We start from the raw sequence: 57671 nt of genomic DNA, 5'->3' as shown, positions 1-57671 counted from the left end.
GGTCGAAGTGGAGTGCGGATCATGGCATTACTCCTCGGGGGCGACATTTGCGCCCTCTTCATCTGGTTCTGGTGGCGCTGGCGGTTTCGGATAGTCGATATTCCCCAGATCGATCACCTGCCCCGATTCCTGCGGTATCAGTTGCAGACGATCGAAATTCAGGTTGACCAGTTCCCGCAGGCGCTCGGGACGGTTCAGATAGGCCCATTCGGCACGCAGCACGCCAAGGTCCTCGCGCAGGCCTGCAATCTCGCGCTGCAACTGGGACATTTCTCCCATGGCGGTCTGCGTGCGATAGTTTTCGCGGTAAGCCCAGAAAGCCAACCCCATGACGATCAGAACGCAGGCCAAGTATGTCAGCGAACGCATCAGGCACCCCCCTTTCCGGGCAGACGCGGCATGGCCAACGCGCCGACGTCTACGGAACCGGCGGGCGCATTCGTGCGGATCGCGACGCGCAGCAGTGCCGAACGGGCACGTGGATTCACGTCCATTTCGTCTGCATCTGGCCCGATGGCGCGACGGAACGGCAGGGTGAATGCCGCCGGGGTTGTATCCTGCACTGGCGCATAACGGCTGCCCCCGCCCGAGGTGTTCGAACGTGCCTGCATGAACCGCTTTACAATGCGGTCCTCAAGGGAATGAAAGCTGACGACGGCCAGCTTGCCGCCCGGCTTCAACGCGCGTTCGGCAGCCGACAAACCATCGACCAACTGGCGGAATTCATCATTCACCCAAATCCTGACCGCCTGAAAGCTGCGCGTTGCCGGATGGCTTTGCCCCGGCTTGGGGCGCGGCAGGCAGGCGGCGACAACTTCGGCCAATTGTGACGTGCGTGTCAGCGGGCGTGCCGCAACAATGGCGCGGGCAATTCGGCGCGACGCGCGTTCTTCACCGTAGTGATACAGAACATCGGCGATCACAGCCTCATCCGCCGTGTTCAGCAGATCTGCCGCTGACGGGCCATCCTGCTGCATGCGCATATCCAGCGGGCCGTCGCGCAAGAAGGAAAAGCCGCGTTCGGCCAGATCCAGCTGCATGGAGCTGACCCCCAGATCCAGAACGACGCCGTCCAGCGGCTCGCCCGCCAAGGCGTCAAGTTCGGAAAACGTGCCTTCAACCAGCCGCAACCGGTCGCCATATTCTCCGGCCCAGTCTTTCGCCATCTGGAACACCAGTGGATCACGGTCCACGCCGATCACCCGCGCGGCGCCCGCCTCAAGCAAACCGCGGGCATAGCCGCCAGCACCGAACGTGCCGTCCAGCCAGACGCCGGAAACAGGTTCAACCGCCCTGAGAAGCGGCTTCAGCAGGACTGGAATATGCGGATCGGTCATGACTCAACCCTCGCCCGCGCTGTCAGGGCTGGAGCCATCCAGAAACGCGCGCGGATCGAACTGAGGACCATGCTGATCGGCAAACGCCTCAAGCGCCTCGACATCTTTCGGGCGGCTGTCGGGGTTATAAACCTGAATATAGTCGCCGCGCGATTCAAAGATCGTCTCGACCCCTTCGGCAAAGCCCAGCTTTTCGCGCAGCTTCAGCGGCAGGACCAGACGGCCCTCGCGGTCGATTTCCAGATCGGTGGATTGGCCGTTCATCAACAATTCCAGCCAGCGACGCTCTTGCGATCCGCGGGTCAGCTTGTCGATCTGCTCGTCGATTTCTTCGATCGCTTCGATGGTATAAAGCTCGATCCAGTTCCACCAATCGGGACCATAGACGGCAACCAACTGCGTGCGACCTGTATTGTTGTTGGGAAAGGACGCATCGCCGGCATCGAAAACACGACGCAACCGTGCAGGGATCGACATGCGCCCCTTGCCATCGACCTTTACGGTCTCGGTGCCCCTGAACTTTCGCGCCACCTTTCTGCCCGTCCCTCACTGTCCAATTTCCCTCCCGGTCGTCCGAAAGAGAAAGGGCGGATCGGGCTGCTGCCACTGCCCGATCCGCCGCCCTCGTTCCCATTGTCTGGGCCCCGTTTTCGGGGTTATCCGCCCTGCACGCGCCACCTGGGGGAGGTGCTGCTCGCACGCGCGGGCGGTCTGTTTGGAAAACGGGTTGCCTGTATGAGACCTGCGTCGCCTTTGGGGTCTTTTCGCCCCTTTACTGCCCGTCTTCGTGATTCCGTTGTGACACGGGAATATATGGGAAGCAACGGAATTTTTCACCCCGACGACCCGCAGAACCCAGCCAAATTTGAACCATTCAGGGCGAAATTTGCGGATCATCAACTTCTCAACGCAATTTTTAGTAAAGATTGCAAAAATACCCACAACATATAGATAAGCTGGCCGTGTGGCGGAAAATCCCACCTGCAGCGGAAAATAGCCAGATTACTTGCAGTTTTCGGCGGCATCTGCACCGCGTTCACGGATTTTCAGTTTCGATTCACGGCGAATCACAGACGCGAGAGGGGCGCAAACTGCGCCCCTCCCATGAAATCCCAATAGATTCGCAATATCGTTCCCAGACATTCCCAAGCCAGATTTTCGCAGCAGGGATTGGCAGGATCAGGCGATCCCGCCCTTGATCAACCGATCAGCCAGCCGTGCATAGGCGTCGGCGACGATGCCTTCCCCCAATGCGGCGGGGCGTCCCGAATCACCCGCAAGCCGAACTTCCAGTTGCAAAGGCAATTCCCCCAGGAAAGGCAGATCCAGTTCCGCCGCCTCGGCAGCCACACCGCCATGCCCGAACAGATGCGCTTCGTGCCCGCAATTGGGACAGATATAAGAGGACATGTTTTCGACCAGTCCAAGCACCGGGGTTTTCAGCTTGTTGAACATGTCGATCGCCCGGCGCGCGTCGATCAGCGCGACATCCTGCGGCGTGGACACGATAATCGCCCCCGTCACCGGCGCCTTCTGACACAGGCTCAACTGCACATCGCCGGTGCCCGGCGGCAGGTCGATCAGCAGAACGTCCAGCTCTCCCCAGTTCACCTGCTGCAAAAGCTGTTGCAGCGCCCCCATCAGCATCGGGCCACGCCAGACCACGGCCTCGCCTTCCTTCAACATCAGGCCGATGGACATGACCGTGACGCCATGCGCCTGCAGCGGCTCGATTCGTTGTCCGTCCGGGCTGGCGGGACGACCCGACACCCCCATCATGCGCGGCTGTGACGGACCGTATATATCCGCATCCAGCAAACCGACCTTGCGCCCGGCCCTGGCCAACGCAACAGCAAGGTTGGATGTGACAGTGGATTTGCCCACACCGCCTTTGCCGGACCCAATGGCGATGATGTGCTTCACGCCCGGTATGGGCTGCGGACCGGCCTGCGCCGTCGGGTGGCGACCAATCTGCAGCGATGGCGCAGGGCCGCCCTGCCCGGATGTGCGAACCGGATCGCCATGTGGCTTGCCTTGACCCGCTGCGGCCTGCGCCGTCATGACGATCTGGACCTTTTCGACGCCCGGCAGCGCCTCCAGACGCCTCCGAGCCTCTGCTTCGACCGGTGCCAACATCCTGGCGGCGGCAGAATCGGCAACCTCCAGAACGAATCTGACTGTGCCACCGTCGACGGTGAACGCCCTTATGATATCGGCCGCTGCCAACGTTTTTCCGTCTGGCATGGGGATGTCAGAGATTTCCCTTAGGGCAGCTTCGCGGTTAACGGACATGTCATCGCCTATGATTATTCGTTCTTACAGCTACTTGGATAGGCAGTTTATGAACGACAACCCCCCATTGAGCAATTGACTGCATTATTGGCAAATACCTAAAGACGCTGCGTCTTTGGCATCGCGGCGTGAACGCTAACAGTTTTATGACAGTTAAATTAGATTGATTTTTCAGCACCTACACCCACGAAGTTGGAAGCCTACCTATGCAAATGCTGCATAGCAGTATTTGAAAAGCTCTGGATTGTGCAGCTGCAGAAAACCCCTCATCTTCTACTCATCCGAAGCGCAGAGCCAATCCGGGCCAAGCGCAAGATGATGAGATGTGAAAGGAATATCCGATGGCTTATGTCGCTCATGCAAATATCGCTCATGCTGAAAACAATCTGCGTGGCCGCGTTATGACTGCGATCCAGCGGATGCAGGAAAACCGCGCTCGCCGCGCTGTTTACCGCCAAACCGTGCGTGAACTGAGCGCGCTGACGAACCGTGACCTGAACGATCTGGGCATCAACCGCTCGATGATTCACGGTCTGGCTCAGGAAGCCGCATTCGGCGCCGCGAAGTAAGAATTCGAACCTCCTCGCCCCACTCCTCCCTAGGGGCCTGGACTAGCGACATCCTCCACTCTTCCTCCCCAGGAGGATGTCGCCAAAAATAGCGATGGAACCCTCTCCTCCTCCCTGGGTTGCATCGTCTGGGCGGCAACCCCTACTCCTCCTCCCAAGGGGTTGCCGCAAAAGATCACAGCCGCCACATCCCCGCGGCACCTGAATACGGCCAGCTCTCTCCTCCCTTAAAGCTGGCCGTCAGCGGTGAAGCCTCTCCTCCTCCCTGGCGACACCGCACCCCATAGCCGCCCTGTTCTGCGGCAACCCGATGCGACGGCCTCTCCTCCTCCCTGTGGCCAGTCGTTAGCGGCAATGACCACTCCTCCTCCTCCCGGTCCTTGTCGCACCCCATACGCGGCCACTCCTCCTCCCAGGCCAGCGTTTAGCGGCAGCGCCCCTCCTCCTCCCTGGCGCTGCCGCGTCCCACATAGCCGCCTTGTTCGCGGCAACAGATGCGCCAAGCTCTCTCCTCCCATCCGAGCTTGCGCTGGCGGTGTCGGCCTCTCCTCCTCCCCGGCTTGCACCGCAACCCTTACGCGGCCCACCCCTCCTCCCAGGGTCAGCGTTTCGCGGCGACGCCCCTCCTCCTCCCTTGGGCGTCGCCGCTTTTAGTTTCAGCACATGAAAAATCGCTTTCCGGGCCTGACGCTGCGAGTTATGGCAATGTCATGCTTAGTTATCAGCACGCCTATCACGCCGGAAACCTGGCCGACCTGCACAAGCACGCATTGCTTGCCTCGGCGTTGGATTACCTGACCCGGAAAGATAAACCGCTATCCTATCTGGAAACCCATTCCGGGCGCGGCCTCTATCGCCTTGACGGGGCCGAGGCTGCCAAGACGGGCGAGGCAAAGGCGGGCATTCTGCGTGCCGAAAAGAATGGCTGGCTGCCCGCCGATCATCCGCTCCATGCCGCACTGAAATCGGTTCGCAAATCTTACGGCGCCAATGCCTATCCCGGATCACCGCTCATCGCGGCGCATTTTCTGCGACGTGGCGATTCGGCGCATCTGGCGGAACTGCACCCGGCAGAATTTGCGGCGCTGGAACAGGTGGCGGGTTTCGCAAACCTTCACCATCAGGACGGCTTTCAGATGGCGCAGGCGGTGACGCCCCCCACACCCCGCCGTGGAATGCTGTTGATCGACCCCAGCTTCGAGGTGAAGACCGACTATGCCTTGGTTCCCAGGCAGATCCACCAGATCGCCCGCAAATGGAACGTGGGCGTTATCGCGTTGTGGTATCCGCTGCTGACGGATCATCGCCACAGGCCGATGCTCGATACGCTCATGTCCTCGCACCCGGATGCCCTGCGGTCCGAGGTTCGCTTCGCTCCTGCCCGCCCCGGTCATTTCATGACCGGCTCTGGCATGTGGGTCCTGAACGCGCCTCACGGGTTGTCGGACGAAGCCCGGCGACTTGAGGCAATGTTTCGCCGCCATTTCTCGGCCTAGGGGATTCCCCTGTCTGGCTGGCTGTGGCATGATCCCCGCAACAACAATAACTGGCTGGCCTATGTCGCAGCGACTTTCCATCAGCGCCACGATCTTTCTCGTCCTGACCGTGGCGCTCAGCCTCTATTTCGCTTTCGCCGCGGTGCAGGGCCCCTCGGGGATCCTGCGCCGGATTCAGATCGAATCAGAAAAGACCGAATTGGCGGAAGAGCGTGACAAGCTGGCGTCCGAAGTCGAAAAGATGCAGAATCTGACGCATCGCCTGTCAGACGAATATCTGGATCTGGACCTGTTGGACGAACGTGCCCGTCAGGTATTGGGCTATGTCCGTGCGGACGAAATTATTCTGCCCTGAATTATTCCGCCATTATTCCGCCCTGACGGCAGCCCCATTCCGTTTGAAGATGTGCCGCAACGCAGCTGGGTAAAACCATGCGGGATGCGATGACCCGACACTTGGGTGAAATCGTCTGGAAATGGCAGTATTTGCGACCTAAAACCCCTGTCTTCGCGTAGCGTAAAGTTCGCGCATTGCACCTCTCAAAACGATGCGCTACGGATAGTTTAACGCTGAACTATTCTGTTACGCACCCAGGAGGACAAGCCGTATGGCCAGGAAACCCGCCGCTACAAAAGAAGTGGTGCCTTCGAAATCCAACACGTCGAAGGACGAACTTCTTCAATTTTACCGCGACATGCTGTTGATCCGTCGCTTTGAAGAAAAAGCCGGTCAGCTTTACGGCATGGGCCTGATCGGCGGCTTCTGCCACCTGTATATCGGACAGGAAGCCGTTGTCGTGGGTCTTGAGGCCACCGCGAAAGAAGGTGACAAACGCATTACCAGCTATCGTGACCACGGCCATATGCTGGCCTGTGGCATGGAAGCCCGTGGCGTCATGGCCGAGTTGACTGGCCGCGAAGGCGGTTATTCCAAAGGCAAGGGCGGCTCGATGCACATGTTCAGCCGCGAGAAGCATTTCTACGGCGGTCACGGCATCGTCGCGGCACAGGTTCCGCTGGGCGCCGGTCTGGCATTTGCCGACAAATATCTGGGCAATGACAACGTTACCTTCGTCTATTTCGGCGATGGCGCGGCCAACCAGGGTCAGGTCTACGAAACCTACAACATGGCCGAATTGTGGGATCTGCCGGTCGTTTTCGTGATCGAAAACAATCAATATGCCATGGGCATGTCGGTGCGCCGCTCGACCAAGTCGACGACGTTCTTTGGTCGCGGTGAAGCCTTTGGCATTCCGGGCGAACAGGTGGACGGCATGGACGTGCTGGCCGTGAAAGCTGCCGGCGAAAAAGCCGTGGCCCACTGCCGCGCGGGCAAGGGCCCTTATATCCTTGAAGTCATGACCTATCGCTATCGCGGCCACTCGATGTCCGACCCTGCGAAATATCGCACACGCGAAGAAGTTCAGAAGATGCGCGACGAACGCGACTCCATCGAAAACGTCCGCGAACTGCTGCTGCAAGGCAAGCACGCAACCGAAGATGAGCTGAAGGCCATCGACAAGGAAATCAAGGACATCGTCAACGATTCGGCGGAATACGCCAAGGAAAGCCCGGAACCCGCGCTGTCCGAATTGTGGACCGATATCTACGCCGAAGAAATTCCGCAGGGTTCTGCGGAAGAAAACGCCTGAGGGAGGGTGACAAGAATGGCTACCGAAATCCTGATGCCCGCCCTGTCGCCGACGATGGAAGAAGGCACATTGGCGAAATGGCTGAAGAAAGAAGGCGATGAGGTGAAGGCAGGCGACATTATCGCCGAGATCGAAACCGACAAAGCCACGATGGAATTTGAAGCTGTCGATGAAGGCATCATGGGCAAGATCCTGATCGCCGAAGGCACGCAGGGTGTGAAGGTGAACACCCCTATCGCTGTGCTGGTGGAAGAAGGCGAAAGCGCCGATGCCATCGCCAGCGCACCTGCCGCCGCAGCGCCTGCTTCAACCGAAAGCGAAAGCACGCCCGCGACAGTGGCCGCGCAAGCCGCCCCGGCAGCAACGCCCGCCGCCAATGCCAGCCCCGACTGGCCCGAAGGCACGCCGATGAAAACCATGACCGTGCGCGAAGCACTGCGCGAGGCCATGGAAGAGGAAATGGTCCGCGACGACACCGTCTTCCTGATGGGGGAAGAGGTCGGCGAATATCAGGGCGCTTACAAGATCAGCCAGGGCCTGCTGGACAAGTTCGGTCCCAAGCGCATCGTTGACACCCCGATCAGCGAAATCGGCTTTGCCGGAATCGGCACGGGTGCGGCGCTGGCCGGCCTGCGCCCGATTGTCGAGTTCATGACGTTCAACTTCGCCATGCAGGCGATTGACCATATCATCAACTCGGCCGCGAAAACGCTGTATATGTCGGGCGGTCAGATGGGCGCGCCGATGGTCTTCCGTGGCCCCAACGGGGCCGCAGCCCGCGTGGGCGCACAGCACAGCCAGGATTTCGCGGCATGGTATGCAGCCATTCCCGGTCTGAAAGTCGTGATGCCCTATTCGGCGGCGGATGCAAAAGGTCTGCTGAAAACCGCGATCCGCGATCCGAACCCGGTCATCTTCCTTGAAAACGAAATCCTCTACGGTCGCAGCTTTGAAGTTCCCGATCTGGAAGATTTCACCATTCCCTTTGGCAAGGCCCGCATCGTCCGTCCGGGCAAGGATGTCACCATCATAAGCTTCGGCATCAGTGTCGGGCATTCGCTGGATGCGGCGGAAAAGCTGGCAGCAGAGGGGATCGACGCCGAGGTGATCGACCTGCGCACGTTGCGCCCGCTGGATTACGGCACCGTGATCGAATCGGTCAAGAAAACCAACCGCGCCATCACGGTCGAGGAAGGCTTCCCCGTCGGATCCATCGGCAACCACCTGTCGGCCTATATCATGGAAAACGCGTTCGACTATCTGGACGCGCCCGTGATCAACTGCACCGGCAAGGACGTTCCGATGCCCTATGCCGCGAACCTTGAAAAGCACGCCCTTATCACGGTCCCCGAGATCATCGAAGCCGTGAAAAAAGTCACCTACAAGTAAGGAGCACGCGAGATGCCAACAGAAATCCTGATGCCCGCGCTGTCTCCGACGATGGAGGAGGGCACGCTGGCCAAGTGGCTGGTGAAAGAAGGCGACACCGTCAGCAGCGGTGACATCCTGGCCGAAATCGAAACCGACAAGGCGACGATGGAATTTGAAGCCGTCGACGAAGGCACCATCGGCAAGATCCTGATTGCCGAAGGGACGCAAGGGGTGAAGGTCAGCACCCCTATTGCCGTCCTGCTGGAAGAAGGTGAAAGTGCCGCCGATATCGGCAGCGCCCCCGCCCCCAAGGCAGAAGAAGCACCCAAGGCAGACGCCCCCAAGGCCGAGGCCAAAGCCGAAGCGGCACCCGCCGCACCTGCCGCCGCTGCCCCTGCCCCCGCCGCGCCCAAGGCTGGCGATGGCAGCCGTGTCTTTGCGTCCCCCTTGGCGCGTCGCATTGCGGCGGACAAGGGCGTCGATCTGTCGGCCATTCAGGGCAGCGGCCCACATGGCCGGATCATCAAAGCCGACGTCGAAGGCGCCAAGCCCGGGGCGGCAAAGCCGGCAACGGCAGCAAGTGCCGCGCCCGCAGCAGCCGCACCGGCGACCGCAGCTTCGGCGGGTCCATCGGCAGAAACCATCCTCAAGATGTATGCCGACCGCGAAACAGAAGAGGTCGCGCTGGACGGCATGCGCCGCACCATCGCCGCCCGCCTGTCCGAGGCCAAATCGACCATCCCGCATTTCTATCTGCGCCGGTCGGCCAAGCTGGACGAGCTGATGAAGTTCCGCGCCACGCTGAACAAGCAGCTGGAAGATCGCGGCGTGAAGCTGTCGGTCAACGACTTCATCATCAAGGCCTGCGCGCTTGCCCTGCAGGAAGTGCCCGATGCCAATGCTGTCTGGGCGGGTGATCGCATTCTGAAGCTGAAACCTTCGGATGTGGCCGTCGCCGTCGCGATAGAAGGTGGCCTGTTCACCCCGGTCCTGCGGGATGCGCAGCAAAAGACCCTGTCCACCCTGTCCTCCGAATGAAGGATCTCGCCACCCGCGCCAAGACCAAGAAGCTGGCCCCGCATGAATATCAGGGCGGCAGCTTTGCGATTTCCAACCTGGGCATGTTCGGCATCGAAAACTTCGACGCCGTCATCAACCCGCCGCATGGTGCGATCCTCGCCGTCGGCGCGGGCATTCCCACGCCTGTCGCGGAAAACGGCGAGGTGGTGATCCGCAATGTCATGTCGATGACATTGTCGGTTGACCACCGGGTCATCGACGGTGCCCTTGGGGCGCAGCTTCTGGAAAAGATCGTCGGCCATCTGGAAAACCCGATGGGAATGCTGGCCTGATCGCTGCGAAACGCTGAAACAAAAACCCCGCCGGCAAAAGCCCGGCGGGGTTTTTCGTTTGTATTCGCACGCATTCAATGCTGCCTTGATGACCTTTGAAAGCCGCGCCCAGATTCATTTGTATGCACTTGACAGCATGTCGCCACGGCGACAGTTTTACCTAATGGCACCAGCCCCAGGACGTGACCGACAAACATCTGTAAGGAGTTGACCATGACGAAAACTCAACCCGAACCGATCCGCGATCCGAAATCCGATCATCTGCTGACACCGGAAAACTGCGCGTTGGTTTTGATTGACTATCAGCCCGAACAGTATCGCACCGTCACCTCGTCCAGCCGTGAAGAAATTGACTTGAATGTCATCGCATTATGCAAACTTGCCGCCGCCTATGATATTCCAGTCATCGTCTCGACCGTGGCGGTCGGCATGGGCGTCAACGAAGGCACTGCGGCGGAAATCATGGCAGAGCTGCCCGGCGTCACGGAAATCGACCGCACCGGCGTGAACAGCTGGGAGGATGAGGAGTTCCGCAAGGCTGTCGAGGCCACGGGCCGCAAGAACATCGTGATGGCCGGCCTGTGGACCGAAGTTTGCGTGACCTTCCCCACACTCGACATGCAGGCCGAGGGGTATCACGTCTATCCCGTGGCGGATGCGGTCGGTGGTATTTCACCCGTTGCACATGAACAGGCGCTGGAACGGATGCGTGCTGCCGGTGCGACACCAATCACCGCGATTCAGTTCGGCTCTGAACTGATGCGGAATTGGGCGCGCGAAAGCTCGGACAAGTTCCGGCAGGTTCTGCGCTGGTATTTCCCCAAGCGCTTCGCCCTGATGAAAGAGGGCAAGATCGGCTGATCGCCGGATCCCCCTGCAACCAAAAGAATTCCGCCCGCCGGTCACCCCGCGGGCGGATTGTCAAATCCATGTCCGAACGGCCGCCACGTCAGGCGTTGCTGATCGCCTCTTTCCGCAGCCGGTCATAGGTTTCCTTGTCCACCGGAACGGCCTTCGGATTGCCCAGATCCCCGATTCTGACGCGATAGGTTTCGCGCGCCGACCACGCAGCGATTGCGGCGATACAGGCGACGGCAAAGGCGATCGACCCCACCACCAATGGCACATTGGTCGAACCGGGTGGCGCGACAAAGGCGAACAAAGCGGGCAACAGCGCCGTGATCGTGGTGCCGATATTTTGCGAGATGGCCATGGATGACACCCGCGTCCGGGTCGGGAACAGTTCCGGATAGAAGCTGGGGAACACGGCATTATACCCCTGATACACGATCCCCCACATCAGCAGCGACATCAGAATCGCCAGCGGGACCGAATGGATCGAGATGGCGTAAAGATAGCCGAAGGCCAGCAAGCCAGATCCCAATGCACCGATGATGATCGGGGGCCGGCGGCCGATCTTGTCCGACAAATTGCCGACATAGGGGATGATCAGACAGGCGATGATATTCCCTGCCACGGGGATCCACAGATACACGTCCTTGTGGAACCCGATGCCATAGGCCGCCTGCACGGCATAAGCCGCGCCGAAAACAGTCGCCACGACCGGGATCGTGTTCATCAGCGCCATGCAGATCACCCGGATCATATCGGGCCAGGTGTTCTGGATCGCCTCGATCACGGGCGAACGCGGGGTTTCGTGCTGGGCTTCTTCTTTCTGGAAGGCCGGCGTTTCATCGACTTCGCGGCGGATGATCCAGCCTGCGATGATGACCACGAAACTCAGCAGGAACGGAATACGCCAACCCCAACTGTTGAACGCCTCGTCCGGCATGAAGTGGGCCAGCGGTAGAAACACCGCAGCCGCCAGAATTTGTCCAGCCTGAACCCCTTGCAAGGTAAAGCTGGCAAAGAACCCGCGCCGGCCAAAGGGCGCATGTTCAAGGATCATGGAACTTGCCCCTGCGATCTCGCCAGCAACAGCAAATCCCTGAATCAAGCGCAGGATCACCAGCAGGATCGGCGCCAGAATCCCGACCTGTTGATAGGTCGGCAAAAGACCGACCAGCAGCGTCGAAATTCCCATCAGGAACATACAGATCAGCAAGACATTCTTGCGTCCATGCGTATCGCCCAGATGGCCCAGAACAAACGCGCCAATGGGTCGCGCGACATAGCCGACCCCATAGGTCGCCAGCGATGCGATAATTGCCACGCGCGGATTGTCCGATGGAAAGAATATCTGCGGGAAAATCAACGACGCAGCCGTCGCGTAAATAAAGAAGTCGTAATATTCAAGCGCCGAGCCAACCCACCCGCTGGCAGCCGCCTTGCCGGATTGCTTTCTGTATTCCGGCGCACTGGCCGTTGCATCAGTCATGGAAAACCTCTCCCTTATGGGCGGCGCGCCCCCTCGGCGTGACCCATGCAACAGATGTGCCAGACAGTTTCCGTTACGTAAAATATCAATATGTCCGCATCATTAACATGATGTTAATTTCGAGGAACCGAATTGGCTTTTGATTAAGCCGTCCCGGCCGTCGCACGAATTGCGCAGTGACTCACACGCCGTAATAGGCGTAGATCGCCAGACTGGTTGCCAATCCCACGACGATGTTCATCGCCAGCCCGACCTTGACGAAATCGGTGAATTTATAGTTGCCGGCGGCATAGACCAGCGTGTTGGTCTGGTATCCGATGGGTGTCGCAAAGGATGCGCTGGCCGCAAACATCACCGCCACGACAAAGGGGCGCGGGTCTATTCCCACCTGCCCCGCCAGTCCAATGACGATCGGCGTCATCACCACGGCAACGGCATTGTTCGTAATCAACTCGGTCAGGACCGAGGCCAGCAGATAGATGGCAATCAGCACCGCCCAGGCAGGCAGGTTGGTCAGATAGGGGGCGATTCCCGTGACGACCAAATCAACAGCGCCTGTGTTCTGCAACCCGATGCCCATGATCAGCATGGCAAAGATCAGCACCAGAACGCCCGCATCGATCGCCCGCCACGCTTCGTCGCTGTCGATGCAGCGCAGCACCAGAATGCCGACCACCGCCAGCATCGCCAATATCCCGATCTGCATCACGTTCAGTGCAGCCAGAACGACCACCGCCAGAAGCGCGGCAATCGCAATCGGCGCCTTGGACCGGCGATAGGCGCGGCCACTGGTGCGGTTCAGCGAGACGATCACGCCCTGCTGGCTCATCGCATCCAGACCGGTCGCCGGACCTTCCAGCAACAGCCGATCCGCCGCCCGCAGATGCGAGCTGCGCAAATCGCGGCCCGAGGTATGGTTGTGACGATGGATCCCCAGAACGCGCACGCCAAAGCGGCCATCAAGACCCAGCTCTTTCAGGCGATGGCCAACGATGGCCTTTTGCGGCGCCAGAACGGCCTCGACCACGGCGCTGTCGTCTGCCTTGGCGGCGGGTCCGGGCAAACCGATCCGCACGTCTTCCCGGCTGGCCAGCGTCAGCAGTTCAGACGAGGTCGCCATGACGATCAGAGCGTCGCCCTTGCGCAAGGTCATCTCTTTGACCTCGCCCCGCAACAACACGCCGGAACGGCGAACACCGCGCAGTTTCAGGCTGGGCAGTTTCAGGGCGGAAATCTCACCCACCGGGGTTTCGGTGAAGGGTCCGTCCTGCAGGATCGCGACATCCGTCAGAAACGTCACCTCGTCGCCGTCCAGACCGGATGGGGCATCAGGCCGATCGGGCAAAAGAAATCGCCCGGTGACAGCCAGCATCAGCAAGCCCGAAACGGCGGCGACGATGCCGATCGGGGTGATCTCGAATATGCCAAAGGGCTGCATCCCGTTTTCGCGGGCAACACCATCGACCAGAAGATTGGTCGATGTCCCGATCATGCTCAGCGTCCCTCCCAGGATCGACGCATAGGATACCGGGATCAGCAACCTGGTCGAGGCGACGCCGAACCGTTGTGCAATTCGCAGCACGATCGGGATCAGGATCAGGACAACCGGCGTATTGTTGACAAATCCGCTGAGCAGCGTCGCGCCGGCGATGATCCCAAAAATCGCCAGGGCGGGCTTATCGCCGGCGAAATCCAGAATGATGCCGACCACCCGTTCCAGCACACCCGTTCTGACCAGGGCGCTCGTCAGCACGAACATGGCCCCAATCGTCAGCGGGGCGGGGTTTGAAAACACCCCATAAGCCTCTTCGGTGGTCACATAGCCCATCAGGACAAAGATCGCGGCACCAACCCCGGCGACGACCTCGGTCGGCAGCTTTTCCATGGCAAAGCCGATAAAGATCAACAGCAGGACGGCCAGCGCGACCCAGGCGGAATATTCGGCAAGGATGTGGTTCAACAAAATGCGTCCTCCTGACTAGCCTGGATGTGGCGCGGCCAAAGGGCACGCATCATGTGCAACTCAACCATAAGTAAGACGATCTGGCAGCAGCTAAGTTCCGAAATCAACCGCCAAGGGTCGGACAGGATCACCCTTCGACCTTGCGCGGGCCGTTCAATCCGATCTTGCGTCCCAGCCAGCCGAAAATCCGCGATTGAGCACCATGGATCATGGAAAACAGCGCGGGCACGAACAGCAGCGACAGAACCGTGGACAGCAGCAAGCCCCCGATCACGGCAATGGCCATGGGGGCGCGAAACTCTCCACCTTCGCCTGTGGCAAGCGCGGATGGCACCATGCCCGCACTCATCGCGATGGTCGTCATGACAATCGGGCGGGCGCGTTTGTGGACCGCATCAAGGATCGCCTCGCGCTTCGGGGTTCCATGTTCCATCGCGGACAGGGCGAATTCCACCAGCATGATCGAGTTTTTGGTGACAATCCCCATCAGCATCAGGAAGCCGATGACCACCGCCATGCTGATCGAATTGCCGGTCACGAACAGCGCAAGGATAGCCCCGCCGATTGCCAAAGGCAGCGACAGCAGAATGGTGATCGGCGTGACGAAATTGTGGAACAGCAACACCAGCACGACATAGACAAGCATCACGCCCGACCCCATGGCCAGCGCGAAGGCGGCAAAAACCTCGCCCATGATCTCGGCATCGCCCGATGCCGAGATTGCGGTGTTGGGCGGCATGTCGATCTTTTCCTGCAACTGTGTCACCTGGGCACTGACCGGACCCAGCAACGCCCCTTCGGCCAGGTTGGCGCTGACAGTGGTTTGAAACTGGCGGTTGTAGCGTTCAATCGTCGTCGCGCCCGAGGACATGGTGATGTCGGCCACCGAAGCCAGCGGGATCTGTCCGGCTGCACTGGGCACGCGCAGGTTTTCGATGGTCGGGATGTCGGCACGGGCACGCTGGCTCAGGCGCACGACAATGGGGATCTGTTCATCGCCCGCGTTGAACTTGGCCAGATTGCTTTCGGTATCGCCCAGCGTGGCGATCCGCAAAGTGGTGGCGATGGCGCTGGCGGGCACGCCCAGTAACGTCGCCAGTTCCTGCTTTGGCCGGATTTGGATTTCTGGCCGCTGCATGCTGGAGGAGGATCGGACATCTTCCAATGTCGGCAGCTTGACCATCTCGGCCACCAGCAGATCGCCGCCACGCGCCGCGCCCGCTTCGGTATCGCTGAGAACATTGATGGTCAGATCGTTCATGCCTTCGGCGTTCTGGAAATTGATCCGTACATCGGGAAACGATGCCACGGCGGCTTTCAGATCATCCTCGATGTCGAACTGCGACCGATCCCGCGTCTCTTTCTTGCCATAGTTGATCATCAGCCGGGCATGGGTCACGTCGCTCCCGTCGCTATAGGCAAAGACGGACTGCGTCTCGGGGGCTTCCTCGATCTTTGCGGTCAGACGGCGCGTGGCGTGATCCGTGTCCTCGATGGTGGACCCCGGAGGCAGCTCAAGCGAGATCTGGCTGCGACCGACATCCTGTTCGGGAATGAATTCACTGGGCAGCAATGTGGCCGAAAAAATCGACAGCGCAAAAATCCCCGCCCCTGCCAGCAGCGTCAGCCCGCGATGCCGCATGGTCCAGCGCAGGATCGACATCAACCCGCGCATGATGACGCCGTCCTTGGCATCCGCGGCATGCACATTGCCGCGCATGAAATAGGCCGCCATCATCGGCGTGATGATCCGCGCGACCAACAGCGAAAACAGCACCGATACCGCGACCGTCAGGCCGAATTGCTTGAAATACTGCCCGGGAATGCCGCCCATGAAGCTGACCGGCGCAAAGACCGCGACGATGGAAAGGCTGATGGCGATGACGGTCAAGCCGATTTCGTTCGCGGCTTCCTCGCTGGCCTCGTAGGGGGGCGTTCCCATGCCGATATGTCGGACGATGTTCTCGATCTCGACAATCGCGTCATCGACCAGAATCCCGGTGACCAACGTAATTCCCAGCAGGCTGATCCCGTTCAGCGTGAACCCCAGCCATTGCATCACGAAGAATGTCGGAATGATCGACAAGGGCAGCGCGACCGCAGCCACAAGTGTCGCCCGCCAGTTGCGCAGAAAGATGAACACGACGATCACGGCCAGCGCCGCGCCTTCGTAAAGCGTTTCCATCGCACTGTGATAGCTGGCTTCGGTATAGGTCGTCGCATCGTCGATCAGCGTGATCCGGGTGTTGGGATAGCGTGCGCGGATCTGGTCCAGCCGCTCCTTGACGCCATCACCCGTCGCCAGATCGGATTCGCCCGTGGCGCGATAGACGCCGAACGCCACGACAGGCTGGCCGTTCAACAGCGCAAAACTGCGTTCTTCGGCCGGACCATCGATCACCTGCCCCAGCTGGTTCAGCGCGATGCTGCCCCCCTGAGGCAGGGCAATCGGCGTCACCGCCAGCCGGTCCACACTGCTGGCCGACCCCAGCGTGCGGATGGAAAATTCGATCCCCGCCAGATCGCCGCGCCCGCCCGCCATGTCGATATTCTTGGCCCGCAACTGATCCGACACTTCTGCAGCGGTCAGACCATGGGCCAACAGACGCTCGGGGTTCAGTTCGACCTTGATTTCGCGCGACGCTCCGCCGATCCGGGTCGTCTTGCCGACGCCATCGACATTGGCCAGTTGTCGCCCGATCACGTCATCGACGAATTTCGACAGCATCTCGATGGATTGCGTCGGGTCCGACACGGCATAGGTCAGGATCGGATAGCCCGTCACATCCAGCCGCTGCACGATCGGCTCACTGACGCTTTCGGGCAAGTCCTCTCGCACATTGGCGACGGCGTCCTTGATGTCATTCACCGCCCGGTCGCTATCCGTCTCAAGCTCGAACTCGATGGTGATCGAGGCCAGACTGTCGGAAGCGCTGGAGGAAATGTTCCGGACACCCGTGACCGACGAAATGCTGTCCTCGATCGGCTGCACGACCTGCGTGGTCAGTTCGGACGGCGCGGCTCCGGGCTGGTTGACCGTGACCTGAACGATGGGCAGGTCGATATTCGGCATGGCCGTCACCGGCAGGCGCATGAAGCTGACCAGACCGATGATCAGCAGCACCAGGAAGATGGCGATGGGCGGAACCGGATGCCGGATGGACCAGGTGGAGAAATTCATTGCTCTGCCGCCTGTTCGACAGCGTCATCAGCGGCAACCGCTTCGGCGCGGCGCACCTGATCACCGGTGCGGAAAAAGGCGCCCGCACGGGCAACGATGTCTTCGCCCGCCGCCAATCCATCGACAATCTCGCGCCGACCTTGCCAGATCAGGCCGGCTTCAACGGGGCGCGTCTCGATCACGCCGTTCTTGACCACCTGCACCCGGTCGCCATCCCCGTCCGACAGCACGGCGGCAACCGGCACCGTAACGGCATCACGCACCGCCGTCGTCACCCAGCCATAGCCGAACAGCCCGGCCCGCAGGCCCGGCTTTTGTTCCAGTTCGATCCGCACGAAGCCCAGCCGTGTCACCGGATCGACCGCCGCCGGGACCAGACGAACCTTGCCCGTGACCTCACCCAGTCCCGCGACCCGGATCGTCGCGGGCGCGCCGACCTGCAAAGCGGGCAGCGCCGTTTCGATCACGTCGCCTGCAAATTCGACGCGGCTGTCTTCGATGATCGAGAACAGCGGATCGGTCGATCCGCCGGACAGCCCGCCCAGTTCCGCCGTCCGCGCCGAGACGAAACCGCTGACGGGCGCGATAATATCGGCCCGGTCCAGATTCAGCCGCGCAATGCGCCGCGCCGCGACCGCCTGCCCAAGCGCCGCCTGCGCCACCGACAGACCGCCCGTCGCTGACGCCGCCTGCCCGCGTGCATTCGCCTCGGCGGCGATGGCGTCGTCCAGCGTCGATTGCGACGCCGTGCCGCCCTGCCGCAAACGCTGCGCCCGTTCCAGCGCCGCGACCGCCTGCGTCAGCAAGGCCTGCGTGCTGTCAATGGTGCTGCGCGCCTGATCGACGCCCGCTTCCGCGCGGGCATATTCCGCCTCGGCCTGCTCCAGCTGCGCTGAAAGCGTGTCGGTGGACAGGCGCGCCAGAACCTGTCCTTTTTCAACGCTGTCCCCCGCCTCGACCAGAATTTCGGTGATCTCATAGCCGGCGACCTGTGGATGCACCTGCACCTCGCGCCATGCAACCAGACTGCCCGAGGTCGGAACCCGCGCCTGAACCTCGGCGGTTTCGGCAGCGACAATGGTGACGGCCGGGGCGGCTTGGGCGGCTGTATCCGCAGAGGGCGCGGCCTCTTCGGCCCAAAGCACCGTGCCCAGGCTGACAAACAGGATTGTGGACAGCAGACGTAAGAACACAGGGGGCATCCTCTCTAGATCAGCCGCAACGACCATCGGCGCAGACCATAGGCGCGAGGCGACCATCCGACAATGTTAATCCCTATAACAATGTCGTTCCGTCAGAATTTGGCCGAAACACCCGGCAGGTTCAGTTCGGTAATCAGGTCGCGCAATTCCTGCCGGGCGGCGATGTTCGACATCGAAAGCTGTTCGGTGCCGATGTCTTTCAGGTCCAGCAGCGTCAACCCGCGCGGGAACAGCTCGCGGAAAATGACACGCTCGGAAAAGCCGGGCGCGACGCGGAAACCGATCCGTTTCGACAACGATTGCAGCGCGCCGCCCACCTTGCGCTTGTTGTGCATGGCCTGCGTGCCCAGACGGTTGCGCAGCACCAGCCAGTCGATCGGACCGGCCCCCGCCTGCCCGCGCATCTGCCGCGCCGACCAGACCATTTCCGCATAGATCGACGGTCCCAGAACCTTACCTTCGGGCGACATTCGCGCCAAAAGATCAAAATCGACAAAGCTGTCATTCATCGGGGTTATCAGCGTATCGGCCAAGGTATGCGCCATCTGGCTCAGCTTGGTATGCGAACCGGGGCAGTCCAGCAGGATGAAATCGCACTGACGTTCAAGTTCTGTCAAAGCGGGGGTCAGCGGATCACTGCCTTCCCCCAGCTGCGCCAAAACCGGTGTGGGCAGATCCACGTCGGACCGCGTCATGAAAGCCATCCGGTTTTCCAGATAGCGCCCGAAACTGCGCTGACGCACGTCCAGATCAAGCCCGCCGACCCGGTGCCCCATCCGCGCCAAGGCGGTTGCCACATGCATCGAGGTGGTGGATTTCCCCGACCCACCCTTTTCGTTTCCAACAACGATGATATGCGCCACCGATAACCCTCGAATCCGTAATCCGCGCGGACCCTAGCCGTAAGACCGAGGGATGAAAAGCGGGCGCACCACGTCACAGCCCGAATAGGCCGCCGGCATCACGATGACTGCCGTCCCGGTGCCGCGTCGGCGGTCGGCACGTCGCCGAACGCTTGACGCAGAACGCCCGCGTAAAAGCCGCGGATCGATGTCAAAAAAGCCGCGCACCGACGATAAAAAAGCCAACACCCACGGAAAAGCATGCATAAATATTTGAAATTGATGTATAAAATAATCTCTACAAAGACGATAGATTTTACTTGATAATCACGATGAACTTTGTCGTAATATCCCCATGAGCGACGCAGATGATCTGCCGCCGCCCTGACAGCGAAACGAAGGAGATTGCCATGACCCCGAATTTCATGACCGGCTTGGCACTGGCCAGCCCCACTGCCGACATGATCCCCTTGATGCTGGATGCCTCGGCCTATTCAGAGGTCGAAACGAATGAATTCGCCACGGTGACCATCGGCACTCGCCAGCAGGCGCAGGGCACAATCGTGCGCCGCTATCGCGATGGCAGCATCAGCATCAACGCTGGCGGACGTATCGTGACCGGTCGCCCGATCACACAGGCAAGCACGGGGCGCGGTTGGTGGTCACGGATCAGCGGCCGCACGGCAAGCTAAGCCGCGGGATCCTCTTGCAGCAGCATTGTCAGGGCGATCAGTGTCAGGATGACCCCGACCAGCACGATCGCCCCCGGCAGGCCCTGCCCCAGCACAGCCTCTAGTGCGATCACCCAGACGGGCGTCAGATAGGTATAGGCCATCACCTTTGACGATGGCAGACGCATCGTTGAATACTGCACCAGCAATGTCGTGATCGCGCTGGCAAAGATACCGACATAGAAGATGGTCACCCAGACAATCGCGGGCAATGATCCCCATGCGGTCGAATTGATCGCCTGCCAGCCCCAGACCAGCGTCAGCAGACCGCCCGCCGTCAACGTCCCAAGGCTGGACATCAGCGGCCCTTCGCCCCGGCTCAGCTTGCGAACCAGCGGTGTGTAGACCGCGTGGAAGACACACCCGATCAGATAGATCGCCTCGCCCCGCCCCAGTTCCAGACGCGCCAAGGCCTGCAGATCACCGCGAAAGATCACCCAAAGGGCGCCCGCCGCCCCCAGAACCAGCGCCGTGACAATATGTCGGTCGGGCCGCTGCCCCAGCAGAAACCACCCAAACCCTGCCGCCATCAGCGGTGTCAGTGTGAAAACAGCACTGGCCGACAGCGGCGAGGCCGTTTTCAATCCCTCGAACATCAGCACGAAATAGGCGGCAAAGGCGAAGCCCAGCAGCAGATAGCGCCAGGGCTGCGTCAAAAGCGCCGCAGGTCGCCCCGCCCGTGTAAATATCGCGATACCCGCCAAGACGCCCGCCGCGACAACAAAACGCGCAACGGTGATCGCCGTTGGATCAATCAGATTCGCGGCCCGCGCACCTAACGAGAATGACCCCGCCACCAGCGCCGAAAACAGAAACATCGCTGCATGCCCGCGCAACGCTTCACGCCGCAAAGATTGTGCCGTCTGCCCGTCGCTCACGCCCGTTCCCTTCTTTTGCGGTGCACATTTGCTTATCGACACCCCCTGTGCAATCCCGCGACGCGGATTATTGCCCTCGCCCATGACCCGCCAAGGCCAATCTGGCCCCGACCTTCGGCACGCCGCGTGTCAGCCTATTCCCGATCGTCACGAAAGGCCCCGCGCAGTTCGGCCAGGGCCGCCTGAATCTTCGGCGTGCGATGCAGATCCACATGCGTCACCAGCCAAAGGTCGCTGCTCCAATCGACAGGCCAGTTCAGCTGAACCAGCCCGTCGGCCCGTGATCGAGACAGCCCCCCGGCCGCCAGCCCCGCGCGAATGACGCGCTCCATTGCGGTCAATTCATCCGCCACCATCACCACATTGGCAGAGGCGACATTCTCGCGCAGCCAACGTGAATAGGGCGCGTTATGACCCGCCTCTCCCATCGCGACGAACCGATGGTGGTTGGGTTCATGGTCTGCGCCAAACGCATCCAGATAGGCTTGCGAGGCATAAAGCCCGCTGGCGATTCGGCCCAATCGCTGCACGACATAGTCCGGCTGCGTCGGGCGCATGCCCGCACGAATTGCGATATGCGCCTCGCCCGCCGCCAGGCGAAACAGGCGCGAATCCGTCAGATAGGTCACCCGCAGGTCGCGATATTTCGTCATCAGCGCGATCAATGCCGGCAACAGCAAATCGTCGATGCCGGCGACGGTGGTGATGATAAGCTCACCCTCGATCCTCTCGCTTGTTCCGGCAATCCGTGCGGCCATCTGCTGAAAGCGTTCGTCCGCCTCATCCGCTGTGCGCAGCAGGGTCTGCCCCGCCTCGGTCAGCGCATAGCCGCGGGGGTGGCGTTGAAACAGACGGGCGCCCAACTGTGCCTCCAATGCGTCGATCCGGCGGATCACCGTGGCATGGTGCACGCCCAAGGCCTCGGCCGCGCCACTGACCGTGCCGCTGCGCGCAACCGCCAGCGCGATGCGAATGTCATCCCAGTTATCGATCCTGCACCTCCCTAGACCTGTGCATCACCGCACAAAGAATGCGCATTTATCGCCAATTTTGTTCATTCCTGCCTAGCCCCAAATTGGTGGCAACAGATTCCAACAGTTTCGAGGAACGATCCGATCATGAACATCCTGCATCTTGATAGTGCAATCACCGGCGAGGCTTCGGTTTCGCGCAAACTGACCGCCGACATTGTCGCCAAGCTGACCTCCCAAAATCCAACCGCGACCGTCACCTATCGCGACCTCGCCAAGGGCGTGCCCGCCATCGACGGGATCTGGCTGGAAGCCACCCGTGGGATGGGCGACGACAACTCGGCCGCACATGCCGCCGCCGTCGCCACCTCTGACGCATATCTGTCCGAAGTCAAAAATGCAGATGTGCTGGTGATCGGTATGCCGATCTACAACTTCGCGATGGGCGCCCTGCTGAAAAGCTGGATTGACCAGATTGCCCGCGCCGGTGTCAGTTTCCGCTATACCGAGGCTGGCGCCGAAGGCTTGCTGACCGGAAAGCGCGCCATCATCGCCTATAGCGCCGGCGGCACGCCCTTGGGGTCCGAGATCGACCACGCCTCGGCCTATATGCGGTTCATTCTGGGCTTCTTCGGGATCACCGATGTCGAATTCGTCGCCGCCGACGGTTTGATTTTCGACCGCGACGGCGCATTGGCCCGCGCCGATGCCCAGGTCGCAGAGCTCGCCGCCTGACCGCCCCCTGACCGGGCGAAACCATCAAAAGCACGGCCTGCGTTGACTCGCGGGCCGTTTTTGCCTATCTCACCCTAGATTCCCGGAAGGATGTGCCTTCCGGTCCCCGTCAGATGCGGGGATCGCCCCCCGTTAGCGCGTTGCGCCCACGGGGGCTAAACCGTATTGGACCGCAGGAGGCCCGGCTATGTTCGAGAACCTTTCCGACCGTTTGGGCGGCGTATTCGACCGGCTGACCAAGCAAGGCGCCCTGACCGAAGATGACGTGACCGCCGCAATGCGCGAAGTGCGTGTGGCCCTGCTGGAAGCCGACGTTTCCCTGCCCGTGGCCCGCAGCTTTGTCAAAACCGTCACCTCGAAAGCGACCGGCGCATCTGTTACCAAATCGATCACCCCCGGCCAACAGGTCGTGAAGATCGTCCATGACGAACTGATCAAGGTTCTGCAGGGCGACGATGCCCCCGACGCGCTGCGCATCGACAACCCGCCTGCGCCGATCCTGATGGTCGGCCTGCAAGGCTCGGGGAAAACCACGACGACCGCGAAACTGGCCCTGCGCCTGAAGGAGCGTGAAAAGAAACGCGTGCTGATGGCGTCTCTGGACACCAACCGCCCGGCGGCCATGGAACAGCTTGCCATCCTTGGCCAGCAGATCGGCGTTGACACCCTGCCCATCGTGCCGGGCCAGACCGCCACGCAGATCGCCCAACGCGCCAAGCAACAGGCGTCGCTGGGCGGCTATGACGTTTATATGCTGGATACCGCTGGTCGCCTGCATATCGACCAGGTGCTGATGGATGAGGTTCAGGCCGTCCGCGACATCGCCCAGCCGCGCGAAACACTGTTGGTCGTCGATGGCCTGACCGGTCAGGACGCCGTCAATGTCGCCACCGAGTTCGACGAGAAAGTCGGCGTCTCGGGCGTCGTTCTGACCCGGATGGACGGCGATGGCCGCGGTGGCGCGGCCCTGTCGATGCGCGCGGTTACGGGCAAGCCGATCCGCTTCGTCGGCCTGGGCGAAAAAATGGACGCGCTGGAAGGCTTTGACGCCCAGCGGATCGCCGGTCGCATCCTTGGCATGGGTGACATCGTCGCCCTGGTCGAAAAGGCGCAGGAAGTGCTGGAGGTCGAACAGGCCGAACGCATGATGAAACGCTTCCAGAAGGGTCTGTTCAACATGAACGACCTGAAAGGCCAGCTTGAACAGATGCAGAAGATGGGTGGCATGGGCTCGATCATGCAGATGATGCCGGGCATGCAGAAGATGGCCAAACAGGCCGAAGCCGCAGGCATGGATGACAGCGCCGTGCGCCGTCAGATCGCGCTGATCAACTCCATGACCAAGAAAGAGCGGGCCAATCCCGACATGCTGCAGGCAAGCCGCAAAAAGCGGATCGCAGCGGGCGCGGGCATGGAGGTGTCCGAACTGAACCGGCTGCTGAAAATGCAAAAGCAGATGGCCGACACGATGAAAAAGCTGGGCAAGATGGGCAAAGGCGGCATGCTGAAACAGGCCATGCGTGCCATGACCGGCCGCGCGGGCGGCCTGCCGGATCTGGAGAATATGGATCCAGCGAAAATGGCCGAAGCAACCAGGATGCTGCAGGACCCGAAGGGTCTCGGCGGTGATCTGTCCAAGGCCGGCCTGCCCAGCGGCCTCAGCGGTCTGTTCGGGAAGAAATAAGGTCAGCCGCGTCATGACGTCCTCATCCATAATTCTTCAGGCGAAAGTGCCGGTTCTTGAAACCGAACGCCTGATCCTGCGCGAACCGCGCCTGTCGGATTGGGATGCGATGAATGCCTTTGGCCTGTCGGAACGCTCGCAATATGTCGGCGGCCCGTATGAGGAATGGCAAAACTGGGACGCGCTGTCGCGTGGCATTGGCCACTGGATCATGCGCGGTTATGGCCTGTGGTCGGTCGAGGACAAGGCCTCGGGTCGCATTGCCGGGCGCGTCGGCGTGATCGACCATTTCGACTGGCCCGAACCCGAACTGGGCTGGCATATCTATGAAGGCTTCGAAGGCAAGGGCATCGCCTATGAGGCGGCCATGACCGCCCGCGCCCATGCCCAGGGTCCGATGGGCTTTGCCCCGCTGATCTCTCAGATCGCCCACGAAAACATTCGCTCGCGCAAACTGGCCGAACGCATGGGTGCGGTGATCGAACGCGAAGGCGTGGTTCGTGGCACCCCGTGTCTGGTTTACCGCCATCCGAAGGTGTCGGCATGACCGCGCTGCTTTGGTCCTCGAAATATCCCGCGGGGGAGTCGCCGGCACGGCGACGGGGGCGCGAAGCCCCCGCTGCGGCGGCGCCACATGCGGCATACGCCCTGTGCACCGCCTGTGCACAGGTTGTGTACATCCCGTGCCCCTTGAACGGAGCCTTCCATGACTGATCCCACCACCCGCGCCGCCGCCCTGCTGAAAGAGCATCGCGAGTCTATCGACCGGCTGGACGCGATCCTGGTCTACACGCTGGCCGAACGGTTCAAGCACACCCAATCCGTCGGCCACCTCAAGGCCGAACACGCTCTGCCGCCCTCGGATCCGTCGCGCGAAGCGCAACAGATCGAGCGGCTGGAACGCCTCGCGCGCGAGGCTGACCTTGATCCAGAATTCGCGCGCAAATTCCTGAATTTCGTGATCGCCGAAGTTATTCGGCACCACGAACAACACCAATCGTAAGGGCGCGGACGCGCCCATAACACCGCCATTTCAAAGGAGAAAATGCAATGGCTATGAAAATCCGTCTGGCCCGTGGTGGTTCGAAAAAACGCCCGCATTACGCCATCGTCGCAACCGATTCGCGCATGCCGCGCGATGGCCGCTTCCTGGAAAAGCTGGGCACCTATAACCCGCTGCTGCCGAAAGACAGCGAAGATCGCGTCAAAATGGACATGGAACGCGTTCAGCACTGGCTGGGTCTCGGCGCACAGCCGACCGACCGTATTGCCCGCTTCCTGGAAGCCGCAGGCGTCAAGGCAAAGGCCGACCGCAAGAACATGAAGAAAGCCGAACCGGGCAAGAAAGCCAAAGCGCGCGCCGAAGAAAAAGCCGCCAAAGCTGCTGCTCCGGCTGAAGAATAATCCCGTGCAAGGCCCGGATGTCAGCATCCGGGCCTGTCATTCGACCGCAAATGTTTCGCCTGTTTCGTCGCGCAATTTTCTTTGTGCTGCTGTTTGTCAGCGGCATGATCTTCGAGCGTGCTCAGCAACGTGAACTATGCAGGGAATCGGCCGGCACCTGGCTGCGCGCCGGATTTTGCGAAAGGGTTGGACCATGACCGACAGGATTTGCGTAGGCGCAATTGCTGGTGCCTTTGGTGTCAATGGCGAAGTGCGCCTGAAAAGCTTTACCGCCGAGCCTGCTGATATCGCGAATTACGGCCCCTTGACGACCGAAGACGGCAAAAAAGTCTTTACCGTCAATCTGACCCGGCCGATCACCGGTGGACTTGGGGCGCGGCTGACGGGCGTTGTCACCCGCGAGGATGCGGAAGCATTGAAGGGCGTGACCTTGTGGGCACCGCGCGATGCGCTGCCCTCGCTTCCTGATGATGAATTTTATCACACCGACCTGATCGGGCTAGAGGTCGTGGATACCGGCGGCCAGATTTTAGGCCGTGTCCGCGCGATCTTTGACCACGGCGCCGGCGATATTCTGGAAGTGGTCGGCGGCAAGACCGTGCTTTTGCTGCCCTTTACCCGCGCTGTTGTTCCAACGGTCGATGTGACCGCAGGACGCATCGTTGCCGACCCGCCTGGCAACGACGAATGAGCGATACGCCAAAATCGCATGGGCGGTTGTCCGTCACCACCAGTCTGCGCCCGCGCGAATTGATGCGCGAACCACAGATCAGGAACATCTGGACGGCCAATGTCGTCACCCTGTTCCCCGAGGCTTTTCCCGGTATCCTTGGCCTGTCGCTGACCGGTCGCGCGTTGCAACAGGGGCTTTGGAACCTGCGGACCATTCCTTTGCGCGAATTTGGCATGGGCAAGCATCGCAATGTCGATGACACACCAGCCGGCGGCGGGGCGGGCATGGTGATCCGTGCCGATGTGATGGATGCAGCCCTGCGCGAAGCGACTCAGGGCACAGCAAAACCCGTCATCTACATGTCGCCGCGCGGCAAACAACTGACACAGGCCCGCGCACGGCAGTTGGCCGAAGGTCCAGGGGTGACGCTGATCTGTGGCCGGTTCGAAGGTGTGGATCAGCGCGTTCTGGATGCGCATGCCATCGAAGAAATCAGCATTGGCGACTATGTTTTGACCGGCGGAGAGATTGCCGCTCAGGTCTTGATCGACACGACGGTTCGTCTTATACCGCGCGTGCTGGGGAATCAGGACTCTCTGGCCGAGGAATCCTTTTCCATCGGCAACAGAGGTCTTCTGGAAGCCCCTCAGTTCACGAAGCCCGCCCAGTGGGAAGGCCGCGAGATCCCGGAAGTTCTGCTATCGGGAAATCACGCGGCCATTCATGCTTGGCGTGCCAGTGAAGCCGAAAGGCTGACCAAGGAACGCCGCCCCGACCTGTGGCGGGCATACGAGGAATCCCTTGGGGAACCCCGTATGGACCCGGCAAAGGACCAACAGCTCTCGGGCGCATCAGACCAATCGTGGAATCACCACGAGCATAACAAGGAAACCAAGCGATGAACCTGATCGCAGAACTGGAAGCCGAGCAAATCGCCGCGCTTGGCAAGGAAATCCCTGATTTCAAAGCAGGCGACACCGTCCGCGTCGGTTACAAAGTGACCGAGGGCACCCGCACCCGCGTGCAGAACTACGAAGGCGTCTGCATTTCGCGCAAAGGCGGCGACGGCATCAGTGCCAGCTTCACCGTCCGCAAAATCAGCTTCGGCGAAGGCGTCGAGCGCGTTTTCCCGCTTTACTCGACCAACATCGACGCGATCACTATCGTTCGTCGTGGTAAAGTCCGTCGCGCCAAGCTGTACTATCTGCGCGATCGTCGTGGTAAATCGGCCCGTATCGCCGAAAAAACCAACTATCGTCCCAAAACCGACGCGAAAGCCTAAGGAGGTCGCGAGATGAAAAAAGAGACCCATCCCGACTACCACATGATCCAGGTCAAAATGACCGACGGTACCATCTATCAGACCCGTTCGACCTGGGGTGCCGAAGGCGAAACCATGTCGCTGGACATCGACCCGACCACTCACCCGGCATGGACCGGCGGTTCGGCTCGTCTGATGGACACCGGCGGCCGCGTGTCGAAGTTCAAAAGCAAATACGCTGGCCTGGGCTTCTGATCCTTTCCAGCTATCGGAATACGAAAACGCCGCCCCCATCGGGCGGCGTTTTTCTTTGCCCGGCGTCAGGTGATACTGGCCAATATACGCTGACCAAATGAAAAACGGCCAAGCGACCACCAGACCAGCAGGCACAGAACGACCACAAAAACGAATTTCAGATCGCCGCTGATACCCAGTTGCGTGGCTGTGATCATCGCCAGAACATGCGAGAAATAGATGAAAGCTGCCAGCGTCGCCAACTGCTTGCCCTGCGAAAACCCCTTGCTCGACAGCGCAGCCAAAAAGACCAGCGGCGCACAGGCCAGCAACGTCACCATGCTGTCAACGCCATATGTGCCGCCTGCGATGCGATACCAAACCACGCTCTCCGCCATCACCGCAATCACCGACAGGACGGCCAGCCATTTCCCCCCTGTCCCCGTCTTGCGGGTGCCGGTCGCGGCAAGAGCATAGCCAACGGCGAAGAACGGAAAGATCACGAACAACCCGTTTCGATACAGATCCAGTTGCAGCGACAGCCTTTCGGACAGCACCAGATATTGCAGCAGGATTCCCACAGCGGCCAGCAGCAGCGCGATCAGGACGATGCCCCTGATCGGCAGCTTCCAATGAATCAACGCCAGCAGCAGCGCCCCCGCCGCGATCATTCCAGCCAGAAACCACAGGTGAAAATAGCCAAAGAACCACAATTGCAGCAGATGCGGCAGAGATGTGATTTCCGGCCCATAAACAGGCGCGTAGATCACCATCCAGATCGCATAGAGGATCAGGATCCGTTTCAAATATCCTGCACCTCGTCCCGAATGGGCCGCGCTCGCAAAGAAAAAGCCCGATATCAGGGAAAAAATCGGAACGGCGGTTCGGTATAAGCCATTCACCAATGCCTGTTTAACTTCGCCCTGCAAAGCGTCGGGAAAGCCTGTGTGTATCCCGATGACAAAGATCGCCAACAGGACACGAAGTGGATCGACTGCGCTGTTGCGCTGGACTGCTGCGTTCATGGATCGCCTGAATATCTTGTGCAACCGAACGAAAAAGCGGGCCACAAGGTTCGCCCGCTTTCGTCAGTCACCAAAGTTTTTTGCAATTTCATGCCGATATGGCGTGATGTTGGATTGTCACCAGCTCAGGCAGCCGCCGCATCAAGCTCTACCAGCGCGACGATATCCATCATGATCGTGTTCAACTGGAAGTCCTTGGGCGTATAGACCCGCGCCACGCCCATCGACAGCAGCCGCGCAGCATCATCATCGGGAATAATGCCGCCAACGATAACCGGGATATGGGTTAGCCCTTCATCCCTCATCCGCGCCATCACGTCCTCGATCAACGGCAGGTGGCTGCCCGACAGGATCGACAGACCGACGACATGAGCATCCTCGATCTTTGCCCTGCTGACGATCTGTTCCGGCGTCAGACGGATGCCCTCATAGGTGATGTCCATACCGCAATCGCGGGCGCGAAACGCAATCTGTTCAGCGCCATTCGAATGGCCGTCCAGCCCCGGCTTGCCGACCACGAATTTCAGGCGGCGGCCAAGGCGAGAGCTGACGGCATCGACGGCTTCGCGAATATCCTCCAACCCTTCGGTCCGGTTCGAGGGCGACGACGAAACTCCGGTCGGGCCGCGATACTCGCCGTGGACCTGACGCATGACGCCGGCCCATTCGCCGGTCGTGGCGCCGGCCTTCGCCGCTGCGATCGAATAGGGCATGATATTTTCCCCCCGACGGGCCGCGTCGCTCAGCGCGTTCAGCGCGCCCTGCACGGCGGCCTCGTCACGGGTGTTGCGCCAAGCGCTCAAACGTTCGATCTGATCCTGCTCGACCGCCGGATCGACAACCATGATGCCACCATCGCCCGCAGTCAGGGGCGAAGGCTCGGCGTGTTGCCAGCGGTTCACACCGACCACGATGGTTTCATTCGTCTCGATCCGGCCCAGCCGTTCCGCATTCGATTCGACCAGACGCGATTTCATATAGTCGATAGAGGCAATCGCGCCGCCCATCTGATCCAGCAGAGCCAGTTCGTCGCGGGCGCCTTGCTTCAACTCCTCGACCTTGGCGGCGATGACCGGGTTGCCATCGAACAGATCGCCATATTCCAGCAGGTCGGTTTCATAGGCCAGGATCTGCTGCATCCGCAGCGACCATTGCTGATCCCAGGGGCGCGGCAGGCCAAGCGCCTCGTTCCAGGCGGGCAGTTGCACGGCGCGGGCGCGGGCGTTTTTCGACAGCGTCACCGCCAGCATTTCCAGCAGGATGCGATAGACGTTGTTTTCCGGCTGCTGTTCCGTCAGGCCCAGGCTGTTAACCTGCACGCCATAGCGGAACCGGCGGAATTTCTCATCCTCGATGCCATAACGCTGGGCCGTGATCTCATCCCACAGCTCGGTAAAGGCGCGCATCTTGCACATTTCGGTCACAAACCGGATACCCGCATTCACGAAAAAGCTGATCCGCCCAACCATTTCGGGGAAGCTTTCGGCGGGCACCTTGGCCTTCAGATCGTCCAGCACCGCAATGGCAGTGGCCAGCGCATAAGCCAGTTCCTGTTGCGGCGTCGCCCCTGCCTCTTGCAGGTGATAGGAACAGACATTCATCGGGTTCCATTTGGGCAGCTTGTCCCGCGTATAGGCCGCGACATCGGTGATCATCGCCAAGGACGGCTTGGGCGGACAGATATAGGTGCCGCGCGACAGGTATTCCTTGATCAGGTCGTTCTGGACCGTGCCCTGCAACTTGCTGACATCGGCCCCCTGCTCCTCGGCCACGGCGATATACAGCGACAGCAGCCATGGCGCCGTCGCGTTGATCGTCATCGAGGTGTTCATCTGTTCCAGCGGGATCTGATCGAACAGCGCCCGCATATCACCCAGATGGCAAACGGGCACGCCAACCTTGCCAACCTCGCCCCGCGCCAGCACATGATCGCTGTCATAACCGGTCTGGGTCGGCAGATCGAAAGCCACCGACAACCCGGTCTGCCCTTTGGAAAGGTTTGCGCGGTAAAGTTCGTTCGATTTCGCAGCTGTCGAGTGGCCCGCATAGGTGCGGAACAGCCAAGGCTTGTCTTTCTGGGTCATGCGGATCGCCTCGCAATAATCTTACAGTCGACGAACGAATACCGAAACAAAGATGCGCCGTCAATTCGCTGCATCGCAGAAATCGCCGCGTCCGCGATATGTCCGGCAGGGCCGCCCGAGTCATTTGCGGACAGGCCTGTCGTCAGGCTTGAAGGTGTGGATTTCGGACATGACCTTATCTCACCGTCGCGAACTTACGCGGGTTCTGTGACCGATCTGCGCGCTTTCCAGCACGTTCACTACGGTCAAAGCCAGCGAGTCGGTGCCGATGTCTGCCTCCGGGCCGCAATCCGGCCCATCCGTCCAATTGGCCGTTATGCTGTGTCTGCAACATATTGCCGTTGGACTTTTGCCCTATTCATTGGCGAGCGCAGCGAAATATCGCACCGCGACGAATATTTCCACACAACAAAGTTATAAAATTACGTTTAACGCCGTGTTCGGGTTGCAATGTTGCGCGTCCTTGGGTAGTGCTTCGGAAAAGTTGATTCTGCATTGCAGAAAAATGAGGAGACTCGCCATGGCCCTTGATGCCCCCACCCCGATCGCGCCCTACGACGCGCCGATAAAGGACCTGTATGCGGTCGGAGAGATGCCGCCGCTTGGTCATGTGCCAAAGCAGATGCATGCCTGGGCGATCCGCCGCGAACGCCATGGCGAACCCGACACGGCGATGCAGCTGGAAGTCGTGGACGTCCCCAGCATTGACAGCCATGAAGTGCTGGTTCTGGTGATGGCTGCGGGCGTCAACTACAACGGCATCTGGGCCGGCCTGGGCCAGCCGATCAGCCCCTTTGACGGGCACGGCGCCGAATATCACATCGCCGGATCTGACGCTTCGGGCATCGTTTGGGCTGTTGGCGACAAGGTCAAACGATGGAAAGTCGGCGATGAAGTTGTCATCCATTGCAATCAGGACGATGGCGATGACGAGGAATGCAACGGCGGTGACCCGATGTATTCGCCCACGCAACGCATCTGGGGCTATGAGACTCCGGATGGCAGCTTCGCACAGTTCACCCGTGTGCAAGCCCAGCAGTTGATGAAACGCCCCAAGCACCTGACCTGGGAAGAATCAGCCTGCTATACGCTGACGCTGGCCACCGCCTATCGGATGCTGTTCGGCCATGAGCCGCACGAGTTGAAGCCGGGCATGAACGTGCTGGTCTGGGGCGCGTCGGGTGGTCTGGGATCCTATGCGATCCAGTTGATCAACGCGGCGGGCGGCAATGCCATCGGCGTCATCAGCGAGGAAGACAAGCGCGATTTCGTCATGGGCCTTGGCGCCAAGGGCGTGATCAACCGCAAGGAATTCAAATGCTGGGGCCAGCTCCCCACGGTGAACACGCCCGAATACAAGGAATGGTTCAACGAAGCGCGCAAGTTCGGCAAAGCCATCTGGGACATCACCGGCAAGGGCAACAACGTCGATATCGTCTTTGAACACCCGGGCGAAGCGACCTTCCCGGTCTCGACCCTTGTCTGCAAAAAGGGCGGCATGGTCGTGATCTGCGCGGGCACCACCGGCTTCAACTGCACATTCGACGTGCGCTATATGTGGATGCACCAGAAGCGCCTGCAAGGCTCGCATTTCGCGCATCTGAAACAGGCCGCCGCCGCCAACAAGTTGATGCTGGAACGCCGCCTTGACCCCTGCATGTCCGAGGTGTTTCCTTGGGCCGAAATCCCGCAGGCGCATATGAAGATGTATAAAAACCAGCACAAACCGGGCAATATGTCGGTTCTGGTTCAGGCACCGACCACGGGTCTGCGCACATTCGAGGACGCTTTGGAAGCCGGACGAAAATAACCTTTCCGGCGATGCGAAACAAAGGGCGGGGTTGAACCCGCCCTTTCTGCATTCCGGATTCAGAACAGGCCGTAAAGGATACCGCTCATCGCGACCAGACCGGCGATTGTCACAAAGACATTCGACAGCTTGCCACGATATTGCGCCAGCGCTGGCACGCGGTGGATCGCATACATCGGCATCAGATACAGGATCGCCGCGATAACCGGGCCGCCCAGGGTTTCGATCATGCCAAGGATGCTGGGGTTAAGGATTGCAACGCCCCAGATGGTCAGGAACATGAAGGCGGCGATCAGGATATTCAGACGCTTGTCGGGCATGCTGACCTGATCCGGTATGACCGTGCCCCGCAGAATGCCCCGCATCCCTTCGGCCGCGCCAAGATAATGGCCAAAGAAGGATGATACGATCGCGACAAAGGCCACCAGCGGGCCGAAATAGCTGATGAACGGGCTGTCGTTCACATTGGCCAGATAGGACAGGATCGGCAGGTTCAGGGCCTTCGCGTCGGCCAGTTGTTCCGGCGTCAGGGCCAGCACGCAGGAAAACACGAACAGCATCACAAAACCGACCAGCATCATCGAGGTATTGCGCAGAATTTGGTCGGCCTTGACGCTGGCATGATCGCCATAGTCACGCTTCATCGCGCAGGCGAATTGCGAAATGGCTGGCGAATGATTGAACGAAAAGACCAGCACCGGAATGGTCAGCCAGATGGATTTCAGCGCCGTGCCCAGCGGCGTGACTTCCTTCACCGCCGCCAGGTTCCACTGCGGCACCAGATATAGCGACAGGAAGATCAGGATGCCAACCAGCGGGTAGACCAGAAATTCGGTCACGACCAGCATGACCCGTTGTCCCGCCAGCATCACCAGCATCATCCCGGCAATCAGCACGCCCGACAGCAGCCAGCGCGGCACCGGGCCGACGCCCATCTGGTTTTCCAGAAAGCTGCCAACCGTGTTGGTGATGCCCACGCCATAGATCAGCACGATCGGATAGATCGCCAGAAAATACAGCAGCGTAATCGCCCTGCCTGCGCCGTCGCCGAAATATTCGACGACAACATCGGTGATATCCGCATTCGGGTTCTTTGACGAACAAACGAACCGGGCCAGTGCGCGATGCGACAGATAGGTCATCGGGCCGATGATAATGGCCATGAAGACCAGCGGCCAAAAGCCTCCGATGCCGGCATTGATTGGCAGGAACAGGATGCCTGCCCCCACGGCTGTGCCGAACAGACTTAGCATCCATGTATTGTCGTATTTCGACCAGCCAAGCCGCGCAGGCGCGGCCGGTGACGATATGTGATCCGTATTGGCCATAATTCCCCCCATCAACTATAAACTTGCACAATATGAACGCCGTTCGGGGCATACAAAAGCGCGAATTCGGGCTGCGTCAAACAATTAACTAACGCAGCGTCAAGCCCTTAATGAGATGGAACACGCTGTTAGCGCCGAAGATCAGAACATTTCGCCATGGGCGGAAAAGCCTTTCCGCTCTATATCTCGCAATGCCTTGAAGCGCTTGACGCCCACGGCATGGCTGGACACCGCATTGGCGGCGCGGACCATCCATTCCCGATGTTCGGCGTCGCATTGTTCCAGCCAGGCGTCGGGATTAACGCCATCAGCGATCCATGGTCCTACCGCCAGAATGCGGATGGCACTGGCATGATTCGGGCAAACCGCCATCGCGACGCGGTCGGCCGAATATTCCTGCGCGCGGGTCGTTGTCTGCCCCGGCAACACCAGCATGTTGGGAACCATGCCGATAATGATGCGCCACAGCGAGACATGGCGCAATTTGTGATGCGCCATTTCATGCGCCAACACGAATTCGACCACGTCGGGGGACTTGGCCAGCATCAGCGTGATTTCGGAATGCATGACGATATAACGATAGCGCCGGTTGCACTCCAACGCATAGGCATTCACCACCCCGTCGCCGTTCGTGACATACAGTTTTGGCGGGTTGGGCATGTCCAGCCGCTGGGCCAGATCCTGATACAGCGCATAAAGTTCCGGGAACTGCGCCGGGCCAACAAGGATCGCGTTGGAACGGGCCTGCGCCGCCATATAAAAACGATAGATATAGATCGCCAGCGGCGCCAAAAGTATCAGGTAAGCGGTCTCCGCCATGTCGCGCAGATCGGTGGCGCCTTCCGTTCCGAAAGAGCTTTCAAGCAAGCCATTCCAATCAAACCACCAGATGCTCATGGCACCACCCAGTGCAAGGAAGGTGATGATCGCCGAAAACCAGATCATCGGCATTTCCCAACGATGCCGAAAACGCGTGAACCCGCCCGATCCGCTGGAATGTGCGCACATTATCAACCTCTTATCCACAATCGTCAGGCCAAGGCTAATTCCTTTGCGCTGACGTGTCGAGCGTGCCTGACAGCGCCAAGGTCGGTTTGCCCTTCGCTTTCACGCTGCCGCAAGCTATGGCTTGGCCATGACCGGCCAAACTGCACTTTCGACCATTCCAGAACTTTCGCCCGACCAGGCTGACGCATGGGATGCGCTGGCCGAAACCTTTGCACAGGCAGGCGTTGACCTGATTGCCGAGGAGTTGCATCCACCTCAGCCGGGCAAAGGCCGTGTCATGGCGGTAATCGGCAAGGCGGGATCCGGCAAGACCTTGCTGCTGTCTGAAATCACGCGGGCGCTGCGCGAAGCGGGCGTCGATCTGGTCAGCGGTGATTACGAAGGCAAACGCCGCAAGGACCGGCGCACGGTCGCGGTTCTGGCGCCCACCAACAAGGCCGCCTTTGTCTTGCGTATGCGCGGCGTGCCCGCGACCACGATTCACCGCATCCTTTATACGCCGGTCTATGATCCTCAATATGAACGCATCGCCGAGTGGCTGACGGGCGAAGGCACGCGCCCCACGGTCGAGGGGCTGACGGATGAGGCATTGGACCGCGCCAAGGCATTCTACGATCAGCACAGCTCGATCCCCGGTGCGCTAGCAGCGGCGGGCCTGCGCGGATCTGATTTCATACAGGGCTGGAAGCGGCGCGAAGAAGGGTTGGATATTGGGTTGATCGACGAATCCTCGATGCTGGATGAACGGCAATTCGACGATCTGCGCGAAATTTTTCCGGTGCTGATCCTGTTCGGCGATCCGGCACAGTTGGCCCCGGTCGGGCAATCCGGCCAGATGGTCTTTGACCAGCTTGCCGAAAATCAGCGACTTATCCTGAACCGCATCCACCGGCAGGCCGATGACAGCCCGATCCTTGATCTGGCGCATGCGCTTGCCGATGACAGCGTGAATTTCGACCGCTTCGAAAGCATGGTCCGCGATGCCGCGCGGCGCGATCCGCGGGTGGTCTGGGCCGAGCGTGTCGAAAGCGACCTGATGGCCCGCAGTCCTGTTCTGGTCTGGCGCAATGCCACGCGCATCCGGTTGATCCACGCATTTCGCAGTGCCTTTGGTGCGCCCGGTGACGCATTGCTGCCGGGAGAGCCGCTGATCTGCGACGGGCTGGAATTGCCGCTGAAGCATCGTAAGAAGCGCATCGACCTTGAGGCGCGCGGCCTGATCAAGGGCGCACAGGTGGTCTATCTTGGTCCCGGCAAGAAACCCGGATTCTCGCGGCTGCACGTCCTCGGCGCCGAAGATCCGCGCCTGTCCGCCGCCAGCATCGTCAAGATCGAGATGCCGGACGAAGAGGAACCCTTTATCCCCTATGCCGCCCGCATGGGCGCGGCCTTTCTGCATGGCGCGGCGGTCACGATCCACAAGGCACAGGGCAGTCAATGGCCCGATGTGCAGGTCTTTGCCCCCGACATCAGCGCCGCGGCCTGGTCGAACCGGACCGAGGCGGGCATCCCCCTGTGGAAACGCCTGACCTATGTCGCGATCACGCGGGCACAGGATCGACTGTTCTGGATTACCCGCCCAAGGCTGGCCCGCCCGTCAGGCCCGCTGACGACAGCCGATCTGGATATGCCCGCCGCACCATTGGCCTTGCAGGAAGAAGTGGAAGACGGCCTGCTATAGGCGGGCCGGTCTATTTGCCCTGCTTGCGCTGAATGGACAGACGCAAGGCCTCGACCAAAGCCTCTTGCGGAATGCCGGTTTCATGCGACAGGCGCATGATGCCGAAATGCACGCGGGCCAATTCCTGATAATAGCTGGCGAAGGTATAGTTGATCGACGCGCCGACGACCGCACCAAAGACCGGCGCGGCCTGCGCCGCCAGTTTTTGCCCCATTGACACAGCCAGCCGCGGTGCCACGCGGCTGATCAGGCTTTGCACCGTGTGCCCGGTCACAGACAGCCGCGCGGCCAGCAAACCCAGATCGGCATTATCGTCCCCCGACATCGGCCCTGCCGCCGCAAAGATACGTAAGCATTCCTTGCGAACCTCATCGCTGTCAGGATCAAGGCCATGTTCGGCGGCGATATCCAGCATCGCGCGCAAAAGCAGTGTGATGGTAAAAGGCATCTCGATCAGCGCACCGGGAAAACCGCCGGCGCCGCCCGCAGCACCACTGACGCTGGAGGCAAGCCGATTGAACCAATCGCCACGATCCCGCATCACCTTGCGCGAACCAGACGCCGCCTTGAAGGCACGGTTCAACGCCATGCGGGTAATGCCGTCCAAACGCCCACGGACAAATCCGGGCAGGCGGTCAATCAGCCCCTCGGCGCTGTTGCCGACAACGGACATGATCTCCATCCCCAATCCGCCGGCGTTCAGATAACGCGCGGCAAGCCGGTCAACCTGAGCCAGAACCGAAGGATCGTTGATCGGTGGCAAAATCGCCTGATTCGTCTGCAATTGTGTCATCGCGTGGGTGCTCAACCTCGATACATGCCGACGAAAGATGGGAATTGCCGGCTGCTTCTGCCAGTCCCGGTGGAACATCCTGCGATGTTTCCCGCGTGACCAGTCCCGCGATATCAACCCACGCACCGGGTTGAAGTTCCAATCCCAGGACACGATCCGGGTTGGTGGGAGGCGGCATTTCGACGCCGTCCAGCTTTTCAAAGCCAAAGCGCGAATAATAGGGCGCGTCCCCGACCAGCAACACCCGCCCCCATCCCAGCTTCTGCGCACGGGTCAAACTGTCGCGCATCAACAACCCGCCCAAGCCCTCGCCCTGTGCGGTCGGGTGAACCGCGATCGGGCCCAGCAGCAGCGTGGAATGCTCACCAACCCGAACCGGCCAATAGCGGATAGCCGCCAGAAGAATGCCGGTTGGATCACGCAGCAGCAGGCACAGGTCAGCGACTTTGGAAACGCCGTCTCGCAGACGATAGGACGACAACGCCGTTCGGCCCGGCGCAAAGCACAGGTCATACAGGGATTCGACCTCATATTCGTCGGCGGCGGTTTCCGGGCAGATCTCGTACATGGTGCCTCAATGACTGCTGCGGCCCAATAACACGCCACAACCACCTGTCAAACATTGCAGAACACGAAAAGCGGTGGCAGTTTGACTGCGACAATTTGACTGCGACAATAAGAGGAGGCCGAAAATGTTTTATCGACCCGAAACAGGTCACGGCCTGCCGCATAACCCCTTCAATGCCATCGTCGCCCCCCGCCCCATCGGCTGGATTTCCACCCGTGGCGTCAAGGGTGACAATCTTGCCCCCTATTCGTTTTTCAACGCCGTGGCCTATGTTCCGCCGCAAGTGATGTTTTCTTCGACAAACAGCAAGCCGGATCGTCGTGGAACCAAAGACAGCGTCTCGCAGATCATCGAATCGGGTGTGTTCTGTGTCAATATTGCGGCTGGCGACCTGCGCGAACAGGTGAACGCGTCCTCTGCGCCGTTAGGCGCTGGCGTCAGCGAATTTGAAGCCGCCGGGATCGAGTCGGCAGAATGTGAGACCATCGACTGCTTGCGCGTGGCAAATGCCGTTGCCGCACTGGAATGCCGGATGACACAGATCGTCCCCTTGGCGGGTGAATCGAACTTTGTCGTGCTGGGCGTCGTAACCGGAGTGCATATCCGCGACGACTGTCTGATCGACGGACGTTTTGACCCGCGCCCCGCAGGGGGCTGGATTTCACGCCTCGGCTACAAGGATTATGCCGTCGTGCATGAGCTTTTCGAAATGGACCGCCCTAAATGACCAAGACCGTCAAGGATTACATCCGCAGCATCGTTGATTTTCCGCATGAGGGAATTATTTTTCGCGATGTAACGACGTTATTTGCCGATGCCCGCGGTTTCCGCATGGCCGTCGATCAGTTGCTGACGCCCTACACAGGAATGAATATCGACAAGGTTGTCGGGCTAGAGGCGCGGGGCTTTATCCTTGGCGGTGCGGTCGCCCATCAACTGTCCACGGGCTTTGTTCCGATCCGCAAGAAGGGCAAGCTGCCGGGTGCCGTGATCTCCGAGGCTTATACACTGGAATATGGCGAAGCCGTCGTTGAAATCCATGACGATGCCCTGAAACCCGGTGAACGTGTTCTGATCGTGGACGATCTGCTGGCGACCGGCGGCACGGCTGCTGCGGGGATCACGCTGTGCGAACGGCTGGGCGCTAAGGTCGTGGGCTGCGCCTTTGTGATCGACCTGCCGGCTCTGGGCGGGCGCGAATTGCTTGAGAGTCTGGGGCACGAGGTTCACGCCCTGACCAGCTTTGAGGGCGACTAAACCGGAAAGATCACACCGGGGTTCATGAGCCCCTTGGGGTCCAGCGCGGATTTGATGGCACGCATCGCCGACAATCGCACCGGATCGCCCCAATGGGCAAGATCCCCGGCCTTCAACCGTCCGACACCATGTTCGGCGGAAAATGAGCCGCCACGATCCACCACCATCTGATGCACCTGTCGTGACAGATCCTTGCGAATGCCGTCATATTCTTCGCGCTTGCGCCCCTCGGCCGGGAACAGGTTGTAATGCAGGTTACCGTCGCCCAGATGACCGAAACAGTTGATGCGCATATCGCCCTGCGATGCCAGCATATCGCCCGCATCGGTGATGAATTTGGCGACCTGCGACAGGGGCAGGCTGACATCATGGCTGGCAATCGCACCGATTGCGCGGTTCGCCTGCGGAATCATTTCGCGGACCGCCCAAAGGTCGGCCACTTGCTGACCCGATCGCGCGATCACGCCATCGCTGACCAGACCGGCGGATGATCCTTCAAGGAACAGCCCCTCTAACGCCTCATCGGCGCTCAGACCTGCGGGCAGGCCCACCTCGATAAGAACCAGCCATTGCGGACGTTCCAGAAACGGTTGCGGAAGATCAGGGAAGGTTGCGTCCAAAAACCGCAGCCCCTGCCCCGAGATCAGTTCAAACGCAGTCACACCACCGGCCATCCGGGCCTGCGCCAGCGACAACAGCGCCAGCGCAGCGGCGGGATCTTCGACCACGATCATCGCAACGCCGCTTTCAGACGGAACAGGCGCCAGCACCAGCGAGGCGGCGGTGATAACGCCCAGTGTCCCTTCGGCGCCGATCAACAGATCGCGCAGGTCATAACCCGTATTATCCTTCCGCAACCGCTTCAGATCATGCATGATTTCACCCGAGGGCAGCACAGCCTCGATCCCCAGACATTGCGCACGCGCATTGCCATAGCGCAGCACATTCACCCCGCCTGCATTGGTGGACAGAACCCCGCCAATCTGCGCCGTTCCTTGCGACGCCAGCGATAGCGCGAATTGGCGATCAACGGCGGCGGCGGCGTCACGGGCAGATTGCAGCGTCACGCCGGCTTCGGCCACCATTACGGATTCTTCGGGGAACACATCGCGGATCTGGGTCATCCGTTCCATCGACAGGATCAGCGGTGCCGGACCCTCGGGCATCACCTGCCCGCCCACCAGCCCCGTGCCACCCCCACGCGGAACAATGGCCACGCCTGCGTCAGCGCAGGCACGAACGATGGCCGCAGCTTCCTGCACATCATGCGGCGCGGCGACAAGCCCGGCCTGACCGTGATAACGGCCCCTCGGCTCTTCCAGATACGCGGGGGCAACGTCACGCAAAACCCCGAATGGCAGCCGTTTTTCCAAACGCTCATCAGCCGGATTCAGCATCTGGTTTCCCTTTCAGCGAACATCTGTGCGACCGCGCCGGTCACCCCTCAGGTTGGCGTAAAGCACGTGATTCCGCCAACGCCCGTCGATCTGCAGATAGCTTTGTGCGACGCCTTCGTATTTGAAGCCGGATTTTTCCAACACACCGCGCGACGCCGTATTTTCGGGCAAACAGGCTGCTTCAATCCGCGACAGATCCAGCGTGGTAAAGGCATGATGGACCAAAGCGCCGATGGCTTCCTGCATGTAACCCTGACGGGCAAAAGGCTGGCCAATCCAATAGCCGATCGTGCCGGATTGCGCCGGACCACGACGGATATTGTCCAGCGTGATCGCGCCCAACAGCACACCATCACGACGCAACAGAAACAGCGGCAGGGCCGAGCCGCTTCGACTGGCGCGGGTCGCCCAGTAGACCCGGTTGGTAAAGCCTTTGCGTGTCAGGTGGTCAGCGGCCCAAACCGGTTCCCATTTGGTCAAAAAATCCCGGCTGGTCACGCGCAACGCAGCCCATGCGTTGAAGTCGGAATGCGTCGGCAAACGAAGCACGATCCGTTCGGCTTCAAGCCTGACCGGACGGCGACGCAAAAACATCAGGCCGCAAACCTTTCCTCAAGCGCTTGACGCGATGGCGCAGCTTTCACCGGGCCATATAGCGCAAGTGCCGGGTGTGCATCATTCAGCAATGCAAGGGCGTGATCCCGAATTTCGGCCATGCTGACTGCGGTGATCCGCTGGGCAACCTCTGCCGGGTCGGGGATGCGTCCCCAGATGGCAAGCGTCCGGGCCATGCGCTCGGCCTGCGAGGTCGGACTTTCCAGCGCCATCAGCATTCCGGCCCGAAGCTGTGCCTTGGCACGGTCAACTTCCGCAACGGTCAGATCCTCGGCCGCGCGTTTGATTTCATCGACGGTCAGGTTCGCCAGATCGGCAATATCTTCGCCGCCCGTGCCCGCATAGACGGTCACCATGCCCGTATCGTCATGGAAACCCGATTGCGCAAAGATGGTATAGCACAGGCCACGCTCTTCCCGGATCTTCTGGAACAGACGTGAGGACATGCCCCCACCAATCGCCGACGTGAAAATCTGCGCGGCGTAGAAATCGGCAGCCATATAGCCGGGCCCTTCCAGCGCCAGCGCAAAATGCGCCTGCTCCAGCTTTTTCACGCGGCGCGTTTCCAACCCTTGCCACCGTGCCCCTTCCCGGGCCGGTTGCAGCACGGCTGACATATGCCCAAAGGCAATCTCGGCCAGCTTGACGATACGGTCGTGATCGACCGCACCGGCGGCGGCGACAATCATCTGACCGGGGCCATAGTTTTCGGCGACGAACCCCGCCAGATCGGTCTTGTTAAAGCTGCTGACACGCTCGACCGGGCCAAGAATGGTGCCCCAATCGCCTGATCGGGATAGGCGGCAGCCTGCAGCCAGTCGAAGATGACATCGTCAGGCGTATCCGCCGCCTGCCCGATTTCCTGCAGGATCACGCCCCGCTCGACCTCGATCTCGCGCTCATCAAAGATCGGGTTCAGCACGATGTCGGAAATCACGTCAAAGGCCAGATCCACGTCAGCCTGCAAGACACGAACATAATAGGCCGTCGTATCGCGCGATGTATAGGCGTTGATATAGCCGCCCACATCCTCGATCGCTTCGGCGATTTGCAGGGCGGTGCGTTTGTGCGTGCCTTTGAACGCCATATGCTCGAGGAAATGAGCAATGCCATTCTGTTCCAGCCGCTCATTCCGGCCACCAGCATTGACCCATATCCCAAGCGCGGTCGAATGAAGCCCGGGCATATTCCGGGTGGCGATACGCAACCCGTTGGGCAGCGTGGTCAATTGGACGTTGGCGTCTGTGGTCACTGAGTTCTCCGTTCAAGGATCAGCGATTTAATCGCCTCGGCGTCATTTTCAACCCGCGTCACGCGTTCGGGCAGGTCGAACAAGTCAGCCATATGGGGCGGCAAGTCCGGACGAACGCCAATAGCGCGCTCGACGGCATCAGGGAATTTCGCCGGATGCGCGGTCGCCAGCGTCACCATCGGCACACCGGGTTCGATATGCTGACGGGCCACGGCGACGCCGACGGCACTATGCGGGCACAGGATTTCACCGGTTTCATCCCGAACGGTGCGGATCATTGCCAAGGTGTCGTCTTCGCCGACACGACCCGAGACATATTGATCCTGCAGCGTCTGAAGGGCGCCCTGACTGATGGTAAAGCCGCCGGCCTTCAATTCGTCCATCAGCTGCGAAATTGCCGAGGCCTCACCGCCATAGGCCAGATACAGCGCACGTTCGAAGTTAGAGCTGACCTGAATATCCATTGACGGGCTGATCGACGGCTCGACCGTGCCAGTGCGATATTCGCCGGTCGTCAAGGCGCGGTGCAGAATATCATTCTGATTGGTTGCGACCACAAGACGTCGGATCGGCAGCCCCATGGCCCGCGCAATACTGCCAGCAAAGATATCGCCGAAATTGCCCGTCGGCACGGTAAAGTCGATCTCACGCGCGGGCGCACCAAGGCTGGCGGCGGCGGTGAAATAATACACGATCTGCGCCACAATGCGGGCCCAGTTAATGCTGTTCACACCGGCCAGCCCGACCTGATCGCGGAAGGCGTGATCGTTGAACAGATCCTTCAGACGGGCCTGACAATCGTCGAAGTGACCGCTGACCGCCAGCGCATGGACGTTTTCGGCGGCAGGCGTCGTCATCTGGCGGCGCTGCACCTCAGACACGCGGCCATGCGGATACATGATGAACACGTCCACATTGTCGATGCCTTTGAAGGCCTCGATTGCGGCACTGCCGGTATCGCCCGACGTTGCACCAACGATGGTGATTTTTTGACCCGAGCGTTTCAGCGCGATTTCAAACAATTGCGCGATCAACTGCATCGCGAAGTCCTTGAACGCCAAGGTCGGCCCGTGGAACAGTTCCAGCAGATGATGGCCGGGTGCCAGTTGCGTCAACGGCGCACGCGCGACATGGGCGATGCGGGCATAGGCGCGGTTGATCGCGCCGCGCAGCTCATCTTCGGAAAAGCTGTCGCCGGTGAAGGGGCGGATAACGCGATAGGCGACTTCTTCATAGGACAGACCATCAAGCTGCTCGATCCCTGAAAAGGCGGGAATGGTTTCGGGCAGATACAGACCGCCGTCACGGGCCAGACCTGTCAGCATGGCTTCTTCGAAATTCAGAACCGGGGCCTGTCCCCGCGTCGAGACGTAACGCATCTGCGATCCTTCAATATTTCCGCTGTCTGATACGCCAGATCAAAGCGACTGTCATCCCCGCCCAAGTTATCGCAAGCATGAACCACTGCACGGCATAAGACAGGTGGTTATTGGGTATCCCCTCGATCGCGACCGGGATGGGGTCGACATTCTGCGCATCGCCGTTGACAAAGCTGGCAACGACCAGAACTGGCTCGGTCCCCAGGACTTTCGCCATAGCAGGGACATCGCGGGCAAACCAGATGTTCTCATCCAGATTGGGCTTGGGGGTCGAGGTGCTGATTTCGGCTGGCCAATGCAGGTTGCCGCTGATGTCCAAGCGGACCGGTGGGCGTTCGACATGCCGCAATTCCTGCGGGACAAAGCCCCGATCCACCATGATCGCGCGGCCGTCATCGGTAATGAAGCGCGACACGATCTGATAGCCACCGCCCTGTTCTTTGGTGCCGGACAGAATGTCGATTTCCGCGCCGGTCGTCGTGCCGCTGACGGTGACAGGCATATACTTCATCGACGGATCAAGCTGTGCAGGCAGGGGCACAGCGGGGGCGTCGATCCTGGCCTGAATCTCGGCCAGCATTCCCTCTTTCCAGTCCATGCGGCGCAATTGCCATACCCCCAAAGAAATCAGGATGGCGCAGCCGGCAATGCCGATGATCAGGGGGAACAGATAGCGTTTCATCAATCTGGCTCAGCACAACAGGGGCGTTCAAAAGAAAAACGCGCGGGACCAGATCCCGCGCGTTTTTCAGGAACACAATGGGATCAGCTGCCCCAGACGTAGATCAGCGCGAACAGGAACAGCCAGATCACGTCAACAAAGTGCCAATACCAAGCGGCGGCTTCGAAACCGATATGCTGCTCTTGCGTCATCTGCCCACGCGAAATGCGCACCAGGCAAACGATCAGGAAGATGGTCCCGATGATGACGTGGACGCCGTGGAAACCCGTCGCCAGATAGAAGGCACTGGCATAAGCCGTATCGGCCAGACCAAAGGCCGCGTGGCTGTATTCATAGGCTTGCAAGAAAGAGAAGACGATCCCCAGAACAATGGCGATAGCCAGACCGTTGATCGTGGTCTTGCGGTCGCCTTCATGGACGAACGCATGATGCGCCCAGGTCACGGCAACGCCCGACAGCAACAGGATCAGCGTGTTGATAAAGGGCAGATGCCACGGATCGAATGTCACGATCCCTTCTGGCGGCCAGACGCCGTCCTTCAGCGGGCTTTCCGGCCCCATCGGATACATGGCGTTCTTGATGAAGTTCCAGAACCAGGCGACGAAGAACATCACCTCGGTAATGATAAACAGCAAAAAGCCATATTGCAGGCCGATGCGCACGACCGGGGTGTGATCACCCTCTTCGCCTTCGCGGACGACGTCAGCCCACCAGCTGAACATGACGTAAAGAACGCCGACAAAGCCGATCAGGAACATCCAGGGACCGTGGTCCTGCATCCACATCACACCGCCAAACAGCATGATGAAGGCCGAAACTGCGCCCAGAAACGGCCAGATCGAGGGCGGAAGAATATGGTAATCGTGGTTCTTAGCGTGCGCCATGAGCAGTTCCCCGTCGGCTCCTCGTTCAGATCTTAGTTGACGTCATTGGCCGGTGCGGCGTCAAGCGCCGCCTGCTTCGGCTCGGTACGATGGAAAGTATAGGATAAGGTGATGTCGCGAACCCAAGCCGCATCGCCGTCTTTGACCAGGTCGGGATCGACGTAAAAGCTGACCGGCATCTCGACCCGCTCACCCGGCTTCAACGTCTGTTCGCTGAAACAGAAACAATCGATCTTGTCGAAGTAGTAACCCGTCACCTCGGGCGCGACGTTATAGCTGGCTGTGCCGGTGATGGTTTCATCGGAATTGTTGATTGCCTCGTAAAAGGCCAGACCGTTTTCACCGATTTTCAGGTCCATCTTGGTCTGCATCGGACGGAAGGTCCAATCCAGATTGGCATCGACATTAGCATCAAAGCGAATGCGGATCATCTGATCCAGCACCTGCCCGGATGCCTGTTGGGCCACCTGCGTCGTTCCGCCAAAGCCTGTGACTTTGCAGAACCAGTTATAGAACGGCACGGCGGCCCATGCCAACGCACCCATCGTCAGAACGACGCCGACAAGTCCAAGTGCAGTGCGGGATTCGCGGCTCATTCGGCGGCCTCCTCGGTTTGCTGCGATGCGGTCGGTGCTTCTGGCGGCAAAACAGAGACGCGTGGCTGATGGTCGAACCCCTCCATCAGATCGCCTTGCCGAACCTTGACGACTGTCAGGGCAAAGACCAGCACGACAAAGGATGCCAGCACAATTCCAAGGCCCACATTCCGCGACCGGCGGCGGCGGTGTAATTCATGTTCAGTCCGTAGCGCCATCACCATGTTCCCATCCAGCTTTGAACCAGCAATGCAAGGAAATGCAGGAACAGGTAATAAAGCGACAGCTTGAACACGCTTTTTTCAACCGCATAGCCATCGGCAATCGCCGTCTGCTCATCACGGCGCAGGATGCGCCAACCGCCATGGATGAACAATGCGTTAAGCACCACCGCGACGGCCATGTAAAGCGGGCCGCCGATGGAGGTCAGGCCCAGCCAGATCGCAAACGGCGCCAACACCAGCGTGTAGGCAAAGATATGACGCCGGGTCGCCGCCCGGCCATGTGTCACCGTCAGCATGGGAACGCCCGCCTTGTGATAATCTTCCTTCATGAACAGCGCCAAGGCCCAGAAATGGGGCGGGGTCCAGAAGAAGATCAGCGCGAACATCAGCACCGATTCAAGGCTGATGCCCCCGGTCGCACAGGCCCAACCGATCATCGGGGGAAATGCACCCGCCGCGCCACCGATCACAATGTTCTGCGGCGTCCAGCGTTTCAGCCACATCGTATAAACGACGGCATAGAAGAAGATCGTGAAGGCAAGGAACGCGGCGGCAAACCAATTCGCAGCCAGCCCCAGCATCATCACGGAAAAACCCGAGAGCGTCAGACCTATTGCAAGCGCCTCTGATCCAGTGACGCGACCTGCGGGGATCGGGCGCTTTTGCGTCCGGCGCATCACCGCATCGATATCCGCGTCATACCACATGTTCAGCGCGCCCGACGCTCCACCACCCAAGGCGATGAACAGGACCGAGCAGAACGCGATGACTGGGTGCACATCCACCGGCGCCACCCACAGACCAACGAAAGCGGTAAACACGACCAGCGACATCACCCGTGGTTTCAAGAGGGCGACATAGTCGCCGAACTCCGCCTCGGGGGCATTTTCATATGCGTGAATGTCGGTCATCGTTTTATCGTTTCATCTGGCTTTTCGGCTGGCGTTCAGAAAACGATCAGTTCACTTCCGGCTGAGTTTCCTCAGTCGGAACTGCGGCTGCTGCCGTTTCCTCGACCTCGCCCAGATTACCACCTTGTTCGACAATCCAGGCATCATATTTCTCGGGCGAGACTGCCTTGACCACGATGGGCATGTAGGCATGGGCAATACCGCACAGCTCACTGCACTGTCCGAAATAGACGCCCTCTTTTTCAACGTTGAACCAAGCCTGCGCGATACGGCCCGGTACGGCGTCCTGCTTGATGGCAAAGGCGGGAATGGTCCACGAATGGATCACGTCATTGGCCGTAACCTGCAGCAGCACGGTTTTTCCCACCGGCACGACGACGGCATTATCCGTCGCCAGCAGGAATTCATCCTCGCTGTAACCAGCGGCTTCCAGCTTGGCGCGAACCGGCTCGCTCATGGTGTTTTCGATGGCGCCGGCGGCGGTGTCTTCGTCGGTCAGGGTTGCAGCGGACCCGATCATGTAAGCGTCGAAGCTGACACCATTATCAGGATACTCATAGGACCAGAACCACTGGTTGCCCATCGCCTTGATCACGACATCAGGATTTGCAGGCATTTCCTGACTGCGGAACAGCGCAGGCAGCGAAAACGCACCGATCACGACCAGGATCAGCACCGGCACCAGCGTCCAGGCGATTTCCAGCGGCGTGTTATGCGTGAACTTCGCCGGCGTCGGGTTCGAGCGGCTGTTATACCGCAGGATCACTGCAAGCAGCAGAAGACAGACGAAAATCGTGATCACGGTAATGATGACCAGAACGAAGTGGTCAAGCCATTGCTGATCCTGCGCCAGTTCGGTCGAGGCGGGCTGGAAGCCCATGCCGCGCGCATGCGGCTTGCCAATCACCGGCAGATCGCCCAGCACGTCCTGTGCCACAGCCGAACTGGCTACCATTCCCGCCGTCATCAGCCCCGAAGCTGCCGCGACTGCACGGCGAATCATCGCTATTGCCATCATTCCATCCCGTTGCGTTGGCGCGGTCCGCGGACCGCCGGGGATGCCAAAAGGCGTCCCCTTTCCCTTTCAATATCTCCGTTCTATGACCATATCTCGCCCGCACGGGCAAGTGATACCTACCGTGAAAGAAGTGATTTCCTTGCCACTGAGGCATCTTGCACCCACGGATAACGCCCGCGATCCGCACCAGAAGAGACGGAGTTTTGCCATGAGCCGCGACCATTTCGATCCATTTGACCAGCTTCTGGATCAGGAACGCGCCATAGCGATCCTGCGTGAGGCAACCGCAGGTGCGGATGATGGAGAGTTGTTTCTGGAACGCTCGGTCGGCGAGACGCTGGTATTTGATGACGGTCGGCTGCGCAGTTCCGGCTATACTGCCGATCAGGGTTTTGGACTGCGGGCCGTGCGCGGCGAAGTCACCGGCTACGCCCACTCGACCGAGATTTCTGAAGCCTCGCTGCGTCGCGCGGCTGAAACGGCGCGTCTGGCCGTGGGCGACGGTGGTGGCAATCTGGCCGATCCATCGCCGATGGTGCTGACCCCGCTTTATGCGGCGATTGACCCGGCAGATGGCATCCCCTTTGCCACCCGGATCGCCTTGTTGCGCGAAATCGACGATTACGCCCGCGCGCTTGATCCGCGTGTCGTGCAGGTGACGGCGGCTTTGGCCTCATCCGTGCAAGAGGTGTTCATTCTACGTCCCGAAGGCGGACTGGTCAGCGATATCCGGCCCATGGCGCGGCTGAATGTGTCGGTCATCGTGGAAAATAATGATCGTCGTGAATCCGGTGGCACGGGTGGCGGCGGACGTATCCCGCTGGGCAGTCTGATGGACCCCGCCCATTGGAAGCCTGCGGTAGATGAAGCCCTGCGGATTGCGCTGGTCAACCTGCGCTCGGTCCCCGCCCCTGCCGGCGTGATGGATGTGGTGCTTGGCGCGGGCTGGCCGGGCATTCTGTTGCACGAGGCTGTTGGCCATGGGTTGGAGGGTGACTTCAACCGCAAAAAAGCCTCGGCCTTTGCCGGGCTGATGGGTCAGCGGGTCGCGGCGCCCGGCGTCACTGTGGTGGACGACGGCACCATCCCCGACCGTCGCGGCAGCATCAGCATTGATGATGAAGGAACCCCGCCGGCTCGCAATGTGCTGATCGAGGATGGAATTCTGGTCGGCTACATGCAGGATCGTCAGAATGCCCGGCTGATGGGCGTTGATCCGACCGGCAACGGTCGACGCGAAAGCTTTGCACACGCGCCCATGCCCCGCATGACCAACACCTACATGCCCGCCGGTGACGCGGAACCAAATGCGATTCTGGCCGATTTGAAAGACGGGATATACGCGGTTGGATTTGGCGGCGGTCAGGTCGATATCACCAACGGCAAGTTCGTCTTTTCATGCACTGAGGCCTATCGTGTCAAAGATGGCGTTGTCGGCGATCCGATTCGCGGCGCAACCCTGATCGGCGATGGCGCAACGGCGCTGCAACAGATCCGGGCCATCGGGAACGACATGTCACTGGACCCCGGGATCGGCAATTGTGGCAAGCAGGGGCAGTGGGTTCCGGTTGGCGTTGGCCAGCCTACGTTGATGATCGGCGGGTTGACGGTGGGCGGCTCTGCCGCCTGAAGCCCGAATGCTAACCAGTTTTTAACTTCTTCCCGGTTACACCCGATTCTGGCTGAGACGGAGGTGACACGTGACCGGGACTTCTCCCCTGAAAATCCTTGCTCCCCCTGCCCCCCAAGGGGATGATCTGTGCTTCCTCCGCCTTATCCGCTCTCGACGCGTGGGGCCTGCGACTTTCCACCGGCTGATGGCTGAATATGGCAGCGCGTCCGCAGCATTGCAGGCCCTGCCAGAGATCGCGGCTGAAGCCGGAATGACCGATTACGAAACCTGCCCCGAAGGGGTCGCCGCCGCCGAACTGGCCGCCGGTCGCCGTATCGGTGCGCGTCTGATCCGATGCGATTCGCCGGATTACCCCGGAATGTTGCGGCAAATCGACGGGGCGCCGCCGATTTTATGGGTGCGGGGCGATCCTGCATGGCTGTCGCGGAACCCGATTGCGGTGATCGGTGCACGCAATGCCTCATCCCTGGGGCTCCGCATGGCGCGGGGCATGTCCGCCGGTTTGGCAGAAGCTGGCCAAACCGTGATTGCCGGGCTGGCGCGCGGGATTGACACCGCAGCCCATAACGCCGCCCTGCCCACAGGCACCGTGGCGGTCATGGCAGGCGGGATCGATGTGATCTATCCAGCCGAAAATGCCGTTCTGGCCGCACAAATCGCCGAAAAAGGTGCGCTGGTATCGGAACAGCCGCCGGGAACCGAACCGGCCGCACGCCATTTTCCGACGCGCAACCGCATCATATCGGGCCTGTCGCACGCTGTCGTGGTGATCGAAGCCGCGCATCGGTCAGGGTCGCTGATAACGGCAAAGAACGCTTTGGATCAGGGGCGCGACGTCATGGCCGTGCCCGGACATCCGATGGACGCGCGGGCTGCGGGCTGCAATATGCTGATCCGTGACGGCGCCGTGCTGGTGCGCAACTCCGCGGATGTCATGGCCGGCCTGACAAGGTCTGGCGACCGGCATGATCTGCCGCCTTGCACCGAAAACCCGCCTTCCCCGCCCGATCACAGACGGGCCTTGGCCGCGCCTGATGATATCGAAGCCCGGATTTTGTCACATCTGACGCCAAGTCCCACCGAGGAAAACGATTTGATCCGCGGCCTTGGTCTGACCACACAGCACGCCAGCGCCGCGATTCTTTCACTGGAATTACAAGGGCGTCTGATCCGAATGGCAGGAGGAAGGCTGGCCCTGAACTAGCGTTCGCCGATGCGGTGACCATATGGGCTGATGTCCACCCCCCGTTGACACTGGCAATTTCGCCACCCATGTTCCCGGCCCATCCAAGGTGCCCTGAGGTCAGAATGCCAGTTGTCGTCGTCGAGTCGCCCGCAAAGGCGAAAACCATCGAAAAATATCTGGGCAGCGATTATCGCGTTCTGGCAAGCTTTGGCCATGTCCGCGACCTGCCGCCCAAGGATGGCAGCGTCGATCCAGAACACGATTTCGACATGAAATGGGAGGTTGCTTCGGACAGCAAGAAGCACCTGAAAGCCATCAAGGACGCGCTGAAGGACGATCAGAACCTGATTCTTGCCACCGACCCTGATCGCGAGGGCGAGGCGATCAGCTGGCATCTGCTGGAAACCTTGGCCCCTTCGCTGAAAAAAGGCAGTGAGGTCAGCCGCGTCACCTTCAACGCGATTACCAAGAATGCCGTCAGCGAAGCGATGCTGCATCCGCGCCAGATTGATCAGGCGCTGGTCGATGCCTATCTGGCCCGCCGTGCGCTGGACTATCTGGTTGGCTTCAACCTGTCGCCGGTTCTGTGGCGCAAACTGCCCGGCGCGAAATCGGCGGGGCGCGTGCAGTCGGTCTGTCTGCGTCTGATCGTTGACCGGGAAATGGAGATCGAGGCTTTCAAGGCCCGCGAATACTGGTCGGTTCATGCCCGTCTGGCGACGCCCGGTGGCGATGAATATGATGCGCAGCTGGTCTCTCTTGCGGGAAGCAAACTGGAGCGCTTTGATCTGGCGACTTCGCAAAAAGCCGCAATGGCGGTCAGTGCCGTTGCCAGCCGCGAACTGAAAGTGTCCAGCGTTTCGGCCAAACCCGCCAGCCGCAACCCCTGGCCACCCTTCATGACCTCGACCCTGCAACAGGAAGCAAGCCGCAAGATGGGCATGGGCGCCAAGGCCTGCATGTCAGCCGCACAACGCCTGTATGAGGCAGGGCTTATCACCTATATGCGGACCGATGGCATCGACATGGCGCCCGAGGCGGTTCACGCCGCGCGTGACGCCATCAGGGCACGGTTTGGTGACAAATATGTGCCCTCCAGCCCGCGCATGTATAAAAACAAAGCCAAAAATGCGCAGGAAGCGCATGAGTGTATCCGCCCGACCGATATGTCGCTGTCACCCGATAAGCTGAAGGTCACGGCAGATGATCAGCGCAAACTATATGATCTGATCTGGAAGCGCACCATCGCCAGCCAGATGGAAGCCGCCCGGATGGAACGCACGACCGTCGAAATCGGCAGCGCCGATGGACAGGTTGGCCTGCGTGCCACAGGTCAGGTGATGTTGTTTGACGGCTTTCTGAAAGTTTACGATCAGGGCCGCGACGATGATGAGGGCGAAGACAGCGCCCGCCTGCCAGTCATCAATCAGGGTGAGACAGCGACCAAGGTCGGTGGCGCTTTTGCCGCCGAATATGACAAAGCCGTTGGGGGCGATGATGCACTGATCGAAGCAGCCTCGGCCGGGCAATTGGTTGCGCAGGGCTTCGTCGCCGACGAGAATACCTCTGTCGCCGCACGTCAGCACTTCACCCAGCCACCGCCCCGCTATACCGAGGCGACGCTGGTCAAACGCATGGAAGAACTGGGTATCGGTCGCCCTTCGACTTATGCCAGCATCGTGACGACCATTCAGGACCGCGAATATGTTCGCAAGGACAAGAACCGCCTGATTCCCGAAGATAAGGGCCGTCTGGTCACGACCTTCCTGGTCAAATATTTTCCGCGCTATGTCAGTTATGACTTCACAGCGGATCTGGAAAACGAACTGGATGAAATCAGCGCCGGCGACCTGATCTGGCGTGAGGTCCTGGGACGCTTTTGGAAAGATTTTTCAAAAGCATTGGAAGGGACGTCCGATCTGCGAATTTCCGAGGTGCTGGACGCGATTGACGACGCGCTTGCCCCGCATCTTTATCCGCCGCGCGCAGATGGTGGCGATCCGCGCCTGTGCCCCCTGTGCCATCAAGGGCGCCTGAACTTGAAAACAGCCCGCTCGGGCGGTGCCTTTATCGGTTGCTCGAATTATCCCGAGTGCCGCTACACCCGCCCGCTTTCGGCACCCGATGGTGAAGCGGCCGTGGGCGATCGCGTTCTTGGCGAAGATAACGGCGACACTATCAGCCTGAAGACCGGGCGTTTTGGCCCCTATATCCAACGCGGCGAGGCAACCGAGGATGTGCCGAAACCGCCGCGTGCCTCGATCCCGAAAGGATGGGACGCGGCGACCATTGATCTGGAAAAGGCTCTGCAATTGCTGTCGCTGCCGCGACCGGTCGGCGCGCACCCCGATGATGGCGAGATGATCGAGGCCGGAATTGGCCGCTATGGTCCCTTTGTCAAGCATGGTTCGAAATATGCCAACCTGCCTGACGTGGAGGAGGTATTCACCATCGGCATGAACCGCGCGGTCGAGGTTCTGGCGGCCAAGCAGACCCGTGGCAGGGCTACGGCGGCAGCCCCGCTGAAAGAATTGGGAGATCATCCCGATGGCGGCGCAATTCAGGTGATGAATGGCCGCTATGGACCTTATGTCAAATGGGAAAAAATCAACGCCACGCTGCCGCGCGATGTCACCCCGGAAGACATCACGGTGGAACAGGCGCTGGAGCTGATCGCGGCCAAGGCGGCGAAATCGCCCAAGAAAACAGCGAAGAAGCCCGCCGCCAGCAAGACTGCAAGCGCGAAGAAAACGACGGCCAAGAAACCAGCAGCTAAAAAAGCGGCGCCGAAAAAGACTACGGCGAAAAAGACTACGGCGAAAAAGGCCGTGACAAAGAAAGATGAGGGTTAAGCCTTAGCCCACATCCGCCGCCTCGCTGGCCGCTGTCAAAAAGCGGTCGCGAATCTCTTTGGCGTAGGGATTGTCGTTCAGGATCGTCCGCAACAGTTCGGGCGAATCGCCCTGCACCATGCCTGCCGCCAGCAGCAGTTGCTGAAAACTGGCGGTTGCCAGTCGGCTTGGCATTGGCCCCAGTTTCGACAGGCTGCGGGCGATCAGATGGGTCAGCCCCTGCACAACCGCCATATCGCGATCATGTTGTTCCGGCGTCGTGATCATGACGCGCAGCCCCAGTTTGCGCATCATGGCGACCGCCATCAGGTGCCGCCTGCCCCGAAGCGGGCACCAGGCGATGCGATGACCGGAGAGGCCATCTGCGGCACTTTGCGGGCCAAACAGCGGATGGCTGCTGACCAGTTCGACATGCTCTGGCAGCAGCTCCAGCATCAATTGCGCCGGGCGCAATTTGACCGAACAAACGTCGATCACCAGCGTCCCCGGCCGAAGATGACCCGCAATGCGCAGCAAAACCTCGCGCATGCGCGATAGCGGCATCGCCAGAATGACAACCTCGCATTGGGCAGCGACCTCGGCCGTCACCTGCGGCAGATCATTCACCCGCACGACCGGATCACATACGCAAATCGGCGCATGATCGCGCAAATGACGGGCCACCAACTGGCCAAAAGCACCGAAACCGATGATGGCGATTTTACTGTCAGGGGGCATGGGAAGACCTTTCACGGAAAATGCGCAAGGTCGTAACTGTCTGGATTGCCCACCGCCCGAACCTGCGCGGTAGACATGTTGCTGCCCCCGCTATGTCAGCGGGTCATAATAAAGCGAAAACAGGGCAGCTTTCCTGGACATGCCCCATCAGATGCAGTTGAGACGCTAACAAGTCAAGCCGCCCCTGTTTTCTGGCCGCATCAGATTGACTTGGGGTCACACGCACGCCACAACTTCGCCAAACTTGGTTACAGAGGGGGAGGCCATGCAAAAGGTCTATGCCAATGCCAACGAGGCTTTAGATGGCCTGTTGAGGGACGGAATGTTGATCGCCGCCGGGGGGTTCGGACTTTCGGGCATCCCGGAACTGCTGATCGCCGCTATCCGCGACAGTGGCGTCAAGAACCTGACGGTTGCCAGCAACAATGCGGGCGTTGATGATTTTGGCCTGGGCCTGCTTTTGCAAACCAAGCAGATCAAGAAGATGATCAGCAGCTATGTCGGTGAAAACGCCGAATTCATGCGCCAGTATCTCTCGGGTGAGCTTGAGTTGGAATTCAACCCGCAGGGCACCTTGGCGGAACGGATGCGCGCAGGTGGTGCAGGTATCCCCGGCTTTTACACCAAGACCGGCGTGGGTACGGTAATTGCCGACGGCAAGGAAGTGAAGAATTTCGACGGTCAGGATTACATTCTGGAACGCGGGATCGTCGCCGATCTGTCCATCGTCAAGGCGTGGAAGGCCGACGACACCGGCAACTTGATTTTCCGCAAGACCGCCCGCAACTTCAACCCGCCCGCCGCCATGTGCGGCAAGATCTGCGTGGCCGAGGTCGAGGAAATCGTTCCGCGCGGCAGCATCGACCCCGACCTGATCCACCTGCCCGGCATCTATGTGCATCGCATCATTCAAGGCCCGCATGAAAAGCGCATCGAACAGCGCACCACCCGCAAGCGTGAGGAGGCTTGATCGATGGCCAATGAGATGAAGGGTTGGGACCGCAATCAAATGGCCGCGCGCGCCGCGCAAGAGCTGGAGGACGGCATGTATGTGAACCTCGGCATCGGGATCCCGACGCTGGTGGCGAACTATGTCGGCGACAAGGATATCACGCTGCAATCGGAAAACGGCATGCTGGGCATGGGTCCGTTTCCGTTTGAAGGCGAGGAAGATCCAGACCTGATCAACGCGGGCAAGCAGACGATCACCGAACTGGCACGCACGTCCTATTTCGACAGCGCCACCAGCTTTGCCATGATCCGTGGCGGCAAGATCGCGGCGGCGATCCTTGGCGCGATGGAGGTGGCCGAAAACGGCGATCTGGCGAACTGGATGATCCCCGGAAAGCTGGTCAAGGGCATGGGTGGCGCGATGGATCTGGTCGCGGGCGTTGGCCGCGTGATCGTGGTCATGGATCACACCAACAAAGCCGGTGAATCCAAGGTGCTGAAGGCCTGCACCCTGCCGCTGACCGGCAAAGGCGTCGTCGACCGCATCATCACCAATCTGGGTGTTCTGGATGTCGTTCCGGGCGGTCTGAAGATCGTCGAACTGGCGGATGGTGTGACCGAGGAAGAGTTCCGCAACTCGACCGAGGCGACGCTGGTCTGATCCACATACTTGTATGTCAAAGGGCGCAGCGTGATGCCGTTGCGCCCTTTCTTTTTCAGATCAACATCCTGCACCATCATTGAAATGTCACATCGCTGACATGCCTCCGTCACAGCCGCGCAGGAAAAGCCCCTGACCAATCAACAGGGGTTTTCCATGCTTCGTCGGACCATGCTGTCCTCGGCACTTGCGCTGGTGGCTGCCCTGCCCGCGCTGGCCGAGCAGAATTTCAACCGTATCGCCAGCTTTGCCACCGCTGAAAATATGAAGGAAGGTGAGGATCGCAGCCGCGAAACCTCGGCCGAGATCATGGCGGTGACGCCTGATGGCAATACGCTGATCTATTCGGACAGCCCGCTGGGCGTGATCGGTCTGCTGGACATCACCAATGCGGCGGCGCCAAAGCCCTTGGGCAATATCGCGATCGAGGGTGAACCGACGACGACCGTCATCAGCGGTCATAAAGCATTCGTCGGCGTCAACACGTCGAAGTCGTTTACCGAGCCTTCGGGCCTGTTGCAGACCGTCGATCTGACCTCAAAAACCATTGTCGAAAGTTGCGATCTGGGCGGCCAGCCCGACAGCGTGGCCCTGTCACCGGCAGGCGACGTGATCGCCGTTGCGATCGAGAATGAGCGGGACGAAGATGTGAACGATGGTGCGCTGCCGCAGATGCCTGCCGGTTCGGTGATCCGCCTGCCGCTGAAAGACGGTGCCGTCGATTGCGCGGGCAAGCAGGTTGTGAACCTGATCGGCGTTGCCGAGATCGCGCCGGAAGATCCCGAGCCCGAATATCTGGCGTTCAACGATGCGGGCGAATTGGTCGTCACGCTTCAGGAAAACAACCATATCGTCGTGATCGGCACCGATGGTGCCGTCACCGCCGATTTCAGCGCCGGTTCTGTCAACCTTGAGGGCGTGGACATTGCCAAGGACGGCAAGCTGGATTTCTCAGGCAGTCTGACCGATGTGGCGCGCGAACCAGATGCTGCC

At 60.2% G+C, this 57671-nt stretch carries 53 protein-coding genes and 3 pseudogenes (2 of these 56 only partly in view); 27 read left to right on the top strand and 29 right to left on the bottom strand.

Annotated features, from left to right (window positions below; genetic code table 11):
* The 5 genes from H4P12_RS15335 to H4P12_RS15315 all read right to left on the bottom strand — a co-directional run.
* A protein-coding gene (locus H4P12_RS15335; RefSeq protein ID WP_187794515.1) for a peptidoglycan D,D-transpeptidase FtsI family protein crosses the window boundary here: on the bottom strand, positions 1-23 show its beginning. The gene continues 1810 nt to the left of window position 1, outside the view; 23 of the gene's 1833 nt are visible here — the first part of the coding sequence; its start codon is at positions 21-23; the stop codon falls past the left edge of the window.
* A 4-nt stretch (positions 24-27) separates the two neighbouring features.
* The gene (ftsL, locus tag H4P12_RS15330) at positions 28-369 is read right to left on the bottom strand and encodes a cell division protein FtsL (protein WP_187794514.1); all 342 of its coding nucleotides are present in this window, start codon (positions 367-369) and stop codon (positions 28-30) included.
* Positions 369-1337 (bottom strand): 16S rRNA (cytosine(1402)-N(4))-methyltransferase RsmH, encoded by a 969-nt coding sequence (rsmH, locus tag H4P12_RS15325; protein WP_187794513.1) that lies wholly within the window; start codon positions 1335-1337, stop codon positions 369-371. The genes ftsL and rsmH overlap by 1 nt, the downstream gene beginning before the upstream one ends.
* Positions 1338-1340: 3 nt before the next feature.
* Complete coding sequence (locus H4P12_RS15320; RefSeq protein WP_187794512.1) at positions 1341-1868, bottom strand: cell division/cell wall cluster transcriptional repressor MraZ; 528 nt, start codon at positions 1866-1868, stop codon at positions 1341-1343.
* A 648-nt stretch (positions 1869-2516) separates the two neighbouring features.
* Positions 2517-3629, bottom strand: coding sequence for an Mrp/NBP35 family ATP-binding protein (locus H4P12_RS15315; protein ID WP_187794511.1), 1113 nt, complete (start codon positions 3627-3629; stop codon positions 2517-2519).
* A gap of 341 nt (positions 3630-3970) precedes the next feature.
* Here H4P12_RS15315 and H4P12_RS15310 point away from each other — a divergent pair, with 341 nt between their 5' ends.
* From H4P12_RS15310 to H4P12_RS15280, 7 genes and pseudogenes are all read left to right on the top strand, one after another.
* Positions 3971-4198, top strand: coding sequence for a DUF1127 domain-containing protein (locus tag H4P12_RS15310; RefSeq protein WP_246449308.1), 228 nt, complete (start codon positions 3971-3973; stop codon positions 4196-4198).
* 710 nt (positions 4199-4908) lie between these two features.
* Entirely contained in the window at positions 4909-5694 is a 786-nt protein-coding gene (gene rlmJ / locus H4P12_RS15305; protein ID WP_187794510.1) for a 23S rRNA (adenine(2030)-N(6))-methyltransferase RlmJ, read from the top strand.
* 61 nt (positions 5695-5755) lie between these two features.
* Complete coding sequence (locus tag H4P12_RS15300; protein ID WP_187794509.1) at positions 5756-6049, top strand: FtsB family cell division protein; 294 nt, start codon at positions 5756-5758, stop codon at positions 6047-6049.
* A 253-nt stretch (positions 6050-6302) separates the two neighbouring features.
* Positions 6303-7346: a pyruvate dehydrogenase (acetyl-transferring) E1 component subunit alpha gene (gene pdhA, locus H4P12_RS15295; protein ID WP_187794508.1), complete on the top strand. Its 1044-nt coding sequence runs from the start codon at positions 6303-6305 to the stop codon at positions 7344-7346.
* 15 nt (positions 7347-7361) lie between these two features.
* The gene (locus tag H4P12_RS15290) at positions 7362-8735 is read left to right on the top strand and encodes a pyruvate dehydrogenase complex E1 component subunit beta (RefSeq protein ID WP_187794507.1); all 1374 of its coding nucleotides are present in this window, start codon (positions 7362-7364) and stop codon (positions 8733-8735) included.
* A 12-nt stretch (positions 8736-8747) separates the two neighbouring features.
* A pseudogene (locus H4P12_RS15285) lies at positions 8748-10069 on the top strand (pyruvate dehydrogenase complex dihydrolipoamide acetyltransferase).
* Positions 10070-10282: 213 nt separating this feature from the next.
* Positions 10283-10930, top strand: a complete 648-nt coding sequence (locus tag H4P12_RS15280; protein ID WP_187794506.1) for a hydrolase — start codon at positions 10283-10285, stop codon at positions 10928-10930.
* An 88-nt stretch (positions 10931-11018) separates the two neighbouring features.
* Here H4P12_RS15280 and H4P12_RS15275 read toward each other — a convergent pair whose 3' ends face one another.
* From H4P12_RS15275 to H4P12_RS15255, 5 genes are all read right to left on the bottom strand, one after another.
* The gene (locus tag H4P12_RS15275; protein ID WP_187794505.1) at positions 11019-12407 is read right to left on the bottom strand and encodes an MFS transporter; all 1389 of its coding nucleotides are present in this window, start codon (positions 12405-12407) and stop codon (positions 11019-11021) included.
* Between the two features lie 181 nt (positions 12408-12588).
* The gene (locus H4P12_RS15270) at positions 12589-14367 is read right to left on the bottom strand and encodes an SLC13 family permease (RefSeq protein WP_187794504.1); all 1779 of its coding nucleotides are present in this window, start codon (positions 14365-14367) and stop codon (positions 12589-12591) included.
* A 130-nt stretch (positions 14368-14497) separates the two neighbouring features.
* The gene (locus tag H4P12_RS15265; protein WP_187794503.1) at positions 14498-17551 is read right to left on the bottom strand and encodes an efflux RND transporter permease subunit; all 3054 of its coding nucleotides are present in this window, start codon (positions 17549-17551) and stop codon (positions 14498-14500) included.
* Positions 17548-18744 carry an efflux RND transporter periplasmic adaptor subunit gene (locus H4P12_RS15260; protein WP_343069840.1) on the bottom strand — a complete coding sequence of 399 codons (1197 nt, stop codon included), beginning with the start codon at positions 18742-18744 and terminating at the stop codon, positions 17548-17550. Before H4P12_RS15260 ends, H4P12_RS15265 begins: the two co-directional genes overlap by 4 nt.
* Before the next feature lie 101 nt (positions 18745-18845).
* Positions 18846-19616, bottom strand: a complete 771-nt coding sequence (locus H4P12_RS15255) for a division plane positioning ATPase MipZ (protein WP_187794501.1) — start codon at positions 19614-19616, stop codon at positions 18846-18848.
* Between the two features lie 389 nt (positions 19617-20005).
* On the opposite strand from H4P12_RS15255, the gene H4P12_RS15250 reads away from it, so the two are divergent.
* A complete protein-coding gene (locus tag H4P12_RS15250; protein ID WP_187794500.1) occupies positions 20006-20287 on the top strand; it encodes a hypothetical protein in 282 nt (93 codons plus the stop codon).
* On the opposite strand, the gene H4P12_RS15245 is transcribed toward H4P12_RS15250, so the two are convergent.
* Positions 20284-21204, bottom strand: coding sequence for a DMT family transporter (locus H4P12_RS15245; RefSeq protein ID WP_425498225.1), 921 nt, complete (start codon positions 21202-21204; stop codon positions 20284-20286). The genes H4P12_RS15250 and H4P12_RS15245 overlap by 4 nt on opposite strands.
* Before the next feature lie 134 nt (positions 21205-21338).
* Positions 21339-22178 carry a LysR family transcriptional regulator gene (locus tag H4P12_RS15240; RefSeq protein WP_343069844.1) on the bottom strand — a complete coding sequence of 280 codons (840 nt, stop codon included), beginning with the start codon at positions 22176-22178 and terminating at the stop codon, positions 21339-21341.
* 141 nt (positions 22179-22319) lie between these two features.
* Between H4P12_RS15240 and H4P12_RS15235 the strand changes: the two genes are divergently transcribed.
* From H4P12_RS15235 to rpmE, 9 genes are all read left to right on the top strand, one after another.
* The gene (locus H4P12_RS15235; RefSeq protein WP_187794565.1) at positions 22320-22910 is read left to right on the top strand and encodes an NAD(P)H-dependent oxidoreductase; all 591 of its coding nucleotides are present in this window, start codon (positions 22320-22322) and stop codon (positions 22908-22910) included.
* A 187-nt stretch (positions 22911-23097) separates the two neighbouring features.
* Complete coding sequence (ffh, locus tag H4P12_RS15230) at positions 23098-24594, top strand: signal recognition particle protein (RefSeq protein WP_187794498.1); 1497 nt, start codon at positions 23098-23100, stop codon at positions 24592-24594.
* A gap of 13 nt (positions 24595-24607) precedes the next feature.
* Positions 24608-25141: a GNAT family N-acetyltransferase gene (locus tag H4P12_RS15225; RefSeq protein ID WP_187794497.1), complete on the top strand. Its 534-nt coding sequence runs from the start codon at positions 24608-24610 to the stop codon at positions 25139-25141.
* Positions 25142-25300: 159 nt separating this feature from the next.
* Complete coding sequence (locus H4P12_RS15220; RefSeq protein ID WP_187794496.1) at positions 25301-25597, top strand: chorismate mutase; 297 nt, start codon at positions 25301-25303, stop codon at positions 25595-25597.
* A 47-nt stretch (positions 25598-25644) separates the two neighbouring features.
* Entirely contained in the window at positions 25645-25998 is a 354-nt protein-coding gene (rpsP, locus tag H4P12_RS15215) for a 30S ribosomal protein S16 (protein WP_187794495.1), read from the top strand.
* 193 nt (positions 25999-26191) lie between these two features.
* Positions 26192-26689 (top strand): ribosome maturation factor RimM, encoded by a 498-nt coding sequence (gene rimM, locus H4P12_RS15210; RefSeq protein WP_187794494.1) that lies wholly within the window; start codon positions 26192-26194, stop codon positions 26687-26689.
* A complete protein-coding gene (trmD, locus tag H4P12_RS15205) occupies positions 26686-27573 on the top strand; it encodes a tRNA (guanosine(37)-N1)-methyltransferase TrmD (protein ID WP_187794493.1) in 888 nt (295 codons plus the stop codon). The genes rimM and trmD overlap by 4 nt, the downstream gene beginning before the upstream one ends.
* Entirely contained in the window at positions 27570-27953 is a 384-nt protein-coding gene (gene rplS / locus H4P12_RS15200) for a 50S ribosomal protein L19 (protein WP_187794492.1), read from the top strand. Before trmD ends, rplS begins: the two co-directional genes overlap by 4 nt.
* Before the next feature lie 12 nt (positions 27954-27965).
* Positions 27966-28187, top strand: coding sequence for a 50S ribosomal protein L31 (gene rpmE, locus H4P12_RS15195; RefSeq protein WP_187794491.1), 222 nt, complete (start codon positions 27966-27968; stop codon positions 28185-28187).
* 65 nt (positions 28188-28252) lie between these two features.
* Here rpmE and H4P12_RS15190 read toward each other — a convergent pair whose 3' ends face one another.
* Both H4P12_RS15190 and H4P12_RS15185 read right to left on the bottom strand, forming a co-directional pair.
* Positions 28253-29191, bottom strand: coding sequence for an acyltransferase family protein (locus H4P12_RS15190; RefSeq protein WP_187794490.1), 939 nt, complete (start codon positions 29189-29191; stop codon positions 28253-28255).
* 125 nt (positions 29192-29316) lie between these two features.
* Positions 29317-31275 (bottom strand): protein meaA, encoded by a 1959-nt coding sequence (locus H4P12_RS15185; RefSeq protein WP_187794489.1) that lies wholly within the window; start codon positions 31273-31275, stop codon positions 29317-29319.
* 520 nt (positions 31276-31795) lie between these two features.
* Between H4P12_RS15185 and ccrA the strand changes: the two genes are divergently transcribed.
* A complete protein-coding gene (ccrA, locus tag H4P12_RS15180; RefSeq protein ID WP_187794488.1) occupies positions 31796-33085 on the top strand; it encodes a crotonyl-CoA carboxylase/reductase in 1290 nt (429 codons plus the stop codon).
* Between the two features lie 59 nt (positions 33086-33144).
* Here ccrA and H4P12_RS15175 read toward each other — a convergent pair whose 3' ends face one another.
* Complete coding sequence (locus tag H4P12_RS15175) at positions 33145-34413, bottom strand: HAAAP family serine/threonine permease (RefSeq protein WP_187794487.1); 1269 nt, start codon at positions 34411-34413, stop codon at positions 33145-33147.
* A gap of 141 nt (positions 34414-34554) precedes the next feature.
* The gene (locus H4P12_RS15170; protein ID WP_187794486.1) at positions 34555-35358 is read right to left on the bottom strand and encodes a M48 family metallopeptidase; all 804 of its coding nucleotides are present in this window, start codon (positions 35356-35358) and stop codon (positions 34555-34557) included.
* A gap of 190 nt (positions 35359-35548) precedes the next feature.
* Here H4P12_RS15170 and H4P12_RS15165 point away from each other — a divergent pair, with 190 nt between their 5' ends.
* Complete coding sequence (locus H4P12_RS15165) at positions 35549-37102, top strand: ATP-dependent DNA helicase (protein ID WP_187794485.1); 1554 nt, start codon at positions 35549-35551, stop codon at positions 37100-37102.
* A 10-nt stretch (positions 37103-37112) separates the two neighbouring features.
* Here the strand turns inward: H4P12_RS15165 and H4P12_RS15160 are convergent, their stop codons facing one another.
* Together H4P12_RS15160 and H4P12_RS15155 are read right to left on the bottom strand one after the other, a co-directional pair.
* Positions 37113-37895 carry an EcsC family protein gene (locus H4P12_RS15160; protein WP_187794484.1) on the bottom strand — a complete coding sequence of 261 codons (783 nt, stop codon included), beginning with the start codon at positions 37893-37895 and terminating at the stop codon, positions 37113-37115.
* Between the two features lie 88 nt (positions 37896-37983).
* Positions 37984-38463: pseudogene (locus H4P12_RS15155) on the bottom strand (GNAT family N-acetyltransferase); the annotation flags it as partial.
* 124 nt (positions 38464-38587) lie between these two features.
* On the opposite strand from H4P12_RS15155, the gene H4P12_RS15150 reads away from it, so the two are divergent.
* Together H4P12_RS15150 and H4P12_RS15145 are read left to right on the top strand one after the other, a co-directional pair.
* Positions 38588-39190 (top strand): flavin reductase family protein, encoded by a 603-nt coding sequence (locus tag H4P12_RS15150; RefSeq protein WP_187794482.1) that lies wholly within the window; start codon positions 38588-38590, stop codon positions 39188-39190.
* Positions 39187-39720 carry an adenine phosphoribosyltransferase gene (locus H4P12_RS15145; RefSeq protein WP_187794481.1) on the top strand — a complete coding sequence of 178 codons (534 nt, stop codon included), beginning with the start codon at positions 39187-39189 and terminating at the stop codon, positions 39718-39720. Before H4P12_RS15150 ends, H4P12_RS15145 begins: the two co-directional genes overlap by 4 nt.
* On the opposite strand, the gene H4P12_RS15140 is transcribed toward H4P12_RS15145, so the two are convergent.
* The 10 genes and pseudogenes from H4P12_RS15140 to coxB form a co-directional block, all read right to left on the bottom strand.
* Entirely contained in the window at positions 39717-41117 is a 1401-nt protein-coding gene (locus H4P12_RS15140) for an FAD-binding oxidoreductase (RefSeq protein ID WP_187794480.1), read from the bottom strand. The two genes, H4P12_RS15145 and H4P12_RS15140, sit on opposite strands and share 4 nt — an antisense overlap.
* A gap of 12 nt (positions 41118-41129) precedes the next feature.
* The gene (locus tag H4P12_RS15135) at positions 41130-41711 is read right to left on the bottom strand and encodes a GNAT family N-acetyltransferase (protein ID WP_187794479.1); all 582 of its coding nucleotides are present in this window, start codon (positions 41709-41711) and stop codon (positions 41130-41132) included.
* Positions 41711-42918 (bottom strand): annotated as a pseudogene (locus H4P12_RS15130) (M16 family metallopeptidase). The gene H4P12_RS15135 and the pseudogene H4P12_RS15130 overlap by 1 nt, the downstream one beginning before the upstream one ends.
* Before the next feature lie 62 nt (positions 42919-42980).
* Positions 42981-44363 (bottom strand): threonine synthase, encoded by a 1383-nt coding sequence (thrC, locus tag H4P12_RS15125; RefSeq protein ID WP_187794478.1) that lies wholly within the window; start codon positions 44361-44363, stop codon positions 42981-42983.
* A 10-nt stretch (positions 44364-44373) separates the two neighbouring features.
* Positions 44374-45045, bottom strand: a complete 672-nt coding sequence (locus H4P12_RS15120; protein ID WP_187794477.1) for an SURF1 family protein — start codon at positions 45043-45045, stop codon at positions 44374-44376.
* A gap of 83 nt (positions 45046-45128) precedes the next feature.
* Positions 45129-45929: a cytochrome c oxidase subunit 3 gene (locus tag H4P12_RS15115; RefSeq protein ID WP_187794476.1), complete on the bottom strand. Its 801-nt coding sequence runs from the start codon at positions 45927-45929 to the stop codon at positions 45129-45131.
* 32 nt (positions 45930-45961) lie between these two features.
* Positions 45962-46525 carry a cytochrome c oxidase assembly protein gene (locus H4P12_RS15110; RefSeq protein ID WP_187794475.1) on the bottom strand — a complete coding sequence of 188 codons (564 nt, stop codon included), beginning with the start codon at positions 46523-46525 and terminating at the stop codon, positions 45962-45964.
* Entirely contained in the window at positions 46522-46743 is a 222-nt protein-coding gene (locus tag H4P12_RS15105) for a hypothetical protein (RefSeq protein WP_187794474.1), read from the bottom strand. Before H4P12_RS15105 ends, H4P12_RS15110 begins: the two co-directional genes overlap by 4 nt.
* Positions 46743-47660, bottom strand: a complete 918-nt coding sequence (gene cyoE, locus H4P12_RS15100; protein ID WP_187794473.1) for a heme o synthase — start codon at positions 47658-47660, stop codon at positions 46743-46745. Before cyoE ends, H4P12_RS15105 begins: the two co-directional genes overlap by 1 nt.
* Before the next feature lie 46 nt (positions 47661-47706).
* A complete protein-coding gene (gene coxB / locus H4P12_RS15095; RefSeq protein WP_425498224.1) occupies positions 47707-48663 on the bottom strand; it encodes a cytochrome c oxidase subunit II in 957 nt (318 codons plus the stop codon).
* 223 nt (positions 48664-48886) lie between these two features.
* Between coxB and tldD the strand changes: the two genes are divergently transcribed.
* From tldD to topA, 3 genes are all read left to right on the top strand, one after another.
* Positions 48887-50308 carry a metalloprotease TldD gene (gene tldD, locus H4P12_RS15090; RefSeq protein ID WP_187794471.1) on the top strand — a complete coding sequence of 474 codons (1422 nt, stop codon included), beginning with the start codon at positions 48887-48889 and terminating at the stop codon, positions 50306-50308.
* A gap of 70 nt (positions 50309-50378) precedes the next feature.
* Complete coding sequence (dprA, locus tag H4P12_RS15085; RefSeq protein WP_484555958.1) at positions 50379-51515, top strand: DNA-processing protein DprA; 1137 nt, start codon at positions 50379-50381, stop codon at positions 51513-51515.
* Between the two features lie 104 nt (positions 51516-51619).
* Positions 51620-54349: a type I DNA topoisomerase gene (gene topA / locus H4P12_RS15080; protein ID WP_187794470.1), complete on the top strand. Its 2730-nt coding sequence runs from the start codon at positions 51620-51622 to the stop codon at positions 54347-54349.
* A 3-nt stretch (positions 54350-54352) separates the two neighbouring features.
* Here topA and H4P12_RS15075 read toward each other — a convergent pair whose 3' ends face one another.
* Entirely contained in the window at positions 54353-55066 is a 714-nt protein-coding gene (locus tag H4P12_RS15075; RefSeq protein ID WP_187794469.1) for a prephenate dehydrogenase, read from the bottom strand.
* Positions 55067-55331: 265 nt separating this feature from the next.
* Here H4P12_RS15075 and H4P12_RS15070 point away from each other — a divergent pair, with 265 nt between their 5' ends.
* From H4P12_RS15070 to H4P12_RS15060, 3 genes are all read left to right on the top strand, one after another.
* Positions 55332-56036 carry a CoA transferase subunit A gene (locus H4P12_RS15070; protein ID WP_187794468.1) on the top strand — a complete coding sequence of 235 codons (705 nt, stop codon included), beginning with the start codon at positions 55332-55334 and terminating at the stop codon, positions 56034-56036.
* Positions 56037-56039: 3 nt separating this feature from the next.
* The gene (locus H4P12_RS15065; protein WP_187794467.1) at positions 56040-56678 is read left to right on the top strand and encodes a CoA transferase subunit B; all 639 of its coding nucleotides are present in this window, start codon (positions 56040-56042) and stop codon (positions 56676-56678) included.
* Positions 56679-56834: 156 nt separating this feature from the next.
* A protein-coding gene (locus H4P12_RS15060; protein ID WP_187794466.1) for an esterase-like activity of phytase family protein crosses the window boundary here: on the top strand, positions 56835-57671 show its beginning. 1323 nt of this gene lie beyond the right edge of the window; 837 of the gene's 2160 nt are visible here — the first part of the coding sequence; the start codon lies at positions 56835-56837; its stop codon lies off the right edge, out of view.

This window comes from Paracoccus amoyensis, assembly GCF_014490725.1.
Lineage (GTDB): Bacteria > Pseudomonadota > Alphaproteobacteria > Rhodobacterales > Rhodobacteraceae > Paracoccus > Paracoccus amoyensis.
Note: the sequence above shows the minus strand (reverse complement) of the source record. Positions and strands in the feature narration are given on the sequence as shown.

Coding starts and splice junctions, on each gene's coding strand:
- trmD (WP_187794493.1), top strand. CDS start 26,686: ATGAGCGATACGCCAAAATCGCATGGGCGGTTGTCCGTCACCACCAGT.
- H4P12_RS15135 (WP_187794479.1), bottom strand. CDS start 41,711: ATGTTTTTGCGTCGCCGTCCGGTCAGGCTTGAAGCCGAACGGATCGTG.
- H4P12_RS15120 (WP_187794477.1), bottom strand. CDS start 45,045: ATGAAACGCTATCTGTTCCCCCTGATCATCGGCATTGCCGGCTGCGCC.
- H4P12_RS15145 (WP_187794481.1), top strand. CDS start 39,187: ATGACCAAGACCGTCAAGGATTACATCCGCAGCATCGTTGATTTTCCG.
- rpmE (WP_187794491.1), top strand. CDS start 27,966: ATGAAAAAAGAGACCCATCCCGACTACCACATGATCCAGGTCAAAATG.
- H4P12_RS15140 (WP_187794480.1), bottom strand. CDS start 41,117: ATGCTGAATCCGGCTGATGAGCGTTTGGAAAAACGGCTGCCATTCGGG.
- H4P12_RS15225 (WP_187794497.1), top strand. CDS start 24,608: ATGACGTCCTCATCCATAATTCTTCAGGCGAAAGTGCCGGTTCTTGAA.
- rsmH (WP_187794513.1), bottom strand. CDS start 1,337: ATGACCGATCCGCATATTCCAGTCCTGCTGAAGCCGCTTCTCAGGGCG.
- H4P12_RS15280 (WP_187794506.1), top strand. CDS start 10,283: ATGACGAAAACTCAACCCGAACCGATCCGCGATCCGAAATCCGATCAT.
- H4P12_RS15175 (WP_187794487.1), bottom strand. CDS start 34,413: ATGGCCAATACGGATCACATATCGTCACCGGCCGCGCCTGCGCGGCTT.
- rpsP (WP_187794495.1), top strand. CDS start 25,645: ATGGCTATGAAAATCCGTCTGGCCCGTGGTGGTTCGAAAAAACGCCCG.
- topA (WP_187794470.1), top strand. CDS start 51,620: ATGCCAGTTGTCGTCGTCGAGTCGCCCGCAAAGGCGAAAACCATCGAA.
- H4P12_RS15070 (WP_187794468.1), top strand. CDS start 55,332: ATGCAAAAGGTCTATGCCAATGCCAACGAGGCTTTAGATGGCCTGTTG.
- H4P12_RS15110 (WP_187794475.1), bottom strand. CDS start 46,525: ATGAGCCGCGAATCCCGCACTGCACTTGGACTTGTCGGCGTCGTTCTG.
- tldD (WP_187794471.1), top strand. CDS start 48,887: ATGAGCCGCGACCATTTCGATCCATTTGACCAGCTTCTGGATCAGGAA.
- H4P12_RS15220 (WP_187794496.1), top strand. CDS start 25,301: ATGACTGATCCCACCACCCGCGCCGCCGCCCTGCTGAAAGAGCATCGC.
- H4P12_RS15105 (WP_187794474.1), bottom strand. CDS start 46,743: ATGGCGCTACGGACTGAACATGAATTACACCGCCGCCGCCGGTCGCGG.
- H4P12_RS15160 (WP_187794484.1), bottom strand. CDS start 37,895: ATGACACAATTGCAGACGAATCAGGCGATTTTGCCACCGATCAACGAT.
- H4P12_RS15265 (WP_187794503.1), bottom strand. CDS start 17,551: ATGAATTTCTCCACCTGGTCCATCCGGCATCCGGTTCCGCCCATCGCC.
- coxB (WP_425498224.1), bottom strand. CDS start 48,663: ATGATTCGCCGTGCAGTCGCGGCAGCTTCGGGGCTGATGACGGCGGGA.
- H4P12_RS15190 (WP_187794490.1), bottom strand. CDS start 29,191: ATGAACGCAGCAGTCCAGCGCAACAGCGCAGTCGATCCACTTCGTGTC.
- H4P12_RS15150 (WP_187794482.1), top strand. CDS start 38,588: ATGTTTTATCGACCCGAAACAGGTCACGGCCTGCCGCATAACCCCTTC.
- H4P12_RS15275 (WP_187794505.1), bottom strand. CDS start 12,407: ATGACTGATGCAACGGCCAGTGCGCCGGAATACAGAAAGCAATCCGGC.
- H4P12_RS15310 (WP_246449308.1), top strand. CDS start 3,971: ATGGCTTATGTCGCTCATGCAAATATCGCTCATGCTGAAAACAATCTG.
- ffh (WP_187794498.1), top strand. CDS start 23,098: ATGTTCGAGAACCTTTCCGACCGTTTGGGCGGCGTATTCGACCGGCTG.
- H4P12_RS15170 (WP_187794486.1), bottom strand. CDS start 35,358: ATGATCTGGTTTTCGGCGATCATCACCTTCCTTGCACTGGGTGGTGCC.
- cyoE (WP_187794473.1), bottom strand. CDS start 47,660: ATGACCGACATTCACGCATATGAAAATGCCCCCGAGGCGGAGTTCGGC.
- rimM (WP_187794494.1), top strand. CDS start 26,192: ATGACCGACAGGATTTGCGTAGGCGCAATTGCTGGTGCCTTTGGTGTC.
- ccrA (WP_187794488.1), top strand. CDS start 31,796: ATGGCCCTTGATGCCCCCACCCCGATCGCGCCCTACGACGCGCCGATA.
- pdhA (WP_187794508.1), top strand. CDS start 6,303: ATGGCCAGGAAACCCGCCGCTACAAAAGAAGTGGTGCCTTCGAAATCC.
- H4P12_RS15290 (WP_187794507.1), top strand. CDS start 7,362: ATGGCTACCGAAATCCTGATGCCCGCCCTGTCGCCGACGATGGAAGAA.
- ftsL (WP_187794514.1), bottom strand. CDS start 369: ATGCGTTCGCTGACATACTTGGCCTGCGTTCTGATCGTCATGGGGTTG.
- H4P12_RS15065 (WP_187794467.1), top strand. CDS start 56,040: ATGGCCAATGAGATGAAGGGTTGGGACCGCAATCAAATGGCCGCGCGC.
- H4P12_RS15075 (WP_187794469.1), bottom strand. CDS start 55,066: ATGCCCCCTGACAGTAAAATCGCCATCATCGGTTTCGGTGCTTTTGGC.
- H4P12_RS15315 (WP_187794511.1), bottom strand. CDS start 3,629: ATGTCCGTTAACCGCGAAGCTGCCCTAAGGGAAATCTCTGACATCCCC.
- rplS (WP_187794492.1), top strand. CDS start 27,570: ATGAACCTGATCGCAGAACTGGAAGCCGAGCAAATCGCCGCGCTTGGC.
- H4P12_RS15165 (WP_187794485.1), top strand. CDS start 35,549: ATGACCGGCCAAACTGCACTTTCGACCATTCCAGAACTTTCGCCCGAC.
- H4P12_RS15300 (WP_187794509.1), top strand. CDS start 5,756: ATGTCGCAGCGACTTTCCATCAGCGCCACGATCTTTCTCGTCCTGACC.
- rlmJ (WP_187794510.1), top strand. CDS start 4,909: ATGCTTAGTTATCAGCACGCCTATCACGCCGGAAACCTGGCCGACCTG.
- H4P12_RS15185 (WP_187794489.1), bottom strand. CDS start 31,275: ATGACCCAGAAAGACAAGCCTTGGCTGTTCCGCACCTATGCGGGCCAC.
- H4P12_RS15250 (WP_187794500.1), top strand. CDS start 20,006: ATGACCCCGAATTTCATGACCGGCTTGGCACTGGCCAGCCCCACTGCC.
- H4P12_RS15115 (WP_187794476.1), bottom strand. CDS start 45,929: ATGGCGCACGCTAAGAACCACGATTACCATATTCTTCCGCCCTCGATC.
- thrC (WP_187794478.1), bottom strand. CDS start 44,363: ATGCGTTACGTCTCGACGCGGGGACAGGCCCCGGTTCTGAATTTCGAA.